The following is a 55,546-nucleotide window of genomic DNA, read 5'->3' on the forward strand; positions in this document are numbered from 1 at the left end:
TCTGGCGTTGATTTTTGGCACGCTGTTGAGTTCTCAAGGAACGGACGCTTCCTTTGTACTCACCCTCTCGGGCTTTCCTCCGGGCTTTCGTTCTTTTTCTTGCGTTTCCGACTCTATCAGAGTCAGTCTCGCTCGCTTTCCAGGTCCTTCGCTTTCGCGTTTTCCCTTTCCGGCGATTCCGACTCTATCAGGGCTTTTCCGACTCCCTGACCACTCGCCTGACGTACCCAAAAGGCACACAGGGAGCAGCACGGATCAAGATCGGCACTGTAGAGGAGGAGTCCCGTCCATCGGCCGTTCGCGAGAAGTTCACGCGACGCGTCCTGGCGGGAGTCACGACAGTACAGCGCCCGTGGTGCCCAAGCAAATCGATTCAGGCGTATGGTCTAGTCCACTAAGTCGTCGCGGCAGCACGTCGTGGCCCTCGGCAGGGGGATCACTTCGGGCTAACCGGGACGTGTCATGACATACCCTGCTGAAAGTACGTCGCCACAGCACAGGTTGTGACGACGACACGAAGAAGCCCCACCCCTGGGAGGCCCCCCATGACCAGCGTGACGTCCCCTCTTGCCGGGCGCGCCATCGGACTCGCGGCAGTGCCCGATCCGGTGTTCTCCGGCGCAATGGTGGGTCCGGGCACCGCCATCGATCCCGTTCGCGAGCCCTCGGAGGCGGTGTCCCCCGTCGACGGTGTGCTCGTCTCCCTGCACCCGCACGCGTACGTCGTCGTGGACAGCGAAGGACACGGCGTCCTGACGCACCTCGGGATCGACACTGTTCAGCTCAACGGCGAGGGCTTCGAGCTGCTCGTCAACAAGGGCGACACCGTGACCCGTGGTCAGGCCGTCATCCGCTGGAACCCGCAGGCCGTCGAGGAAGCCGGCAAGTCCCCCATTTGCCCCGTCGTCGCACTGGAGGCCTCCGCGGAGTCCCTCTCCGATGTCGTCGAGTCCGGGGACGTCAAGGCGGACGACGTCCTCTTCGGCTGGAAGTAGACGTTCCGCCTGCACAGGCGAATCGGACGGGTCGGACATCCACCGCGGCGGGAGCACCCGCCGCTCAATCGGAGACGGGTGAAATGGAGACAACGCTGCGAGGCGTCGGCGTGAGCCATGGTGTGGCGATCGGCGAGGTGCGGCACATGGGCACGGCGGTTCTCGAACCGCCGGCCAAGCAGATCACCGCGGCCGAGGCGGTGCGTGAACAGGGGCGCGCCCGCAAAGCCGTGGAGGCTGTGTCCGCCGACCTGATGGCCCGGGGCCAGCTGGCCGGCGGCGAGGCTCAGCACGTGCTGGAGGCCCAGGCGATGATCGCCACGGACCCCGAGCTGATGGCGGACGTCGACCGGCGCATCGCCGTCGGCAGCACGGCCGAGCGCGGGGTGTACGACGCGTTCGCCTCGTACCGCGACCTGCTCGCGGGGGCCGGGGAGTACATGGCCGGCCGGGTGGCCGACCTGGACGACGTACGGAACCGGATCGTGGCGCGCCTGCTCGGCGTGCCCATGCCGGGTGTGCCGGACAGTGACGAGCCGTACGTGCTGATCGCGCGGGACCTGGCCCCCGCCGACACCGCGCTGCTCGACCCGGCGCTCGTCCTCGGCTTCGTCACCGAGGAAGGCGGCCCGACCAGCCACAGCGCGATCCTCGCTCGGGCGCTTGGCGTGCCGGCGATCGTGGCGCTCCCCGGTGCCTGCGAGATCGCCGAGGGCACGGTCATCGCCGTCGACGGCAGCACCGGCGACCTGTTCGTCGAGCCGACCGCCGAGAAGCGGGCCGAGCTGGAGGCTGCGGCCGCCGAGCGCAAGGCCGCCCTCGCGGCCTCGTCCGGGCCGGGGGCGACCTCCGACGGCCACAAGGTCCCGCTGCTGGCCAACGTCGGCGGTCCGGCGGACGTGCCGGCGGCCGTGGAAGCGGGGGCCGAGGGTGTGGGCCTGTTCCGCACCGAGTTCCTGTTCCTGGACGACAGCAAGAAGGCACCGTCCGAGGAGAAGCAGATCGAGTCGTACCGCAAGGTGCTCGAAGCCTTCCCCGAGGGACGCGTCGTCGTACGCGTCCTGGACGCCGGCGCCGACAAGCCGCTGGACTTCCTGACGCCGGCCGACGAGCCGAACCCGGCGCTGGGCGTGCGCGGTCTGCGGTCGCTGCTGGACCACCCGGACGTGCTGCGCACGCAGCTCGCGGCGCTGGCCAAGGCGGCCGAGGGCCTGCCGGTCCACCTTGAGGTCATGGCTCCGATGGTGGCCGACCGGACCGACGCGAAGGCGTTCGCGGACGCCTGCCGCGCGGCCGGGCTGCAGGCGAAGTTCGGCGCGATGGTGGAGATCCCCTCCGCCGCGCTCCGGGCGCGCTCGATCCTCCAGGAGGTCGAGTTCCTGTCGCTGGGCACCAACGACCTGGCCCAGTACGCCTTCGCCGCCGACCGGCAGGTCGGTGCGGTGTCGCGGCTCCAGGACCCCTGGCAGCCCGCGCTGCTCGACCTGATCGCCATGTCGGCCGAGGCCGCGAAGGCGGAGGGCAAGAGCTGCGGCGTCTGTGGCGAGGCCGCGTCGGATCCGCTCCTGGCCTGTGTGCTGGCGGGTCTGGGTGTCACCTCTCTTTCGATGGGTGCCGCTTCGATTCCGTACGTGCGGGCGACGCTCGCGAAGTACACGCTGGCCCAGTGCGAGCGTGCCGCGGCCGCGGCGCGCGCGGCGGACACCGCCGAGGAGGCCCGTGTGGCCGCCAGGGCGGTGCTGTCCGGGGAGTAGCCGGACAGGGCAACGGAGCGTTGTCGACCGAGGGGCCTTCGCCGGTGGCGGGGGCCCCTCGGTCGTCTCGCGGTGGCCGGCGCGCTAGTGGTGCGGGGCGGGGCCGTCCACCTCGTAGCCGGGGCAGTACTCGACGCCGGGCTCGGGGGCCACGGGGTCCCCGGTGTCGGCGTCCGTGCAGTAGGCGTTGAACACGGCCGCCGCGGAGAGCGGGACCACGCGGCCGCGGTCCAGGCGCCAGCCGTGGACACGGTCGGGGAGGCCCTCGGTGGTGCTGCGCAGCACCAGTCCCCCGGGGCCGCCGAGGGCGAGGCCGGCGGCGAGGACGGTCACGAAGTCGAGGCTCTCACGGCCCTCGATGCGCGGCGGGCCGTCCCGGCCTGCGGCGGCCTCGGTGTGCAAGACGGCGACGAGCTGTTCGTCCCGGCTCGGGACGCTGCACACGAGGTGGTGGTGGCCCGGTCCGGCGCCGTCGACGAGGCGGGCGAGCGTGTCGGTGGCGCGGGTGAAGGAAACGTGGCCGATGTCCTCGCCGCAGTCGGCGCAGTTGCCGACGCCGGCGAGCAGCGTGGTGGCGTACTCCCAGGTGGCCTGGCGGACGGCCTCGTCGACGAGGAGCGGTACGAGTTCGTCGATGGGCTGGCCGGTGTAGGGCAGCACGGCGCTGGTGCCGGCCAGTTCGGCGGTGAAGCGGGTGCGGGCTTCGGCGGTGTCCGGGTCGATGCCGTGTTCCGTGCAGAACCCGGCGTACTCGGCGGGGTCGAACAGGGCGACGGTGGTGTGGATGCCCTGGGCCGCGAGGGACCGGAGCAGGCCGTCGACGTGGCGGAGGTAGTCGCTGTAGTCGTCGTGGTCGTGGAAGGTGAAGCTGCGGTAGCCGCGCATGGCCGCGAAGTCCCCTGCGTCGGCCAGGAGGCCGACGGTGCTGGGGGCTTCGCGGCGCAGCATGCGGCGCCGGGTGGTGCGGCTGGTGGTGCCGTTCGTGGTGCGGCCGTTGGTCTGGCCGGTGTGGTGGCGCGTCCGTGGCATGGCTCCCCCTGAGTGGCGCATTCGATTGCTCACTCACGGTAACCAAAGCCACTGACAGTGACCTCAGGCGCGGGTGCGGGTGCGGGTGCGGGTGCGGGCCAGCTCCTCGTAGAAGTGAAGGAGGCCGAGGTTGTCAACCGAGCCGGGGTTGACCGCCTTCGCCATCGGCGTGCCCTGCAGGAGCCGCTTGACCGGGACCTCGATGCGCTTGCCCGTCAGGGTGTGCGGGATGCCCGGGACCTCGATGATCTCGTCGGGGACGTGGCGCGGGGAGAGCTCCTCGCGGATCGTCGCCTTGATGCGGCCGCGGAGGTCGTCGTCGAGGGTCGCACCGGGTGCGAGCTGGACGAACAGCGGCATCCAGTAGCCCCCGTTCGGCTCCTCCAGGCCGATGACCAGGGACTCCTTGATCTCCGGGAGGCGCTCGACGGCCTCGTAGATGTCGGCGGAGCCCATCCGGACGCCCTGCCGGTTGAGGGTGGAGTCGGAACGGCCGTGGATGACCACCGAGCCGCGGTCGGTGATCGTGATCCAGTCCCCGTGGCGCCAGACGCCGGGGAACATCTCGAAGTAGCTGTCGCGGTAGCGGCTGCCGTCCGGGTCGTTCCAGAAGCGGATCGGCATGGAGGGCATCGGGTTGGTGACGACGAGCTCGCCGACCTCCCCGGTCAGCGGCTTGCCTGACGGGTCCCAGGACTGGAGGTCGGTGCCGAGGCAGGCGGCCTGGAGCTCGCCGATGTGGACGGGGAGGGTGGGGACGGCGCCGGCGAAGCAGCTGCAGACGTCGGTGCCGCCGCTGACGGAGGCGATCCAGAGGTCTTCCGCCACCTCGTCGTGCAGCCAGCGGAAGGCGTCGGGCGGCAGCGGCGAGCCCGTGGTCGCCACGCACTTCACGGCGGAGAGGTCGAAGTCGCGCGCGGGGTGGACGTCCGCCTTGCGGCAGGCCATGACGTAGGCGGCGGAGGTTCCGTACAGGGTGGCCCCGGTCCGCTCGGCGATCCGCCACTGGGCCCCGGTGTCGGGGTAGCCGGGGCTGCCGTCGTACAGGACGACCGTCGTACCGGTGAGCAGGCCGGAGACGAGGAAGTTCCACATCATCCAGCCGGTCGAGGTGTACCAGAAGAAACGGTCCTCGGGGCCGAGGTCGCAGTGCAGGCCGAGCTGCTTGAGGTGCTCCAGGAGGATGCCGCCCTGGGACTGCACGATCGCCTTGGGCAGGCCCGTCGTACCGGAGGAGTAGAGCACCCAGAGCGGGTGGTCGAACGGGACGGGCTCGAAGACCGGCTCGGCGGTGCCGCCGGTGAGCTCCGACCAGGCCAGGGTGCCTTCGGGGGCGGCCGTCCCGAGCAGCGGGATGTGGACGACGGCGCGCAGCGAGGGGAGCTCGGCGCGCAGTTCGGCGACCGTGTCGCGGCGGTCGTGCTCCTTGCCGCCGTAGCGGTAGCCGTCGACGGTGAACAGGACCACCGGCTCGACCTGCTGGAAGCGGTCGAGGACGCTGCGGGCGCCGAAGTCGGGGGCGCAGGAGGTCCACACGCCGCCGACCGCGGCGGTGGCGAGGAGCGCGGTGACGGCCTCGGGGATGTTGGGGAGGTAGCCGCTCACCCGGTCGCCGGGGCGTACGCCGAGGGCGCGCAGCTCGGCGGCGAGTGCGCCGACCTGGCGGCGGAGCTCGGCCCAGGTGACGGGGGTGGCCTCGTGGGTCTCGTCCACGTACAGCAGGGCGGCCTCGTCCGCGCGCGCCGGGTCCTCGCCGGCGCGCAGGGCGTGCTCGGCGTAGTTGAGGGTGGCGCCCGTGAACCAGCGTGCGCCCGGCATGGTGCGGTCCGCGAGGACGGACTGGTACGGGGTGGTGAACCGGACGTCGAACCATTCGGCGACGGCCTGCCAGAAGGTGTCGAGCTCGTCGACGGACCAGCTGTGCAGCGCCGGGTAGCCGCCGTCCGCGGGGGCTCCGAACCGTTCCGCTGCCCAGGCCTGGAAGGCGGTGACGCGGGCCGCGGCGATCCGGTCGGGGCTCGGGGACCAGAGGGGTTCCGGCTGGGTGGCTGAGGTCATTGGGTCGGCTCCCGGTCAGTCTGCGGCTCGCGCGTGGTGTGCGTGGTGTGCGTACGGTGCCATCGCGCGAGGGGTGTACGCGCGGCGGCTCACAGGGACGATGCCATGCGATCTACATCCGCACCAGAGGCGCCATGAACGAGTGAACGGAAGTTGAACGCAGCCCGCTCGCCCGGCGGCCGGTGGCAGGGTGATCAGCATGAACGGTCGCGATCTGGTACGTGCGGTGAAAGAGATCGGTACGGAGCGCGGACGGCGCGCGTGGCGCTCGGCCTGGCGCCACCGGCGCGCGGACGCGGCGGGGCTCCCGCGCCGGGGCGCGGAACGGGCCCGCGTGCCGGGTCTGCTGACCGGTACGGAACCGCGGCCGGGCGGCGGCGTGCTGCGGTTCGCCCGGTCGGAGCTGCTCGTACGGGTCACGGCGGGCGGCGCGGTGTTCTGGGGCTGGGACGGGGCCGGGCCGACGCCGTCGTACGCGCTGGTCGGCAGCGGGCCGGAGCCCGACCCGCGGGCCGCGCTGGAGCCGGACACCGGCGGCGGCTGGCGGGTGGTGTCGGAGCGGGTGACGGTGGCGGTGTCCAGGCACGGGGCGGTCGAGGTGCGGACGCCGGGCGGGACGGTGCTGCGCCGGGAGCTGCCCCCGCGCTGGTGGGAGCCGGCGGAACCGGTCGCCGGGGAGCGGGTGGAGTCGCGGTGGCTCCAGCGGTCCGAGGTGCCGGCGGACGCCCGGTTCTTCGGGCTGGGCGGGCGGGCCGGCGGGCCGCGGCTGCGGGACGGGGTGTACCGGCTGTGGAACACCGACCCCAAGGGCGGCTTCGGGCCGGGCGACGATCCGCTGTACATCACCATGCCGGTGCAGATGGTGGTCGCGGACGCGGGAACGCACCTGGTGTTCCACGACAACTCCTGGGACGGCCGGGTGGCGCTGCGCGAGGGCGAGGAGGGCGCCGGCTCCGGGGCGGACCGGCCCGGGTCGAGCGAACTGCGGATGGAGGGCGGGCCGCTGCGGTGCTGGGTGCTGGTGGGGACGCCGGCGCGGGTGCTCCAGGGCTGGTCCGGGCTGACCGGCGGCGCCGCCGTACCGCCCGAATGGGCGCTCGGGTACCAGCACGCGCGGTGGGGCTTCGGGAGTGCGGAGGAGGTGCGGCGGGTGGTGTCCGGGTACACCGGGCGCGGGCTCCCGCTGTCGGCGGTGCACCTGGACATCGACCACTACGACGAGCATCGCGTCTTCACGGTGGACACCCAGCGGTTCCCCGATCTGCCGGGGCTGGCCCGGGAGCTGGCGGAGCAGGGCGTACGGCTCGTCTCGATCGTCGACCCGGCGGTGAAGGCGGGCGACGCCGTCCACGCGTCGGGCCGTGCGGTGGGGGCGGGCGGGGCCTTCGTACGGGACGCGCAGGGGCAGGAGGTGCGGGGCGAGGTCTGGCCCGGCGAGTGCGCGTACCCCGATTTCACGGATCCGGCGGTGCGCGCCTGGTGGGGCGGGCTGTATGCGGAGCGGCTGGAGCAGGGCTTCTCCGGGGTGTGGCACGACATGAACGAGCCGGTGTCCTTCGCTCCGTTCGGGGACATGACGCTGCCGCGTTCGGCGCGGCATTCGATGGACGGCGCCGGCGGGGACCACCGGGCCGCGCATAACGTGTACGCGCTCGGGATGGCGCGGGCGGGGTGGGAGGGGCTGGTGCGGCTGCGGCCCGCGGAGCGGCCGTTCCTCTTCTCCCGGTCGGGGTGGGCGGGGATGCAGCGGTACGGGGGCTCCTGGTCGGGGGACGTGGAGACCGGCTGGGAGGGGCTGCGGGCCTCGCTGGCGCTGGTGCTGGGGCTGGGCCTGTGCGGGGTGCCGTACTCGGGCCCGGACGTCGGCGGTTTCGGCGGCTCGCCGTCGCCGGAACTGTATCTGCGGTGGCTCCAGCTGGGGTCGTACCTGCCGCTGTTCCGCACCCACTCGGCGATCTGGGCCGGGCGGCGGGAGCCGTGGGAGTTCGGGCCGCAGGCGGAGGAGCAGGCGCGGGCCGTGCTGGCCGAGCGGGAGCGGCTGCGGCCGTACTTCCTGACGCTGGCCCAGCTGGCGCGGCGGACGGGGGCCCCGTACGTACGGCCGCTGTGGTGGGGGGCTCCGGAGGACCGGGTGCTACGGGACTGCGAGGACGCGTTCCTGCTCGGGGACGCGTTGCTGGTGGCGCCGGTGCTGGAGTGCGGGGCGGACCGGCGGGCGGTCCGGCTGCCCCGCGGGCGATGGTACGACACGGCGACCGGTGCGGCGTACGAGGGCCCCGGGCAGATCCTGCTGGACGCTCCGCCGGGGCGGATCCCGGTACTGGCCCGGGCGGGGTCGGTGCTGCCGGTCCGCCGGCCCGGTGACGGCCGGGTGGCCTTGGAGGCATGGGCTCCGGCGCGGGGGCGCACGGGCGGCGGGGTGGTGATCCGGGACCCGGGACCGGGCTTCGAGGCGGGCGTGGTCGAGCGGTACACGGTGCGGTGGCTGGAGGACGCGGTGGTGGTGGAGGACGAGGCCGGTGAGCCGGTGGAGGGGGTGCAGGTACGCGGGCTCGGGCCCGGCCGCGGGGGCCCTTCCGGTGCGGCTCACGGAGAGGTTTCCGGTCCTTCCGGTCCTTCCGGTCCTTCCGGTCCTTCCGGTCCTTCCGGTCCTTCCGGTCCTTCCGGTCCTTCCGGATCCGGCGAACGCCTTCCAGGGCGGCTCTAGCTCCGCCATAGGCCGCCGGAAGATCCTGCTCCTGTGCGGCGCACCTGCCGTGCTGCCGTTGGAGCCGTTCGATCAGGGGGCCTGTGATGGTCTTGGCGAGCCCGGCGAGGCCCGCGCGGACGTACGTACCCGGGCTGCGGGCGTTGCGCCGTCCACGCCGATGGGACGTCGCACCGGGAGCCGAAGTCGTGGGTGCCTGCCAGCTGCTTCTGGCGTGGGGGCTGCTCGTCGCGACGCAGCAGGCGTTCCCGGCCCGATCCCTCGGGGGGCTCTGGTCGGCCGCGGTGGCGAGCGCGCTGCTCCCGCTGGCCGCCGGGGCGTGCCTGCCGGTCCGGCCGGTGCCGTTGAAGGCGCTGTGGGGGCGGGGCCTGGCGGTGACGGCGGCTGCCCTGGCGGTGGTGGCGCTGACGGACCTCGTGCGAGGCCTCGGAGGGTGACCGGCAGGCGGGCTTCCGGATGGATCCCCGCCGTCAGCCGCCGTAGCGTCCCGCGAACCACGCCGCCGCGGCCCGGGTGTGGAGGGGGAACGCCAGCTCCGCCGGGGTCCGCAGGACGTGCCAGCCCGTGGTCTCGTCCGTCGGGGCCGACGGCGGAAGCGATGCCGTCGGGCGTAGGGGCAGGAGGCCGAAGAGCAGCAGGTGGCCCGCAGGGGAGCTCATGGCGTCGGCCAGGACGACCTCCGAGGCCGGGGCGTGGATGCCCGTCTCCTCGCGGAGCTCGCGGACGACCGCGTCGCGCCATTCCTCGCCGAAGTCCATGAAGCCGCCCGGCAGGGCGATGCCCCCGAGGGCCGGCTCGATGGTGCGGGTGATCACCACCAGCCCGGTTCCCGCCTCGTCCTCCACCGGGAGCAGCGCGATGGCCACGGGGAGCGGGTTGCGGTAGGTGACCGCGCCGCACGAGGCGCACGTACGGGGCCAGGCGGTCGTGTCGAACAGCGATCCGCAGGTGGAACAGTGCGAGTCCCTCGGCTGTGCCTGCATTCCGCGATGGTATGCCACGGGGTATGAGGATGCTTGCGGTTGTGGGAGTCGTGGGCTGTGCGGCGCTGCTCGCGGGGGGCTCGGCGCCGCCCGGGTTCGCGTTGCTCTCCGAGGTCGATCCCACCATCGGGCAGGACATCAGGTACGCCACCGCCCACAATTTCACCGGCGCGGTCGTGGACGGGTACGAGGAGCCCGTATGCCTGCTCGCCCGCCCCGCCGCCGAGGCGCTGCGCAAAGCCCAGCGGGAGCTGTTGCGGCGCGGGTATGCGTTGACGGTGTACGACTGCTACCGGCCGCAGCGGGCGGTGGAGCGGTTCGTGCGGTGGGCGGCGGACGGCCAGGACCAGTCCACGAAGGCGGAGTTCTACCCGGACGTGGACAAGGCACGGCTGATTCCCGACGGGTACATCGCCGAGAAGTCCGGGCACAGCCGCGGGAGTACCGTCGACGTGACGCTCGTGCGGCTGCCGCTGCGCCGGCCCGTCGACATGGGGACCCCGTTCGACCGGTTCGGTCCGCTCTCGCACACCGACGACCCGAGGATCACGGGCGCCGCCCGGGCCAACCGGAAGCTGCTCGGGCAGGCGCTCTCCGCGCAGGGGTTCGTGAACCTGCCCGAGGAATGGTGGCATTTCACGTTCGAGCCCGAGGCCTTTCCCGATTCGTTCTTCGACTTCCCGGCCGCTGCCGCCTCGGTCCGGCCGTGAGTACCGTGCCGGCATGACATTCCTTTCTCCCCCAGCTACCGCCGGGAGGTGCCCCCAGAGGAGTTCTGGCCCTACTACGTCGCCATGCACTCCCGCGCCGCCACCCGCTGGGTCCACCTCGCCGGCACCCTCACGGGGCTCGCCCTCACCGCGTACGGCCTGGCGCGCGGGCGGGGGCGCTACCTCGCCGCGCTCCCGCTCATCGGGTACGGGACCGCCTGGCCCGCGCACTTCCTGATCGAGAAGAACAACCCGGCCGCCTTCGGGCATCCGGGCTGGTCGCTGCGCGGGGACGCGCAGATGGTCCGGATGATGCTGGCCGGGCGGGACGCGGAGCTGGCCGAGATCGCCCGGAAGTGGCTCGCCGAGAACCGGTGACCCGCACCGCCCTCCCGTGGCAGACTTCTGACGCTTCGTCAGATAGTCCGGCGGTCGGGAGGGGTCTTGGAACGCACACGTACACCCGTGGTGAGCGGGTGGTTCACCGACGCGGGCGCGGAGGGCGGATTCCGCCTGCTCGGCACCCGCTGCTCCGCCTGCACCGCGGTGTTCTTCCCCCGTGAGGACGCGTACTGCCGCAACCCGCACTGCCCCGGCGGCGGGGAGCTCGCCGAGGTGCCGCTGTCCCCGCGGGGCCGGGTGTGGTCCTACACCGACGGCCGGTACCGGCCGCCCGCGCCGTACGTGTCCGACCCGGACGCGCCCTGGGCGCCGTACACCCTGGTCGCGGTGGAGCTGGAGGCCGAGGGGATGGTCGTGCTCGGGCAGGCGGCTCCGGGGATCACCGTCGCCGATCTGGCGGTCGGGATGGAGGTCGAGGTGGTCGCCGGGGTGCTGAACGAGGATGCCGGGACCGTCTGGACGACCTGGCGGTTCCGGCCGGTGGGGGTGGGCGCGTGACCGCCGCCGTCGCCGACGTCGCGGTCCTCGGGGCCGGTATGCACCCCTGGGGCAAATGGGGCCGCAGCTTCGTCGAGTACGGGCGGGCCGCGGCCCGGACCGCCCTCGCCGACGCCGGGCTGGGGTGGGCCGACGTCCAGTCGATCGTCGGGGCCGACACCGTGCGCTCCGGATATCCCGGTTATGTGGCCGGCGCGACCTTCGCCCGGGCCCTCGGCTGGCAGGGCGCGCGGGTGACCAGCGTGTACGCGGCCTGCGCCTCGGGGGCCCAGGCCATCGGGGCGGCGCGGGCGCAGATCCTGGCCGGGCTGGCCGACGTCGTCCTGGTGGTCGGCGCGGATGCCGCGCCCAAGGGGTTCTTCGCCCCGGCGGGCGGGGACCGGCCGGACGATCCGGACTGGCTGCGGTTCCGCGTGCTGGGCGCCACGAACCCGGCGTACTTCGCCCTCTACGCGCGCCGCCGGATGGCCGTGTACGGGGACACCCTCGACGATTTCGCCCGGGTGAAGGTCAAGAACGCCGCGGCCGGCGCCCTCAACCCGCACGCCCGCTACCGCAAGCCGGTCACGGCCGAGGAGGTCGCGCAGTCGGCGGTCGTCGCCGACCCGCTCCGGCTGCTCGACATCTGCGCCACCTCTGACGGGGGCGCGGCGCTGGTGCTGAGCAGCATGGACTTCGCACGCTCGCGCGGGATCGCCGATCCGGTGCGGATCCGGGCGGTGTCGACGGTGACGCCGGCGTATCCGCGTACGGTCCTCGACCTCCCGGACATCGCCACCGACTCGGTGACCGCCCCGGGGCCTGCGGCGGGCTCGTTCCGGGCCTCGATCGCCCGGGCCGCGTACGAGGAGGCCGGGCTCGGCCCCGGGGACCTCTCGCTCGCCGAGGTGTACGACCTCTCCACCGCCCTGGAGCTGGAGTGGTACGAGGACATCGGCCTGTGCGCCGAGGGCGAGGGGGCCAAGCTCGTACGGGAGGGCGCGACGGCGCTCGGCGGGCGGGTGCCGGTGAACGCGAGCGGCGGGCTGGCCTCCTTCGGGGAGGCGGTCCCGGCGCAGGCCATCGCCCAGGTCTGCGAGCTGACCTGGCAGTTGCGCGGCACGGCCGGGGACCGGCAGGTGCCGGGGGCACATACCGGGATCACCGCGAACCAGGGGCTGTTCGGGCACGGTTCGGCCGTCGTCGCCGTGCGGTGACGGTGACGGCGACGGCCGGGTGCGGACCTGAACAGAAGCTGTTGTCCGAACGCTTGACGGCTCCGGGCGGCAGGTTCACACTCGCTCCACAGCCTCCCGCCGGGTACGACGCCACGGCCGAGGCCCTTCGTCCCCCCATGAGAGCTGCGGCCCGTACCCCAGTCGGCGGGGGTACGGGCCGCCTCCCTGTGCGCGAGGTCCCCGGGTCCGTGCGGGCAGGCCGCAGCGGTCAGGTCCCGGCGGTCAGGCTGCGGCGCCGGGCCCGTGCCAGCGACATCGCGTGTTCCACGACCCCCACCAGCACGTCCTTCACGGATTCCCGGTCCCGGGCGTCGCAGAGGAGCACCGGTACCTCGGGATCGAGGTCGAGCGCCTCCCGTACGGTCACCACCGGATGGCGTTCGGCCCCGTCGAAGCAGTTGACCGCGACCACGAAGGGGATCCCGCGCCGCTCGAAGTAGTCGACGGCGGCGAAGCAGTCGGCGAGGCGGCGGGTGTCGGCGAGGACCACGGCGCCGAGCGACCCCTGGGCCAGCTCGTCCCACAGGAACCAGAAGCGGTCCTGTCCGGGCGTGCCGAACAGGTAGAGCACCAGGTCCTCGCGCAGCGTGATGCGACCGAAGTCCATCGCCACGGTGGTGGTGCTCTTGCCCTCCACTCCCCCGGTGTCGTCGATGCCGGCTCCCGGCTCGGAGAGCAGTTCCTCGGTCCGCAGCGGTCTGATCTCGCTCACCGCACTGACCAGGGTGGTCTTGCCCACCCCGAAGCCGCCCGCAACCAGGATCTTCAGGGTCAGCGGCTCGACCGGCGACACGGCGTGCATGGCACCGGTGCGGCTAGAGCGCCCGAAGGCCATCGATCACCTCACGCAGAATGGATTCATCGGGCAGTTCGGCCGGCGGTACCGGCCGGGTCACGTGGACCAGTTCCTCGTCGACCAGGTCTCCGATCAGGACGCGTACGACCCCGACCGCGAGGTCGAGTTCGGCCGCGAGTTCGGCGACCGACTGCGGCCGCTCCCGGCACAGTCCGAGGATGTCGGAGTGTTCCGGGGACAGGGTCATGTCCCAGACCGGATCGTCGGCCGCCGGTTCGGCGACGACGAGTGCGATCAGGTCGAGCCGGTGCCGGCCGGCGTGGCTGGTCCGGCCCCGGGTCATGGCGTACGGGCGTACGACGGGCCCCGCTTCGTCGTCGAACCAGTGCGGGTGGGCGGGCTCCTGCGACGGGCCCGGTGCACCGGGGGCGGCCGCGGGGTGGTCCTGGCGGTTCTGGCCTGGATCGCTCATGCCGTCCGCCCTCACCCTCCGGCTGGCAGCCCGGAGCGGGGAGCGGTCGCCAGGTGGTCGCCGACCCGCTTGACCATCAGGGTCATCTCGTACGCGACCTGCCCGACGTCGGAGTCGGCGTCCGACAGCACGGCCAGGCAGCTGCCGTCGCCGGCGGCCATGACGAAGAGGAAGGCCTCGTCCAGCTCGACCACGGTCTGGCGGACACTGCCGGACTCGAAGTGGCGGCCGACGCCCTTGGCCAGGCTGTGGAAGCCGGAGGCCACGGCGGCCAGGTGCTCGCTGTCCTCGCGGGTCAGGTCCTTCGAGCTGCCGGTGGGCAGGCCGTCGCCGGAGAGGACCACCGCCTTGCGGATGCTGGCGACCCGGTCGACGAGCTCGTCGAGGAGCCAGTTGAGCGGACCGGAGCCGCGGCCCCGGGTGTCGTTGCCGGTCTGCGGTGCGGTCATCGACCGTCCCCCTCGTTCTCGGATCCGGGACCTGTGGCGGCGGAAGTGCCTGCCCCGGTCCCGGACTGCTGCTGTGCGTGCTTCTCGCGGCCGGCCGTCCAGCCGCGCTGGAGTGCGGACATGCGCGTACGTACCTCTTCCGCGTCGCGGTCGGCCACCGGGTCGGCTGCGGCTTCGGCGGGTGCGGGGGCAGGGGCGTTCTTCAACTGGGGCGCCAGGCTGGCCTGGCGGACGCGCTTGGGCAGCCCTCCGGGGCCCGTGGCGGGCACGGCCGCACCGGGCCCGGCCGTACGCAGCCCGGTGTCCGGCTCCCGGTCCGGCGCGGGCCTCGGGACCGCGGACACCGGGCGGGGCTCCACGCGGCGGCCGTGCTCGGCGACCAGCGTCGGCGTGGGCCTGCGGCGCGGGAGCGGGACGGCACCCGCGGACCGGGCGCCGGCGCCGTCCGCGCGTGCGCTGCGGAGCGCCTCGGGGCGGTGGCTGTCCAGCCGGACCGGGCCGGTGGGGGCCGGCAGCTCGCGGTCCGGGCCGGCCTTGCGGTCGGTGTGCGGCCGGTCCGCCGGGCGGAGCCCCAGCAGGGCGCTGCGCGGGGTGCCGTTCGGCGGGGTCTCGTCGTCGAGGGTGGCCATGGCGGGGCGGGTGCCGACTCCGGTGAGCCCGGTGATTCCGGTGGTGACCTCGTCCAGGGCGGCCGGGTCGTCGAGGCCGTCCAGTCCGAGCACGCCGAGCGGGGCCTCCAGTTCGACCGGGCCGCGCAGTCCGGGTGCGGCCGGCGCGCGGCCGGCCGGAGCGCGCTCGACGGCGGCCGGGGCGGACCGGGCGGGGCCGCGGCCGATCCTGCCGCCCTGGCCGGCCCGGCCTCCCTTGCCGTCGTCGAGGCGCAGGCCGGTGCCGTTGGTGTCGGGAGCCTCGGTCAGCAGGGCCGCCGGGAGGAACACCACGGCGGTGGTGCCGCCGTACGGGCTGGGCTGGAGGACGATCTTGACCCCGTGGCGCTGCGCGAGACGGCTGACGACGAACAGGCCGAGGCGGTCGGTGTCGGAGAGTTCGAACTCGGGGGTCTCGGCGAGCCTGAGGTTCGCGTCGAGCAGCGCCTCCGGGTTCATGCCGAGGCCGCGGTCGTGGATCTCCAGGGTGAAGCCGTTGGCGACGCGCTCGCCGTGCACCTGGACGGCGGTGTGCGGTGGGGAGAACACGGTGGCGTTCTCCAGGAGTTCGGCGACGAGGTGGGTCACGTCGGCGACGGCGGGGCCGGCGATGCCGAGCCGCGGCAGGCGGCGTACCTCGATGCGCTCGTAGTCCTCGACCTCGGCGACGGCGGCCCGTACGACGTCCATGAGCTGGACGGGTTTGCGCCACTGGCGGGAGGGGGCCGCGCCGGAGAGGATCACGAGGCCTTCGGCGTGGCGGCGCATGCGGGTGGTCATGTGGTCGAGGCGGAAGAGGTCGGCGAGCTCCTCGGCGTCCTCGGTGCGCCGTTCCATCGTGTCGAGCAGGGTCAGCTGGCGGTGCAGCAGGACCTGGTTGCGGCGGGCCAGGTTGACGAACACCTCGGAGACGCCCCGGCGGAGCTCCGCCTGCTTGACGGCGGCCTCGACGGCGGCGCGCTGGAGGGTGTTGAGGGCCTGGCCGACCTGGCCGACCTCGTCCTTCTCGTACTCCAGGCGCGGGGCCTCGGTCTCGATGTCCACGTGTTCGCCGGCGGCGAGGCGGCGCATCACGGCGGGCAGCCGGACGCCGGACACCTCGTGGGCCTCCTTGCGGAGCCGGGACAGGTCGCGGACCAGGTCGCGGCCGATGCGCACGGAGAGGACGAGGGAGACGACGAGGGCGATGAAGCCGAGGACGCCGGCGATCGCCGCCTGGACGAGGACGTCCATGGCGACGGGTTCGACACGCTTCTGGTAGCGGTCGCCGGCGGCGGTGCCCATGGTGGCGAGGTCGTCGAGGACCTTGTTCGCGGCCTCGTCCCACTGGGTGGCGGTGACGCGGGGGTTCTTTCCTGCGCCTCCGGAGATGAACCGTTCCTCCGCGTCGCGCAGCGGTTTGGTGTCGGGGCTGCTCCAGTACTGCTCGAACAGCTCGCGGTCGTCGGCCGGGAGGATCGCGAGGTTGAACTCGTAGAGCAGCGTGCGGTTGGCGGCGAGGTCGGAGACGCGCCGGATGTCCGCGGGGCTGACGTTGCGGGCGGCGAGGGCTGCGGCGATGACGGCGTCCTCGCGGGAGAGCGTCTCGCGGGCGCGGGTGATGCCGACGAGGGCGCGGCCCTGCTTGTCCATCTCCACGTTCTCCAGGGCGTGGAGGTTCATCAGGAACTCGTAGCAGGGGTCGACGAGCCGGCTGTACAGCTCCAGCGCCTGGCTCGGGTCCAGGGTGTTCTGGTCGACGGAGCGGCGCAGTGCGCCGATGCCGCGGAAGGCGTCGAGGATGGAGTCGAGGCGCTGGGCGGCTGCCGGGGCCAGTTCGTCCGCGACCTCGGGATCCTTGGCGTTCTTGCTGATCCGGTCGACGATCTCGTCGGTTGCGGCGCGGCGCTTGGTGAGTTCGGCGGTTGCGGTGGAGGCGCGGGGGTCGCCGAGGACGACGAGGGTCTGGCGGCGTTCCTTCTGGATGACGCGGACGACGTCCTCGACGGGGTAGCCGACCTTGTTGATGACGTAGGCGACGTCGAGGAGCTGGACGGCCTGGCGGCCGGTGATCACGGTGGCGAAACCCCAGAGGGCGGTGAGGGAGATGAGCGGCACAAGGAGCAACGCCACGATCTTCCGGCGGATGGACTTCCCGCGAAAGCGCATGGCCTCCCCAGCCTCCCCAGCTCAACCCCGTTGTCCGGGATCGGTGTTCCGTCATTTAAACGGCGTGAGCCTACTACTGCCGGGGAGCGGCTTCGAAGGCATGTCCGGACGTTTTCGGCCGGGACCCCGGGTGTAGATCACGAGTTGTCCGATACATCCGGTCAAGAGCAGCCCGTTATGTGGCAGATGACACTTGGTGGGGTGTCAGTTCCCGCAACCGGATGGATGGCTGGAATTCTTCGTTCCGGGAGGGGCAGGTGCTGGGGAGGAGTCCGGGATACGGGAATCTCTCGGCGACGTCGAACGTCTACCTGTTCGAGGGGATTCGTCGGGGTGGGAGCGTGCGATGGGGATGTACGAGAACACCGGCGCGTCGGCGGGCGTGCAGGGACGGTCGCTGTGGGAGGAGGAGCCGGCCCGGCGGCCCCGGATGCCGGACCCGGTGCGGGATTCGGCGGTGCGGGCGGTGCTGATCGTGGCCGTCACCCTGACCGGGGCGACGGTCGCCTTCTTCCTCATGCTCACCGGCTCCTGGCTGGCCCTGCCCATGGGGCTCGGCGCGATAGCCGGGACGGTCGTGGCCACGTGGGGCGTGCTGGACGTGCTGATCACCCGGCAGATGTGGAACCAGCGGTACGGGGTGGTGTCGGAGCCGAGCAGCACGGCGCGGGGCCGTCGGCGCGAGCGGCGCCGGGCCCGCCGGGAGGCCCGCTCGGCGGCGGGCGGCGCGACGGGCCGAATACCGCGGGGCGGCGAGCCCGCGGGCGCCCGCCCGGCCGTGTGGCCGCCTCCCGGCGCGGACAGGCGCTACCAGGCGACCTCGGGCCGGGGATAGCAGCCGCACCGGCGGGCCGGACCGCGGACGGCCGGCCCGCCGGGGACTCCCGGGGCCGCGGTCAGGAACCGACCGCGGAACGGCGGAACATGCGGGTCGCGGTGATCTCTCCGTGGATGCTCTCCCCCTCCGGGGACTGCTGGGGCAGGCCCGGGCGCAGGTGCTCCTCGACGCTGATGTACTTCAGGCCCGCCCGCAGGTCCGCGTCGTTGCGCAGCCGGATGACCAGCGGGAACTCCGCCAGGGCCGTGGTGTCGAACAGTCCGGTCGTGTAGAGCAGCTGGACGCCGAGCGCGTCGGACACGGCCCGCTGGAGTTCCAGCAGGTACGTGGCGTTCGCGCGCCCGATCGGGTTGTCGAGGAACAGCGTGCCCGCGTGGCGGTGCTTGTCCCGGCCGCGGTCGTTGCTGCGCAGCGCCGCCATCGTGCAGTACAGCGCGATCGCGGCGGTCAGCAGCTGGCCGCCGGAGAACACGTCGCCCATCTGGCCCACCGGCACGCGCTCGGCACGCAGCACCGCGTCGGGCTTGAGGATCTCGACGGAGATGCCCTTGGGCTCCAGGGCGGCCTGGACTCCGCGCAGCAGCAGGGACATGCCGTCGCGGCGGCCCTCTCCGAAGGAGGCGCTGCTGTTCTTCTTCACGGCCGTGCGGGTGGCGTCGTCGATGACCTCGCCGAGCCGCTCCGTGAGGGTGGCCTGGTCCGGTTCCTCGAAGCGGATGCGCAGGAACTCCTGGCCCGACCACTCCCCCAGGCCTTCCGGGAGCTGGGAGAGCCGCTGGGCGGAGCGCAGCGTCGCCAGGGCGGACTCCACCAGTCCGCGCAGCCGGTCCACGATGCTGTCGCGGTTGCGCTCCAGCTGGGCCAGCTCGTCGGTGAGCACCCGCAGCCGGGGCGCGAAGGCCGCCGCCCAGGCAGCGGCGTGCTCGGGCAGGGCGGAGGCGGGCAGTTCGCGGATCTGCTGGCGCGCGGGGGTCCGTACCTGCTCGTACCGGTTGGCGTTGGCGTGGCGGACCAGAATGTCGCTCGCCTCGCGCACCGCGGACTCGGCGGCCGAGAGGTCGGCCGCGCAGCCGCGCAGGGAGCGGCGGGCCTCGGCGGCGGACTGCCGGGCCTCCTCCAGCGTGCCCGGGTGGGCCGCCGGCTCGTGCTCGTCGTCCTGGTGGGTGTGGTCGCGCAGCAGGTCCCGCAGCATCGCCGCGGTCTCGTCGAAGCCCCCTGCGCCGTCCTCGGCGGTGCGGTGGGCGCGCAGCAGGTCGGCGTGGGCGGCCCGGGCGGTCTCGACGGCCGCGGTGTGCGCGGCGAGCTGGGCGGTGGCGGTCCGCAGCAGGGCCTGGGCCTGTTCGACGTCGCCGGGGATCAGTTCCTCTGGCAGGTCGGTGTGCGCCTCGCCCTCGGTGGGGGCGTGCCGTTCGGCCTCGCCGCGGAGCCGGCCGAGCTGCTCGCTGGCGGTCGACGCCCGGGTCTCCAGCATCTGCACGAGGGACTCGGCGCGGGCCGCGGCCGCCTGGCGGGAGGGGCCGTCGGCGCCGTCGGTGCCTTCGAGGAGCTGGGCGGCCCGGGTGCGGACCTTGTTGGTGAGCCGGTCGAGTTCGGCGAGGGCGGCGCTCTCGTCGCTCTCGGCGCGGGCCTGCTCGGCGCGCAGGTCGGCGCCGACGCCGACCTTCTCGTACAGCCGGGAAGCGGCCCGGTAGGCCTCGCGGAGGTCGGGCAGGGGCGCCTTGGCGGTGCCGTCGTCCTCGGGCAGGGCCTCGGGGGCGCCTGCGATCTCGGCGCGTTCGGCACGCAGCGCGCGGGCGGTACGGCGGGCGTCGTCGGCGGCGCGCTGGGCGGCGCGGCGGTCCTCGTCGGCGGCGCGGGCCCGGTCCAGGCAGACCTCGGCGCGGGCCTCGGACTCGGCTGCGTCGTCGGCGAGTTCGCGGACCTTGGCCTGCCAGCCGGCGCGCTCGCGCAGGCGGAAGGCGAGTCCGGCGAGGGCGTCGGCGGCGCGGCGGGCCCGCTGGGCGGTGTCCTGGCGCTCGTCGCGGATGCGGGCGGCGTCGGCGGCGGCCTCGTCGGCTTCGGCGCGTACGGTACGGGCCTCCGCGAGCTCGGCGTCGGCCTCCTCGGCGAAGACGCGGGCGGCCTCGGCGTGCCGGGCGAGCTCGGCGAGGCGGCCGGGCGGGCAGCCGGTGCGCCAGGAGGCGAGGCGGGCGGCGAGTTCGCGGTCCCCGGCGAGGCGGGCGGCCAGGTCGCGGATCTCGGTGTCGCGGGCGGTGGCGCGGGTGCGCAGCGCCTGGCGCTCCTCGTCGGCGGCGTGCTCGTCGTGCATGGCCGGGTTCGGCGGTACGAGGAACACGCCGGAGGCGGATTCGTCGCCGGCCGGGGGCACGGGGGCCAGCAGGGCGGCGGCCGTCCCCACGGCGACGGTGGAGCGGGGCAGCAGGGCGGCGCCGGAGAGGACCTCGCGGGCCCGGGAGTGGGTGTCGGGGTCGGTGATGACGACGCCGTCGACGAGTTCGGGGCGGGCCGCGAGGACGGCGGCGTGGTCGGCAGGGTCCACGGACTGGGCGAGGTAGCGCCAGCCGGGCAGGGCCGGGATGCCGTGTTCGCCGAGGTACTCGACGGTGGCGAGGACGTCGGGGCCGGGCGGCAGCAGTCCGCCGTCGCCGAGCGCGCCGAGGATGCGGGCGTCGTCCGCGGCAGCGGTGCGCAGCTCGAACAGCTGGCGTTCGGCCGAGGCGACTCCGTCGGTGAGCAGGGTGCGGAGCTCGTCGGCGCCGCGGTCGAGGTCCTCGACGGTGAGCCCGCCCGCGGTGGCGGTGGACCGGGGGGCGCCCGCGGGGGCCGCGGAGGTGCCCGCCGGACCGGCGGCCGTACCGGGCCCGGCGGCGTTCCCGTTACGCGGGCGGGGTACGGCAGCGTCGACGGCCGCGGGGGCCGCGGGGAGGCCGAGGAGCTCCGCCAGGCGCGGGGAGGCGGCGAGGGAGGCCGCGGCCCGGTACTCGGCGTCGTGCGAGGCTTCGGCCGCGTCGGCGGCGTCCGCGGCGCGGGCGGCGGTGAGTTCGGCGCGGGATTCCGCGGCGGCGGCCTCGCGGGCGGCGTCGGCGGCGGTGCGGGCGGCCTCGCGGGCCTCGTCCCAGGCTGCCACGGCGGTCTTCTCGGCGTCACTGGCGGCGAGGGCGGCGCGGGCCGGGTCGGCGTCGGGAGCCGAGTCGTCGAGCCAGCCTGCGCGGACGGCCTCGGCGGTCTCCTGCTGGACCTCGGCGAGCCGGGCCCGCAGGTGTTCGGCTTCGCTGCGGGCCCGCTGGGCTGCAGTGGCGGCGGCCGTGGCGTCCCGGTGGGAGGCCTCGCCCGCCTCCTGGAGGGCGGCGGACCGCTCCTCCTCCTCGTTGGCGACCCGCTCCCCGTCCTCGGCGGCGGTGTGCAGGGCCCGTACGAGCGCGGCGGCGGCGGTGGCGCGGGCGGCGAGCGCCGGGGCGGCGTCCCGCTCGGCCTCCAGGATCGCGGCGGCGACGCGGGCCGAGCGGTCGCCCGCGGCACGGTGGCGCAGCACGGTCTCGGCGGCCTGCCACGCGGAGTGCAGGGTGCGGGCTTCGAGGAGTTCGCGGCGCTGGGCGGCGGCGGCCTTGTCCGCGACGGTCAGCGCCAGCGAGGCGTGCCGGTAGGCGAGTTCGGCGGAGACGGCGGCGCTGCGGGCCCGTGCGGACTCGGCGGAGGTGACGCCGTGGGCGGCGCCGGTGACGCGCTGGGCGAGGTCGGCGGCGCGTCCGCGCTCCTCGGCGGCACGGGCGGACAGCCGCCGGGCGAGGGTGCGCGTGCGGCGCTCCGCGCCCGCGTGGACGTCGCGGAGCCGGGAGCGGGTCTCGGCGGCCTCGACGATCTTGGTGAGCAGGTCCACCGAACCGGCGGTGAAGTCCCGTTCGGCCATCAGCTCGGCGCGGCGGCCGAGCTTGTTGCCGAAGCCGTGGACCAGGTCGGCAAGGCCGTCGGTGTCACGGGTGTCGGTGACGGCGCGCAGCAGGAGGTCGGTGAAGTCGGAGTCCTTCTTGACCGCGAAGAGGCCGGCGGCCTCGCCCTCGTCCGCGTTCATCTCGCGCTGGTAGCGGAAGAGTTCCGGGTCGAGGCCGAGTTCGGTGAGGTGCTCGTTCCAGCGGTCGTGGATCTCCTCGAAGTACACCTCCAGGTGCGGGTACGCCTTGCCCGCCTCGGTGAGGGCGTCGCGGAAGCCCTTCATCGTGCGGCGCCGGCCCTGGGCGCCCGAGGCTCCTTCGACGGGCGGACGGACGGCGGTGGCCTCGGCGACGGGAAGGTTGTCCAGGCTCAGGCCCGGGCCGGGGCGGAAGGAGTACCAGGCCTCGGCGAACTTGCGCGGGTCGTTGGAGACCTGGCGGCCGCGCCATTCGCTGACCTTGCCGACGACCACGCACTCGCCGGTCTGGGTGTGCTGCCACTCCAGGGCCACGTGGCCGCAGTCGTCGGCGAGCAGGAACTTGCGCAGGACGCCGGAGCTGGCGCCGCCGAGGGTGTTGCGGTGGCCGGGCAGCATCACCGAGAAGATCAGCTTGAGCAGGACGGACTTGCCGCCGCCGTTCTCCAGGAAGAGCACCCCGGCGGGCGCGGGGCGGCGCGGCGGGCCGGTGGGCTCGTCCTCGAAGAACTCCGCCTGGGCGGGCGCCGGGTGGGGCACCGGCTCACCGACTCCGCGCAGGTCGAGCACGGTGTCGGCGTAGCGCGCACCGGCGGGCCCGATGGAGTAGAGGCGGATCCGGGACAGCTCGTACATGGCGGCGGACTCTCGTGATGGCTCGTGGGTCGTACGTGGGTGGTACGGAGGGCGGGTCGGGCGGCGGGACTCAGGCGTGGAACGGCAGGCCGGCGTCCGCCGCGAGCTCCAGGTCGTCGCCCTCGGGCGGCGGGAGGAGGCTGGCGGAGCCGTCGCTGACGGGGACCACGCCGAGTTCCAGGAGCTCGGCCATGGCCGCGCTGCCCGCCATGTCCCGGACCTGGAGCTGGTAGCGGGGGGTGGTGCGGTACGTGCCGCCGGCGTCGTCGCCGGTGCGCTGGAGGAAGCCGGAGTCGGTGAGGAAGGCGGCGGCCTTGCCGACGATGCCGGTCGTGGAGCCGGCGAGGCGGCGGGCGTCCTTGGTGGCTCCGGTCGCGCTGCGGCGGGCGTAGACGCGCCAGGCGGCTTCGAGGCCGGGGGCGTCGGTGGCCGGGTCGGTGTTCTCGCCGAGCTCCTCGGCCCGCTCCTCCAGGCGGCGGCAGGTCTGCCGGACGAATGCGTCGACGCCGTTGACGGTGACGCGGCCGATGTAGCCGTCGTCGGCGAGGTCCTCGGGGCGGGGGAAGGCGAGGGCGGCGACGGCGAGGTGGGCGAGGCCGTGCAGGAACCGGTCCGCGGAGTCGGCGGTGGTCCGGCGGGCGTAGTCACCCATGCGGACGGCGAACACGGAGTCCTCGCCGGCGGCCACGGCCATGCCCGCCCGCGGGGACACCTCCAGCACGACGAGGCCGAGGCCGGTCGCGACGGCGTCGGCGAGGCGGCCGAAGGCCGGGTCCTCGCGGTAGCGGCGCAGCAGCTCGGCGTACTCGGCGTCGCGGGCCGGGAGCAGCTTCGGCTGGAGCCCGAACGCGACGAGCCGGGCGGCGTCCGCGGCGTCGGCGGGGGTGACGGCCCCTGCGGGGGCGGGCGCGACGGGGGCCGACGGCGCGTCGGCCTCGCTCCACGCGGGCTGCCGCTCGCTCCACGCGGGGTGCTCGGCGTGGTGGTCGCTCACGGGTGGGTCTCCTCGGCGGTACGGGAACTGCGGATACGGGTGCGGGTGCGGGTGCGATGGGCGTGCGGTGCGCCGGCGTCGGAAGCACACCCCCGGCCGCCCGCGGAGGCGGGCCCCGGGAGCGCAGCGCGGCTCACGGCGCGGGGCGTCGTGCGGGTCATGCCGCCTCCGTTCGGTCCGCCGTCATCGCGGCGGCATCCAGCAGGGCCGTGCCGACGATCAGGTCCGCACCGCCGAATTCCGGGTCGTCGAGCTCCGTACCGTCGTCCACCGCGAAGAGCAGCCGCTCCTCGCCCTGGCGGTACGCCGTGCCGACCGCCGGGCTCGCCGCGTGCACGGCCAGCAGGGCCACCAGGTACGGCAGGTCCGGGTCGCTGCGCCGGGCTTCGGCGAGCAGCCCCGACAGGCGGCGCGGGGCGTCGTGCGGCAGGTCCAGGAGCTGCATCGCGGCGGCGAGCTGCTCCTCGCTGAAGCGGCTGTCGTCCGGGGTCGCGATGAGGTCCGGCTCCGGCATCTCCGCGCCGAGGTGCTCGCGCTCCACCGGCGGTGTGAGCAGGATCTCGACCAGGTCGGCGACGCGGACGGAAACGGGCGTGCGCAGGCCCGTGCCCGCCGCGAAGAAGGCGTCCGTGACCCGGCCGGCCTGCGCGACGGGCAGCGGCAGGATCGGGGCCACGAGCTGTCCGTACAGGTCGATTCCGGATCGCGGGGCCGGGGCCGCGAAGGCCTGGCGGTCCTGCTCGGCGCGGAACAGCGGGCCCGCGTCCAGCAGCCTCGACTGGAGCTGGGTGTGGCGGCGGATGCAGTCCTTGACGATGTCGACGAGCTCGGCGGCGCGCCGCTTGTTCTCGGGCTCCTCCGCCTCGTCGCGGGCCTTGCGGATGTTCGTCAGGATCGCGTTCTCGTGCCGGTACCGGTCCGCCACGTGGTCGAGGGCCTCCTCGATCATGTCGGGCACGGACCGGAGCCAGTCCACCGCCCGGACGTTGCGCCGCGTCGCGTCCAACGTGCGGCGCAGGGTCTCCGCGTACTGCACCGTGCGGTACCGGGCCTGCTCGGCGGCGAGCTGGGCGTCCGCCAGCCGGCCGCGGCTGATGAGCACCTCCAGCTTCACCTCGGCGGCGATCTGTGCGCTCGTGACGTCCGTGTCGAGGGCGCCGACCAGCACGTTGACGGCCTCGTCCGTCGTGCGGAGGTAGACCGCGCCGCCGTAGCCGGGGACCTCTTCGATCAGCTTGAAGTCGTAGTCGCGGCGGACGTAGACGCCGTCCGGGCCGAACGTGCCGTAGATCGCGCGGAAGCCCCGGTCGACGCTCCCGACGTTGATCAGGTTCTCCAGCACCCAGCGGGCCACCCGCTCGTGCTCGGCCGCCGGGCGGTCCGGCGCCTGCGCGGCGACGCGCGGCAGCAGCCGGGCCACTATCTGCTCGTGGTCGGCGCCGGTGTCGAAGTCCATGTTGAGCGTGACCAGGTCGATCGCGGCGAGCGCGACCTCCGCCATCGCGTAGATCCCGTACTCGCCGGCCAGGTTGGCCTTGCGTACGTCGAGGTCGTGCAGCGGGGCGGTGCAGGCGAGCGCGCGCAGCCGCCGGGCCAGGCCCTCGTCGGCGGCCGGGCCCGGCGCCGGGGACGGAAGGGTCTTCGCCGGGGCAGGGAGAGTCACGGACAAAGACTAGGCGCTGTCACGGACAACATCCCAAACGGCATGGTTCGGCCGGATCGGTCCCGGGCCGCGGGGAACGCGATCCGCTCCGTCCCGGGCGCCGGGGAACCCGGTACGACGGCGCGGGCGCTGTTCTACGCTCACCGCATGGCTTCCATGATCACACCCATGATCGCTCCTCTGATCGACCTCAACGCCGACCTCGGCGAGGGGTTCGGCCGCTGGACTCTGACGGACGACGAGGCCCTGCTGTCCGTCGTCACGAGCGCCAACGTGGCGTGCGGTTTCCACGCGGGAGACCCGTCCATCATGCGCCGGGTCTGCGAGCTGGCCGCGGAGCGGGGCGTACGGATCGGGGCGCAGATCGCGTACCGCGACCTCGCGGGCTTCGGGCGGCGCTCCATGGACGTGCCGGCGGGCGAGCTGGCCGACGAGGTGGCGTACCAGATCGGGGCACTGGAGGTCTTCGCACGGGCGGCCGGCTCCCGGGTGTCGTACGTGAAACCTCACGGTGCGCTGTACAACCGCACTGTCCACGACGCAGACCAGGCGGGCGCGGTCGTCGCGGGCGTGCGGACGGCCGCCGGGGACGCGGACCTGCCGGTACTGGGCCTGCCGGGCTCGCTGCTGCTGGCCGCCGCCGAGGAGGCGGGTCTCACGGCCGTTCCGGAGGCATTCGCCGACCGGGCGTACACACCGGCCGGGACGCTGGTGCCGCGCGGTGAGCCGGGGGCGGTGCTGCACGACCCGGACGCCGTCGTCGCCCGGGCGGTCGCCATGGCCGCCGAGGGCGCGGTGACAGCCGCCGACGGCCGCCGGGTGGTGGTGGCGGCGCGCTCGCTGTGCCTGCACGGGGACACCCCGGGGGCGGCGCTGCTCGCCCTGCGGGTCCGCGAGGCGCTGGGCTCCGCGGGAGTCCGCGTGGAGGCCTTCGCGTGAGGCCGCTGGTGGTGGGCGGCGAGGCGCTGCTGATCGAGCTGGACTCGGCGGAGGAGGTCGCCGCGCTCCACGCGGAGCTGCTGCGGCGGCGGGACGCGGGCGGGCTGGGCGGCGTACGGGACCTCGTGCCGGCCGCGCGGACCGTGCTGCTGGACGGCGTGCACGAGCCGGGCGCGCTGGCGGAGCGGATCGCCCGCTGGGAAGTGCCCCCGCTCGCGGAGACCGGGGGGCCGCTGGTCACCGTCCCGGTGCGGTACGACGGACCGGACCTGGCGGAGGTGGCCCGGCTGTGGGGGGTCGGGGAGCGGGAGATGGCGGGCATCGTCGCGGGGACGGTCTTCCGGGTGGCCTTCTGCGGCTTCGCGCCCGGCTTCGGCTACCTGACCGGGCTGCCGGAGCGCTTTCACCTGCCGCGGCGTGCCACGCCCCGTACGGCCGTCCCCGCGGGCTCGCTGGCGCTGGCGGGCGAGTACGCGGGGGTGTACCCGCGCTCCTCCCCCGGCGGCTGGCAGCTGATCGGTACCACGGACGCGGTGCTGTGGGATCCGGCACGGGAGCCGGCGGCGCTGTTCGCGCCGGGGGTACGGGTGCGGTTCGAGGAGGTGGCGCAGTGAGCGGAGTGATGGGTGCTGCGCTGGAGGTGGTGCGGCCTGGGGCGCTGACCACGGTCCAGGACCGGGGGCGGCCCGGATACGCGCACCTGGGGGTGCCCCGGTCGGGCGCGCTGGACGTGGGGGCGCACGGCCTGGCCAACCGGCTGCTGGGCAACCCGCCGGACGCGGCCGCCCTGGAGACCACCCTGGACGGGGTCGTGCTGCGGGCGCTGGCTCCCGTGACCGTGACGGTCACGGGCGCGCCTTGTGCGGTACGGGTGTCCGGCCGGGCGGCGGCCTGGGGAGCTCCGGTCCGGCTTCGGGCCGGGGCGGAGCTGGAGGTGGGCCGGGCGGAGTCGGGGGTGCGCAGCTACGTCGCGGTGCGGGGAGGGTTCGCCGTCCCGCCGGTGCTGGGCAGTCGCTCGACGGACCTGCTGTCGGGGCTGGGGCCGGGTGTCCTGTCGGCCGGGACACTGCTGCCGGTGGGCCCGGCCGGGCCGGATCCGGTCCGCGGGGCGGATGCGCTGCGGGTGCCGGGGGCGCCGACCGAGCTGGTGCTGCCGTTGCGGCTGGGGCCCCGGGCGGACTGGTTCGAGCCGGCTTCGATCGCGGACCTGTGGCGTGCGGAGTTCCGGGTCTCGCCGGCGTCGAACCGCATCGGGCTCCGCACCGGGGCCGGGGTACGGCTGACGCGCAGCCGAGGCGGTGAACTCCCGAGCGAGGGCATGGTGCTGGGTGCGGTGCAGGTCCCGCCGGACGGCCTGCCGGTGGTGTTCCTGGCCGACCATCCGGTGACGGGCGGCTACCCGGTCATCGGGGTGGTCCCCCCGGGCCCGCCCCTGAACGCAGCGGCCCAGGCGAGGCCGGGGGTACGGGTGCGGTTCGTGCAGGGGTAGGGGGTGGGGGTGGGGCCCGTCGAACCGGCGCCGGGAGAGCCGGTCGGGAGCAGCGGGCATCGGGATCAGCCGACCCGGCGCGGGTTCGACGGGCCCGCTCCCCGCCATCCCGACCGGCTCTCCCGGCGCCCGGTCGGCGGATCCTGACGTCCGCCGCCACCGGTCAGCCCTCCGGACCCCGGGTCCGCAGACTCCGCCCCGCACCGCCCCGCCCTACACCGCCGACTCCGGCGCGATCCTGCTCCGTACCGCCGACTGGACGTCCTCTTCCTCCGCCGGGTCCGACGCCAGCCTGCGGAGCCTCGGGGCCACGCGGGCGTCCGCCGTCTCCGCGTGGTGGGCCGCCACCTCGCGGGTGGTCTCCTCGCAGTCCCACAGGCATTCCACGGCGAAGCCGGCCGCGAAGGACGGGTCCGTGCTGGCCAGGGCGCGCGCCGCGCGCCCGCGCAGGTGGGACGAGGCCGTCTCGCGGTAGATGTGGCGCAGCACCGGTGCCGCGCAGCCGATGGAGAGCCGGCCGGCCCCGTCCACCAGGGCGAACAGCCGCTGTGCGTCCGGGCCGGAGCCGCGGACGGTGGAACGGAGGGCACCCAGGACGAGTCCGGTGTCCTCGGCTCCGCCCCGGGCGGCCAGGAGGGCGGCCGCGGCCGCGCCCAGCGCGTCGGGGCGGTGGACCCACTGGCGGGCCCGGTCGACGGCCGCGGGGCCGCACATGCGCTCGTAGGCGGCCACGGCGGGCTCGTCCCCGGCGGCTTCGATGAGGTCCAGTACGGCCGGGTTCTCCGGCTCGGCGAGGACCAGGTGGTGCAGGGCGGTGGCCCGGGCGGCTTCGCCGGCGGCGCCGGCCGCGGCCGCGAGGATCGCGGAGCGGTCCTCGGGGGCGGCCACGGCGGCGAGGCAGCGCGCGGCGGGTACGTGCAGCGGGGTTCCGCGGCGCAGCCCGTCGGCGGCCCAGTCGAAGACGGCCTGGACTCCCCAGCCGGGCCGGGGCCCGTTGGGGGTCAGCTGGCGCTGCCAGCGGTCGAAGGAGCCCTGCTGGCGGGCTGCGCGCAGGCGTTCGCCGTACTCGGGCGTCTCTTCCCACAGACACCAGGGCCGGGGCTCGTACGCGTCGCGGACGGCGGCGGCCAGCCGCGCCTCGCCCTCGGCCGTGGCCGGGAATCTCGCGAGGACCGGCGTGGCGAGGCCGCGCAGCCCCTCGTCGTCGTCGCGCAGGGCGAGCTCGTCGAGGGCCCAGGCCCAGTTGGCGCCGGAGGCGGCGTAGCGGCGCAGCAGCATGAGCGCGTCGTCGCGGCCGTACGAGGCCAGGTGGCCCAGGACGGACAGGGCGAGGCCGGTCCGGTGGTCCGTGTCGTCGACGAGGTCGTCGGCGCTGAAGAGGTGGCTCTCGATCGCGGCGAGGGGGCCGTCGAGATCGAGGTACAGGCGCGCGTAGTACAGCGAGCGGTTCTCGACCTGCCAGTCCTGGCGCGGGTCGCTGACCACGCACTGGTCGAGGGCCGCGAGGGCCTCCGCCCGGGGTGCCGCGAGGGCGTGCAGCGTACCGTCGCCGCGGCCCCGCTGGAGGAGCCCGAGCAGGGTGCCGCTTGGCGCTATGACTGGTTCGAACATGGGAATGGCCTCAAATCAAGCTGGGGACGCAACCGGGAATCGGGATTCACAGGGCCGCGTAACAGCATGTGAGGACGTCCGCCGTCATGTTCCGCTCGATGTAGACCATTGCCTTCTCACTCTCGTCGGTGCTTCGCGACCACGTCGGCCGGTCTGCGCAGGGGGTGGGTCCGGACACCCGTCGTGTCCTGCCCGCTCCTGCCCGTCCGCCGTGCTCGCGAATCGAATCCGACGCCATGATGACCCAGCCGGTTTGTGCGCCGCGACCACATTTATGGCCGCCGTGACCAACCCGTGAGGTAGCGGACCGGTCAGACCATGCCAGGTCACGGGCAAAAACGGACTACTCGGCTCCGAAGAGTTCCAGCAGGTCGGCCTTGGCGAACATACGGGCGGTGTCCACGGCGGAGGGTGTTCCGGCCGTCGGGTCGGCTCCTCCGGCGAGCAGGGCGCGGATGACGGCCTCCTCGCCCTTGAAGACGGCGCCGGCGAGCGGGGTCTGGCCGCGGTCGTTGGCACGGTCGGCTTCGGCGCCGCGGGCCAGCAGGGCCGTGACGGTGGCGGCGTGGCCGTGGTAGGCGGCCAGCATGACGAGCGTGTCGCCGCGGTCGTTGGTGAGGTTGGGCGGGACCCCGGCGTCGAGGTACGCGGCGAGCGTCTCGGTCTCGCCCTGGCGGGCGAGGTCGAAGATCTTGGTGGCCAGCTCGATGACGTCCTCGTCGGGAGCGCCCTGGGAGCCGCCCTCGGTGGCCTCGTGCTCGCTCATCTGTCGTACCGCCTTCCACTCGCTGTTGACGTGAGAATTCCCCGGGCCGGGCGGGCAGGGGGGCGTACGGCGCCGCGGCCGTACGGGTGAATCGCCAGAGTAGCGCCCGGACCTGCACATACGGAGGTCAGGCCGAGGCAAGGATCCCCGTTGGCTGGGGTTGGCGCGGGGTTGGCCTGATTGGCCCCGCTTCGCTCCGGGCGCACGAGTCAACCTGCGCCGGTCAAGTGAAAAAAGCCTTGATTCACCCGTATGGACCTTTTATCGCATTGATACTTCCTGTGAGCCTGGAACAACTGATGGTGACTGTCCCCACCCACCAGGAGAAATTCTCATGATCCTGTCCATCTCAGGCGTCGTCCTGCTCGGCATCATCGCCTTCCTCTTCTTCAAGAAGGACGGGATGAAGCTGTCGCACGCGTTCGTATGCGCGCTGTTCGGTTTCTTCCTCGCCGGCTCCGCCATCGCCCCGAGCATCACGGCGAGCACGGCGAGCCTCGCGAGCCTGCTCGGCGGGATCAAGCTCTAGCGCCGGCCCGACCGCACCGTCCCGCACCGCACACAACTCCAGGAGACGCCCGTGGCCAGGCGCCCACTCCCCCGCATCCTCAGCAGCGGCACCCTGTCGCCGGCCCGGGGCCGCGACCTTGCCCGCACGGCTGCCGACAGCGCCACGGACGTCCTCCATCCACTCCTCGTCATCGGGCGCGGCCTGCGCATCCTCGCCTCGGCCGGGCGGCGCAGATGGGCCCAGACCCCCAAGGACAAGCGTGGTCCCGCGCTGTTCCTGGGGGCCGCCTGCGTCCTCGTTCTGGCGCTCGTCCCGTACGGCCCGCTCCTCGCCCTGATCACCCTGATGGCGGCGGCGGCCTGGCGGGGACGCGGCCGGACCCCGGTGAAGACCGGGCCCAGCGACGCCGAGACCGAACGGCTCGCCTCCCTCTACGAGGCCCTCGTGCCGTACTTCTCCACCCCCGACGACCCGAACCCGCTCTTCGCCCACGGTGGGGAGTGGGACAAGGCGTTCAGCGGCCACACCTTCGACGACGCGGGCCGCATCACCCGGCTCCGGATCCGCTACCCCGCCTATTTCACCGACGGCGAGGCCGCCTCGCGGGCCCGGATCGAGGCCCTGCTGCACGCCAAGTCCGGGCGCGGCCGGGAGTACCGCTTCGACTGGGACGAGGAGGGCAACCGGCTCGACCTGGCCGTGCTCGCGGCGCTGCCGACGGGTATCGCCGCCCAGCCGTTCGTGACCTCCCCGGGCGAGACCGTGCTCGGCTTCACCGACGCCGACGGCGTGCAGCGCACCCTGCCCGTCCTGGAGGACGACGAGCCGCGCGACGTGCCGCCGGTTCTGTGGCGCACCGGTCCCCGCTCCACCGAGCCGCACCTGCTGGCCGTCGGCCGGCCCGGCAGCGGCACCTCCACGCTGCTGCGTTCGATCGCCCTGCAGGCCCTGCACCACGGGGGTGACGTGCTGATCGTCGAGGGCGGCGGCAGCGGGGAGTTCTCCTGCCTGTCCGGGCGCAGCGGCGTACTGGCCGTGGAGTGCGGTCCTGCCGGGGCGCTGGCCGTCCTGGAGTGGGCCGCGCGTGAGACCGAGCGACGGCTTTTTGCCACGCACCGGGCCCGCGAGGCGGGCCGGCCGGCGCCCGAGGACACCCGGCAGCCGCTGTGGATCCTGCTGGACCGGCCCAGCGTGCTCGCGCACCTCGCGGCGGCCGAGGGGTGCCCCGATCCCCTCGGGCAGCTCCAGGTGCCGTTGCGGCACGGGCGCGCCGCGCACATCACGGTCGTGGTGGCCGAGCAGTTCGACCACCTGGAGCTGCTGAACGACGCCGTCTGGCAGCACACCCGGGCCCGGGTCGTGCTCGGGCCGGCCGCGATCCAGCAGATCACCGACGTGCTGGGGCTGCCGCCGCACACCACACCGACGGCCCAGGTGCCGCCGGGGCGCGGGTACGCGCGGCTCGGCTCGGGTCCCGTGCACCGGTTGCAGGTGCCCGCCACGCCGGACCCGTACGACGACGACGCGCCCCCGGCGCACCGCCAGGCGGTGCTGGAGCTGCTGCCCGGGCGGCCGTTGCCGGCCCCGGGCGGGCCGGGCCGCGTGACGCTGTCGAAGCCGCTGCGCATCGTCCAGCCGCCGGTCCGGGCACAGGACCCGGCCATGGACGCGGAGGAGGCCGAGGAGGTCCCGGCGGAGGCTCCGCCGTCCCGCGGCCCCTGGCCCGCGGGCCCCTGAGTTCCCGAGTACCCGAGCGCCCGGGTCCCCGTGCTCCCGCGCTCCCCCGTTCCTGCGGGCGTACGGGCCGGAGCCGTCCGATCCGCCCCGTCCTACGCGACGAAGGTGCGCGGGGGCTCCGCCCCGCTGCCGCCCGCGCCCGTGCCGACCAGCCGGGCGGCCGCGGCGAGCCGGACCGCGGCCTCCTCGGCCACCGGCCCGCCGACGGTGAACGGCAGCCGGACATAGCCCTCGAAGGCGCCGTCCACGCCGAACCGCGGCCCGGAGGGGACGCGTACGCCGACCCGCTCGCCCACCTCGGCCAGCCGGGAGCCGGACAGCCCGCCCGCGCGGGCCCACAGGGTCAGCCCGCCGTGCGGCACCTGGAACTCCCAGTCCGGCAGTTCCCGGCGCACCGCGGCGACCAGCGCGTCCCGGTTCTCCCGGGCCTGGTCGCGGCGGATCCCCACGGCTTGCGTCCAGCCGCCGGTCCGCATCAGCCAGTTCACCGCGAGCTGCTCCAGCACCGGGGTGCCGAGGTCCGCGTACGCGCGCGCCGCGACCAGGCTCCGGATGACGTCGGGCGCCGCACGGACCCAGCCGATCCGCATGCCGGCCCAGAAGGCCTTGCTGGCGGAGCCGACGGTGATCACGGTGGAGCCGGCCGGGTCGAACGAGCAGACCGGGCGGGGCATGTCCGGCGCCGGGTCGAGCTGGAGCTCCGCCATGGTCTCGTCGACGACGAGGACGGTGCCGGCCGAGCGGGCCGCCTCCACCATCGCACGGCGCTGCTCCTCCGAGGCCAGGGCGCCGGTCGGGTTGTGGAAGTCGGCGACGACGTAGGCGAGGCGGGGCGCGGCGTCGCGCAGCACCTGGCGCCAGAGGGTCATGTCCCAGCCGCCGAGGCCGTCGGCCATCGCGACGGGCACGAGCCGGACCCCGGCGGCACGCATGAGCTGGAGGATGTTGGCGTAGGAGGGGGACTCGACGGCGATCCGCTCCCCGCGCCCGGCGAAGAGGCTGCAGATGGCGTCCATGGCGCCCATCGCACCGGTGGTGACCATGATCTGCTCGGGCATGGTGGGGATGCCGCGCTCGGTGTAGCGGTCGGCGAGCATCCGCCGCAGCGCGGGGAGCCCGGCGGGGTAGTCCCCGTGGGTGTGCGCGTACGGCGGAAGCTCCTCCAGCGCTCCCTGCACGGCCTTGGTGAGCCAGGGCTCGGGGGCCGGCAGCGCGGCGCAGCCGAGGTCGATCATCGAGCCGAGGGACTCGGGCGGAAGCGGTTCCAGGCCCCGGGCGGGCAGCGGGTTCCCGGCCGGTACTGAGGTCCAGCTGCCGGCACCGCGGCGGGACTCCAGGAAGCCCTCCCCGCGCAGGGCCTCGTAGGCGGCGGCGACGGTGGTGCGGGAGAGGGAGAGGGAGACGGCCAGCTCGCGTTCGGCGGGCAGCCGGGCGGCGACGGGGACGCGGCCTTCGAGGACGAGCAGCCGGATGCCGTCGGCGAGCGTCCGGTAGGCGGGGAGCTTCCGCGCTCCGGGGACGCCCGGCCGGTCCTGCTGGGAGGTGATGAGACGGGCGAGCTGTGCGGCACCCACCGCCGAGGTCCACTCTGCCATGCTGTCCGGTCCACCTTCGTCGAATTGGCCCCGGCCGAGCGCCGACGGGGCCGGCATTGGATTGCTTCCGCCCCCACAGACTGTCACGCCGGGGTCCACCCGGACCAGGGCGGGGGTCCGGGAGGGCGGGGGCCGGCCGCGTGCGCCCGCTCCGGGCCGGGGGTGTGGGGCTGCATGGCCGAAGGCGGTGCGGCGTTCACCACGCAGACATCCGGGCGCTCCCTTCCCACGGGTAACAACGGGCATACTGCGGCGGTGACGCACGCACGCCTTCGCCATCCGTATCTGGACCACCCGGCTCCGATCCCCTTCGCGCACCGGGGAGGCGCCGCGGACGGGCTGGAGAACACCGCCGCCGCCTTCCGGCGGGCCGCCGACGCGGGCTACCGGTACTTCGAGACCGATGTGCACGCGACCGCGGACGGCAAGCTCGTCGCCTTCCACGACTCCACCCTCGACCGGGTCACCGACGGGCAGGGCCGGATCGCCGAGCTGACCTGGAGCAAGGTCCGCGAGGCGCGGGTGGCCGGCACGGAGCCGCTGCCGCTGTTCGAGGAGCTCCTTGAGGAGTTCCCCGACGCCCGCTGGAACATCGACATCAAGTCCGAGTCGGCCCTGCACCCGCTGGTCAACCTGATCGCGCGGGCGGGCTTCTGGGACCGGGTGTGCGTGGGCTCGTTCTCGGAGAGCCGGGTGGCCCGCGCCCAGAAGATCGCCGGTCCCCGGCTGGCCACCTCGTACGGGGTGCGCGGGGTGCTCGGCCTGCGGCTGCGCTCGTACGCGATCCCGGCCGCACTGCGGGTCGGGGCGGTGGCGGCGCAGGTTCCGGAGACCCAGGCGGGCATCCGCGTGGTCGACCGGCGGTTCGTACGCACCGCGCACGCGCGGGGACTCCAGGTACACGTCTGGACCGTGAACGAACCGGAACGCATGGAGGCTCTCCTCGACCTGGGAGTCGATGGCATCATGACCGACCGGATCGACATCTTGCGCACGGTGCTGGACCGGCGCGGGGCCTGGGCCTGACGAGCCCGTACGGCCGCCGTGCCCGGTGGGGCGGCCGCAGCGGCACGGGGACCAGCGAAGGGGCACTCATGAGTGCGCAGACCAGACAGGAAGCGGAACCGGGCGCGGAGGACGGCAGAGCGGCCGCCGCGGCACGCAAACGCGAACAGCACGGCTGGTACTTCTACGACTTCGCCTGCTCGGTGTATTCGTCCAGCGTGATCACCGTGTTCCTCGGGCCGTACCTGACCGCGGTGGCCAAGGCCGCCGCGGACGCCGAGGGCTATGTGCACCCGCTGGGCATACCGGTCCGGTACGGGTCCTTCTTCGCTTACGCCGTCTCGGCCTCGGTGATCCTGGCCGTGCTGGTCATGCCGCTGGTGGGCGCCGTCGCGGACCGCACGGGACGCAAGAAGCCGCTGCTCGCGGCGGCGGCGTACACGGGTGCCACGGCGACGGTGGGGATGTTCTTCCTCGGCGGCGACCGCTATCTGCTGGGCGGACTGCTGCTGATCGTGGCGAACGCCGCGCTCTCGGTCTCGATGGTGCTCTACAACGCCTATCTGCCGCAGATCTCCACCCCGGAGGAGCGGGACACCGTCTCCTCGCGGGGCTGGGCCTTCGGCTACACCGCGGGCGCGTTCGTCCTCGTACTGAACCTGGTGCTCTTCCAGAGCCACGACTCCTTCGGCCTCTCCGAGGGTGCGGCGGTACGGATCTGCCTGGCTTCGGCGGGCCTGTGGTGGGGGGCCTTCGCGATCGTCCCGCTGCGCCGGCTGCGGGACCGGGCGGTGGTCCGGGAGCCCGGAGCGGGACCGGCTGTCAGCGGCTGGAAGCAGCTCATCGCGACGCTGAAGGACATGCGGCGCTATCCGCTGACCCTGTCGTTCCTGCTGGCGTACCTGATCTACAACGACGGCGTGCAGACGGTGATCTCGCAGGCCTCGATCTACGGCTCGGAGGAGCTGGAGCTGGAGCAGTCCACGCTGATCGTGGCGGTGCTGCTGGTGCAGATCCTGGCCGTGGCGGGCGCCCTGGCCATGGGCCGGCTGGCCGTGGCGTACGGCGCGAAGCGGACGATCCTCGGCTCGCTGGCCGCGTGGGGGCTGACCCTGGGGGCCGGATACTTCCTGCCGGCCCGGACGCCGGTGTGGTTCTTCGCACTCGCGTCGATGATCGGCCTGGTGCTGGGCGGCAGCCAGGCGCTGTCGCGCTCGCTGTTCTCGCACCTGGTGCCGGCGGGCAAGGAGGCCGAGTACTTCTCCGCGTACGAGATGAGCGACCGCGGGCTGAGCTGGGTCGGACCTCTGGTGTTCGGCCTGACGTACCAGGTCACGGGCAGCTACCGGGACGCAATCATCTCATTGGTGGTGTTCTTCGCACTGGGTTTCGTGCTGTTGGCCCGGGTGCCGGTGCGGCGCGCCGTAGAGGCGGCGGGGAATCCTGTTCCCGAGCGGGTCTGACGGCCGCCCGGCAGCGGATTCGGGCCGGATCTTCATACGAATTCCGAACGGATTTCGACGTTGAAGCGAAGGGCCGGTAGTGTACGCCTTTGGCCTGCCAGGCGGACCGTTACTGCGCGCTTAAGAAGTGTAGACGTTGGGTGACATCTGCTGCCAGATGTGACAAAACGGGCATTGGTGGGTACAACAAGGGGCGGCACGACGGGCGACGCATCACCCGGAGCGGGAATCTATACCGCCGACCGGACGTTGACCGGATGACGACGACAGCGACACCTGTCCTGTGGGCGACAAGCCCGGGAGGCACGATTCATGAGTGAGCGAGCTCTCCGCGGTACGCGGCTCGTGGTTACCAGCTACGAGACGGACCGCGGCATCGATCTGGCCCCGCGCCAGGCGGTGGAGTACGCATGCCAGAACGGACATCGATTTGAGATGCCGTTCTCGGTTGAGGCAGAGATTCCGCCGGAGTGGGAGTGCAAGGCGTGCGGCGCCATGGCACTCCTGGTGGACGGGGACGGGCCCGAAGAGAAGAAGGGCAAGCCTGCGCGAACGCACTGGGACATGCTCATGGAGCGGCGCACCCGCGAGGAACTGGAGGAAGTGCTGGCCGAGAGGCTGGCGGTCCTGCGTTCCGGCGCCATGAACATTGCCGTGCATCCGCGGGACAGCCGCAAGTCCGCCTGACAGCCGGACACGGAGAACAAGCCGAGGGCCCCCGCCACGAACTGTGGCGGGGGCCCTCGGCTTGTTCCGTCTGCCGGCCTGTTTCCGTCTGCCGGCCTGTTTCCGTCTGCGGGGCGTCTGCGTCGGTCAGGGCGCCAGCGGCGGCCGGTACTCGGCGTCGGGGCCCGGCTCCCGGGGCCCGTCCTCGCGGATGACCTCGCCTTGGACGATCTTGCCGTCGGGATAGTGGATGCGGGCCTGCTGGAAGGCGTCGCCGAAGCTCCCGGCCGGAGCCGTGGCCATCCTGCGCTCCAGGGAGCCGGCCAGCCTGCGGCCGAGCCATGCCCGGACGGGCGGCACCAGGCAGAGCAGGCCCGCCACGTCGGACAACAGGCCCGGCAGGATCAGGAGCAGGCCGGCCAGCATGGTCAGGCCGTTGCCGCTGCCGCTGCCCGGCTGCTGCGGGGCGGGCTGCTGTCCCGGCCCCTGCTGAGCCTGCTGGAAGGTGTTCGTCAGGTTCTTGAAGGCGCGCCGCCCGGCCCGCTTGATGACCACCACGCCGAGCACGATTCCGCCCGCGAGCAGCGCGGCGACGGTCAGCCCGCCGGCCGCACCGGCGACCAGGCTGAGCAGCCAGATCTCCAGGATCAGCCAGGCGGCGACCGCCAGGGGAAGGAACGTGCGGGCAGGCGAGCGCCGCCGGGGGGCCGTCGAAGGGGGAACGCCGGTCTTCATATCACCCAGTGTGCCTGCGGCGGCGTAAAAGCGGCCTCAGCCGGAGGTACCGGACATCCCCTAAGGGGTGGCCGGTACCGGTCAGGCCTGGTTGCCGCCCTTGTCGGGGCCGTCCTGGCCCCTGGGCTTGTCCTGGCCGGTCAGCTTCTCCGCGTGGGTCTTGAGCCCCCACTGGGTGACCCGCCAGAGGGCCTCCACCACGATGTCCTTGCTCATCTTGCTGTCGCCGAACTCGCGCTCGACGAAGGTGATGGGCACCTCGACGACGCGGAAGCCCTGGCGCACGGCCCGGCGGGCCAGGTCCACCTGGAAGCAGTAGCCCGCGGAGGCCACCTCGTCCAGGCCCAGCCCCTCCAGGGTCTCGCGGCGGAAGGCGCGGTAGCCGCCCGTCACGTCGCGGATCGGGACGTCCAGCATCAGCCGGGAGTACGTCGAGCCGCCGCGCGAGAGGAACTCGCGGCTCTTGGGCCAGTTGACCACGCGGCCGCCCGGCACCCAGCGCGACCCCAGGACGAGGTCGGCCCCGGCCAGCGCGGTGAGCAGCCGCGGCAGCTCCTCCGGCTGGTGGGAGCCGTCGGCGTCCATCTCGACGAGCACGCCGTAGTCGCGCTCCAGGCCCCAGGCGAATCCCGCCAGGTAGGCGGCGCCGAGGCCCTCCTTGCCCTTGCGGTGCAGGACGTGCACGTGGTCGTCGCCCGCCGCCAGCTCGTCGGCGAGCTTGCCGGTGCCGTCGGGGCTGTTGTCGTCCGCGACCAGGATGTGCGCCTCGGGCACCGCCGCGCGCACGCGGCCGACGATCGGCCCGATGTTCTCCGCCTCGTTGAAGGTCGGAATGATCACCAAGGCCGTGCCGAGCGGTCCGTGGCCTCGCTGTCCGCCGTCGCTCACTGAGTCCGCCTTCGTGTTCTTGTACGTCCCGTCACAGAGGATGACTTTAGAACAGTGGCCGGGGCCCGCGGTCCTTCGGGCCGGTCCGGCCCCCGCTGGCTGCGGGTAGCCGTGACCGTTGTCTACTGGACCGCGGAACCCCGACCGGGCCGCCCTCCCCCGAGCTCCTTCGGGGCAGGGGGGACCCCCATCCGGCGCCTCGCCCCCGAGGCGCGGGCGCGCTGAGCAGACGGATCCGCCCGGTACGGACGTCCGGTTGGTGGGCCCGGCCGAACTTATCCGGGTCCGCCCGCCGGTACCGAACCGAGGCCGACCGGATCACCCCTGTGGCCGTACGAATACCTCCCGCCCGCCGACCACGGTGGCGAGGCAGACGGGCAGATCGGCGCCGGGGGTCAGGTCGGGCAGTCCGGGGGTGCCCGAACGGGGGTCCGTGGACCAGCGGGCGACCCGGTCGTCAGGGGCCTGGACGACCAGTTCTGCGGTTTCCCACAGCGCGTAATCGGCCGGGGCGCCGGGCACCAGCACGCCCGCGCCGTCGCGGCCCAGGGCACGCCAGCCGCCCCGGGTGTGGGCCGTGAAGGCGGCCCGTACGGAGATCCGGTGCTCGGGGGTGCGGTGGAAGGCGGCCGCCCGGACCGTGCCCCAGGGGTCGAACGGGGTGACGGGGGCGTCGGAGCCGAATGCGAGCGGGACGCCGGCCTTGAGCAGGGCGGCGAAGGGGTTGAGGGTGCGGGCGCGATCCGCCCCGAGCCGGTCCGCGTACATGCCGTCCTCGCCGCCCCAGGCGGCGTCGAAGGCGGGCTGCACCGAGGCGGTGAGGCCGAGGTCCGCGAAGGCGGCGATGGTGGCGGGGGTCACCATCTCGGCGTGCTCGACGCGGTGCCGGGCGGCGCGGACGCGGGCGAGGCCGACCTTCTCGGCGGCGGCCCGCACACCCTCGACGACGGCGGTCAGGGCGGCGTCGCCGATGGCGTGGAAACCGGCCTGGAGGCCCGCCTCGGTGCAGGCGGCGACGTGCTCGGCGACTTCGGCGGCGTCGAGGTAGCCGGTGCCGGTGTGGCCCGCGTCGGCGTACGGGGCGTGCAGGCAGGCGGTGTGGGAGCCGAGGGCGCCGTCCACGAAGAGGTCGCCCGCGGCTCCGATGGCGCCGAGCGCCTTGGCCTGTTCGAGGTCCCGGTCGGCCCAGTACCCGAAGACGCGCGGTCCGGGCCGCTCCCGGGCGAGGTTGAGGAGGTCCGCGAAGTCCTCGGCGGAGGAGATGTCGGGGCCGCCGCACTCGTGGACGGAGCCGATGCCGAGGGAGGCGGCCCGGTCGAGGGCGGCCCGCTGGGCCTCGGCGCGCTGGGCGGGGGTGACGGCGGCGAGCGCGGCCCTGCGGACGGCGTGGTGGTCGTCGCGGGTCAGCGGCTCGTCGCCACGGACCGAGACGGCCGGGACGAGGTCCAGCAGGGCGGTGGTGACCACGGCGGAGTGCACGTCGATGCGGCTGAGGTAGAGCGGGCGTCCGCCGGCGGCCTCGTCCAGCTCCTCGCGGCGCGGTGCACGGCGCTCGGGCCAGCGGGAAGCGTCCCAGCCGTGGCCGAGGAGCACCCGGTCGGCCGGGCGGCGCTCGGCGTACGCGCGGACGAGGCGGAGGGCGTCGGAGAGGGAGACCGCGCCGGTGAGGTCCAGCCCGGTGAGGGCGAGGCCGGCGGAGGTGGTGTGGACGTGCGCATCGGTGAAGGCGGGTGTGACGAGCGCCCCGTCGAGGTCGACGACCTCGTCGACTCCCTGTGCGAAGGCGTCGGCGGCGCCTTCGGAGCCGACCCAGGCGATGTGTCCCCGCTCGACGACCATCGCGGTGGCGAAGGGGTCGGCGGGGCTGTGTACCTCGCCCCCGCGGAGGAGGACGGTCCGTTCGGATGCGGAAGCTGCGGCGGCGTCGACGGAGCTGGCGGTGCGGTCAGTCATGCGCACCAGTTTCGCGGGTCCGCGGGCCTGCCTCGACCGCACCCCCGCCGCGGTGCGGCGCCGGGCCGCCGCCGACCGGGCCCTGCGGGGGCCGGGCCGGGCGGCACGGACGTCGAAAGGGGCTGGAAAGGGGCTACACGCGGGGCGGACGGGCCTCGTACGGGGTGGAGAGGACCACCGTGGTGCGGGTCGAGACGTGGGCCAGGGCGCGCAGGCGGCTCAGGAGGTCCTCCAGCTCCAGCGGGGTCGCGACCCGGACCTTCAGGATGTAGTTCTCGTCGCCGGCCACGCTGTGGCAGGCCTCGATCTCCGGTACGCCGGCCAGCCGGTCGGCGATGTCGTCCGGCGCGCTCGGGTCGAAGGGCTTCACCGAGATGAAGGCCGTCAGGGGCAGGCCCACGGCCTCGGGATCGACGACGGCCGCGTACCCGCGGATCACCCCTCGCTGTTCCAGACGGCGTACTCGCTGGTGGACCGCCGACGTGGACAGTCCCGTGGCCTTGCCCAGGTCCGTGTAGCTCATCCGCCCGTCCCGCACGAGCAGATCCACGATCTGGCGGTCCAGCTCCTCCATTGCGCTCATAGCCGCTCAACCTAAGGCCCAAGGGCACTCCAGGCACAGTGCTGTCCGCCCACAAGTGGCACCTGCGGCGGGCATGTGACCAAGGCCACAAGGGTATGCAAGCGTACGCCGGGATGTTGTGGTTACTCGTGCCGCGTGGCGGGAAGTGCTTGGTGTGGCCGAGGCCGTGGAAACTGCCCGCCCGGCCCACCCAAGGGGGAGTACATCCATGCTGAACACCAAGCGCGCCGGTCGCACCGATTCGGAGCCCCTGGATTTCGTCGACGCCGAGGACGATGAGTACCTCGAAGACGCCGAGGGGTTCGACGGCTTCGAGATCCGCCACGCGACCTGCCCCGACTGCGGCCAGTCGATCGCCCTCGTCGCGGACGAGGAGCACCTGCCGGAGCACGCGCTCTGCCTGACTCCGTGGAACCCGTTCGGTCTCACGGTGTGCGCGGGCACGGGCCGCCCGGTCTCCGAGGCGCTGCCGACCGTGGGTGCGGGCCTCGACGAGTCCCAGGAGCTGGGGGTCGTGCTGCTGGACCTGCCGCAGGGGCTGGACTGGCGGACACAGCCGTTCTCGCACGTCGGCGGTCCCGGTTCGCGTCCCGTGCACATGCCGGCGCCGGCGCTGCTGCCGCAGATGCGGCAGCACGCGCAGGCCGCCTGACGGTCTTCCGGGCCACGGCTACCAGTACGTGCCCTGCACCATCGCCGTGAGGCCGGCGTGGTGCAGGATCAGGCCGTCCGGATCCCCCGGCACCTCGACCTCCCCGAAGTACGCCTGCCGGTAGGCGATGCGCAGCATCACGATCCCGTGCCGCAGGGCGGCGTACAGGGTATAAAACTCCATGTCGCGCGGGGTGTGCCCGGTGAGTTCGGCGTACCGGCGCTCCAGGTCGTCGCGGCGCAGGAAGTCCGGCAGGCCGCTCTGGCCGAAGCCGACGGTCAGGTCCTGGAAGAAGCGGTGGAGGTAGACGGTCCAGCCGAGGTCGACCTCGCGCGGGGCGTACGCGGCCATCTCCCAGTCGAGGACGGCCACCGGTTCGAACCCGTCGGCCTCGTAGACGATGTTCCCGATGCGGGCGTCGCCCCAGTTGAGGACGGCGGGGCCCTCGTCCGCGGGCCACAGCTCCTCCAGGCGGTCGAAGGCCCGCTCCAGCAGCGGGGACGGCGCGAGTCCGTCCACGACCCAGGCGTAGTAGGCGCGTTGGGCGTCCACGTGGCGGCGCAGCGGGCTGCCGGTGCCTTCGGGGAGGAGGAACTCGGCCTGCTCGGCCGGGAACCGGTCGTGCAGCCGGGCGAGCAGCGAGATGCTCGCCTCCTGGAGTGCGGCGCGTTCGGAGTCGCTCGCGGCGTGCAGCCAGTTCCCCTCGTAGGTGTAGGGCATGACGTCGGGCGGGACCCGGCCCTCGGCCCGGGCCATGACGAAGAAGGGCGCCCCGAGCGGCCCGGGGTCCTGCTCCAGCCACAGCACGCGTGGTACGGGCAGGTCGGTGTGGGCGGCGACCAGGGTCATCACGCGGTGCTGGCGGGGCATGTCGTACGTGGGGAACACGGTGTAGGCGGCGGGGTCGGCGGCGAGCCGCAGGGCGCAGGCGCGGACCGGGGTGTCGGGGTGCTCGATGTCGAAGAGCAGGGTTTCGCTGGACATGCCGTTGGATGCGGGGACGCGGACGCCCGTGACCTTCGCGCCGGGGAGCTCGGTGTCGAGCCAGGCGGCGAGGCGCCGGCCGAGTTCCTCGGGTTCGCGGGTGGAGGTGCGCGGGCGTGGTGCCGGTGCTGCCATGACTTCCCCTTCCTTCTACCGGGCCACCGAGCTGTAGTCGGTGAAGCCGCTCGGGTCGTGGCGGCCGAAGCTGCCGTGCTCGAAGATGCCGAAGCCGGTGCGCCCGTCGAGGGTGAAGCGGGCGGAGTGGTCGGTGACGCCGAAGGCGGCCATGGGGTGGGCTGCGGGGTCGGAGAGGTCGTAGGTGCGGCGGTCGGTCCAGCCGCGGCCCTGCCAGGTGCCGTGCTGCCAGTCGGCGGCGGGCGGGTAGCCGGCGCCGACGGCGAGCGGGGAGGAGTTCAGGATCTCCACGCCGAGTTCGAGGGGTTTGCGGGCCGGGTCGACGAGGTGGACGACGGCGCTCTCGGGGTGGCGGGTGCCGGGGCGGTAGCGGATCTCGGTCTGGGGCCAGCCGAGCTGTACGTCGTGGCGGCCGCTGTCCTCGGGGAAGACCTGGACGGCCTCGTTCAGGGTGCGGTGCCCGTCGGCTTCCTCCTGGGCGATGACCATGAGGAAGCGGTCCTCGAAGCGGACCGGGATCCAGAGCCAGTGGAAGCCCTCCGGCCGGTACTCCTCGGCGGCCCGGCCGCCGTCCTCGCCGGGGATGGGGCGCACGCCCCAGCTGCGGTCGCGGGTGCCGGTCCACTCGTGCGGGGTGAGGGTGTGCTCCTCGCCCTTGGCGCGGAGGGTGCCGGTGACGTGGCCGGCCTGGACGAAGCGGCGGCCTTCGAGCATGAGGCGGTCGCCGCGCCGCTGGACGTGGTGCGGCTCCCACACGGCGGGGAAATCGGCGGTCCAGGTGATGTCGTACGAGAGCCCTGCGGGATCGGCGGGGTCGGCGTCGCACTGGAGGGTGATCCGCTTCAGGGGGTCGTCGACGGTGATCCGGAGCGGGCCGACGGAGAGGTTCATGCGGTCGTCGGTGAGGGCGTCGGAGGCGCGGACGGCGAGGAGTTCGTCGCCGGTGCGGAGGGTGGCGTAGGCATCGATGACCCCGGCGTTGGGGTAGACGCCGAGTCCGAGGATGAGGACGGCCCGGCCGGCGTGGTCGAAGACGTGGAAGATGCAGCGGTCGTAGGCGTTCCGGTCGCCGCTGACGAGGTGCTTCATCGACAACGGGGCCTGGTGGACGGGGTATTCGTCGAGGGGTACGGGTCGGTCCGCGGGCATGGCAAACCTCCTGGGTGGCGCTGCAGCACGGGGCGCGGGGCCGGGGGCCGCGGGGTGCGCCGCCGGCTCGGGCGGATATGACGGTACGTCAGAAACTGTGCCCGGGGCCAGACTTCTGTCACTCCCTGACATCCCGGCACGTCTGGCCACTGTGGGGCGCGGGGCGGGGACGTCTCGAACGGATGCCCGGAGGGCGGGGGCGGTTACCGGTGGGTCGGGCGGCGCGTTGGCGCTGTATGACCACGCTCGAAACTCCTGGGCCAAGACCGGGACGGCGGCCTCCGATGCCGTCCAGCTTTGAAGAATCGATTCCGCTGCGGCAGTCGGATCCGCCCATCTACCGTGTACTGCTGATCCGTTGGGCCGAGGACGGGCGCACCCTGCCCGGCCACCGCGATCCGGAATGGTCCCGGATCGCCACCTCCCCGATCTGGCCGGGCGGCCCGCTCTACGGCGGCGACCGGTAGGGAGCGCCCGGGGCGGTGCGGCGCACCCTCGTACGCTCCCCTGCCGCCCTCGCCGGGCCGCGGCCCGCGCGGCACGCCGGGGCCCGGCGGTCCCGGCGTACGTCGCACTGCCGTCACACCCCCCGGGAAAGGCGGTCCTCCAGCGTCCGCGGCAGGGGGTACACGCGCTCCGTGGGGAACAGCCGCCGGGCTTTGGCGGCGTGGCCGTTCTGCATCAGTGCCGTGGCCTTGCGGACCTGGGGGGTGAGGTCGGTGAGGCTGACGATCCAGTCGTCGGTGAACGTGCGGATCAGATCGCGGCCGATGCCGACCTGGATGCTGTAGTGGTTCAATGCCGCTCCGCGGGGGGAGCGTTCCGGGTCCCACTGGACATGTACGGGCGCCTGGGCCACGGCTGCCGGGTCCGCGGTCGTGGGCACGGCCCGGGAGAGGGCCTCCTCCCAGCCCGTACGGGTCATCCGCACGGCGAGAACGCGCTCCTGACCGGGTTTGCGGGCCCAGTTGCTGCGGTGCATCAGCCACAGGAACGAGGGCTTGATCCACGTCATCCGGTGGAACGAGAACGGCGTGACGAAGCGGCCCGCTCGCAGCGCCGCGTCGGCGATGACGGGCGCGTACGCCTGGTAGACGACGATCGTGTCGCCATCGTGGTCCGCTCGAATCTGGTACAGGGGCGCCATGCGCCGCACCCTGCCATCCGCTCCACGCGCGTCGCGAACCATTTCCCCCGTCGCCGCGATGCGCCGCCGGCTCAGGTCGTGACCGGCGCTGTGCGACGGATGGAGTTCACAGCCACCGCCGTGCCGCCTCGACGCTGTCCCCACCACTCGTGTTGAACGCGATGGCGGCCTGGGGCGCATGGCGGCGGATCAGGTTCACGAGGTTCTCGAACAGCGGAAGCAGTTGCTCGGCCTTGCGGATCCCGCCGCCGACGACCACGACGTCCCACGGCCGTTCGGTCAGCGACGCGACGAGGGTGGACTCGGCCGATTCGTCGAAGACGATCAGCGTCATGGCCGCGTCGATGCCGTGCTCGCCGAACCGGGCCAGCTCCGCGTCGAGAGCCGCACGAAGCGCCTCCCCGTCGACACCGGGTATCGCTTGCGGGTCATAGCCGATGACAAGTGCAAAGGACATGCGGCCAACCTACCGAAACCTGCCCGAGCTCGATCCGCCGGGCGGGCCCTACAGCGGGAGCAGCCCCGCGGCGGTGGGGCGGAAGCCGCACCGTGCGTAGAAGGGCTCCAGGTGCGGTTCGTGGTCCACGTGCAGCCACTGCGCCCCCGATGCCCGCGCCGCCTCGGCGGCGGCGCGGACCAGCCGGACCCCGAGTCCGCGGCGGCGTTCGTCCGGATGGACCGTGGTGTCCAGGATGAAGGCGTGCGCTCCGCCGTCGCCCGCGACGTTCACGTAGCCGACCAGGCGGCCGTCGCGGCGGGCCGTGATCCAGGCCGTGCTGCGCTCCAGGACCGGGCCGAACGAGGCCGTCCGGTGCCCCGGCCAGGCCGCGCCGAACAGCTCGTTCAGTTCGGCGTCGGCCAGGGCCGGGCTCACGTCCAGGACCAGGGCGGTCATCAGCGCGACTCGGGTCCTGCCAGGTGGCGGGCGATGACCATGCGCTGGATCTGGTTGGTGCCCTCGACGATCTGCAGGACCTTCGCCTCGCGCATCAGGCGCTCCACCGGGAAGTCCGCGGTGTAGCCGTAGCCGCCGAGGACCTGGACCGCGTCCGTGGTGACGGCCATGGCGGCGTCCGTGCAGAACAGCTTCGCCATCGCCGCCTGGCGGGAGAAGGGCTTGCCGGCGTCGCGCAGCCGCGCCGCCGCCAGGTACAGCGCCCGGCCGGCCTCGATCTTGGTCGCCATGTCGGCGAGCATGAAGCGCAGGCCCTGGAAGTCCGCGATGGGGTGTCCGAACTGCTTGCGGTCCAGGGCGTACGTGAGGGCCTCGTCCAGGGCGGCCTGTGCGACGCCGATGGCGCAGGCGGCGATGCCCAGGCGCCCCGCGTCCAGGGCGGCCAGCGCGATGGTGAAGCCCTGGCCCTCCTCGCCGATGCGGCGGGTGTCCGGGACGCGGACCCCGTCGAAGTGCAGCTGGGCGGTGGGCGAGCCCTTCATGCCCATCTTCTTCTCGGGGACGGCGGCCGTCAGGCCTTCCGCATCGCCGGGCACGAGGAAGGCGGTGATGCCCTTGGGGCCCTCGCCGCCGGTGCGCGCGAGGACGGTGTAGAAGTCGGCGACCCCGCCGTGGGTGATCCAGGCCTTGGTGCCGGTGATGATCCAGTCGTCGCCGTCGCGCACGGCCTTGGTGGTCAGCGAGGCGGCGTCGGAGCCGGAGGCGGGCTCGGAGAGGCAGTACGCGCCGAGCAGGCCGCCGCCGAGCATGGCCGGCAGGTGGGCCTTCCGCTGCTCCTCGGTGCCGTATCCGGCCAGGCCGTGGCAGGACAGGGAGTGCACGCTCACGCCGAGTCCGACGGTCAGGCGGGCCGCGGCGAGCTCCTCCAGGACCTGCAGGTAGACCTCGTACGGCTGCTCGCCGCCGCCGTACTCACCCGCGTACGGAAGACCGAGCAGGCCGGCTTCGGACAGCAGGGTGAAGATCGCGCGCGGGAACGTCCCGGCGTCCTCCCCCTCGGCGGCCACAGGGCGGATCTCCCGCTGGGCGATCTCTCGTACGAGCGCGAGGAGGTCCCGGGACTCCTCGGTGGGCAGCTGACGGTCCACCGGCTGCGGGGCGCGGTCGTTCATGGCGGCGCTCTCCTCCCTCGTCGGGCACGGCGGCGACGCGTGAGGTGTGGGACGCGCCGCCGGATCTCGGTGCTCTCACAGCCGATACTGCCCTCCCGGATCACGGAAGGGACAGTTCAGTGGCTGCGGCGGCTTGAGTATGCCTGATCAGGGGCGTCCCGTCACCGGGGCAAGATCACCGACCGTTTCGAACGCCTCTTCGGGAAGGGGTGGGGGCGGACACTCCGGGACGAACTCCCCGATCACCGTCAGCGTCGCGCGCAGCTGGTGGACGAGCAGGGCCCCGAGCCGGGCCCGGTCGGGCTGACGCGACGCGGGCTGCGGATCGGTGTCCGCTTCTGCCCGCGCAGCGCCGTCGCCGTCCGGATCGGCGGCGGCATCGGCATCCGCACCGGCGGCCAGGGCACCGATCCAGTCCAGGGTGGTCCCCTCGACGGCGGACAGCCAGCCCACCAGCGCGAGCCGGGCGACCGGCGGGACGGTGCGGCGCCCGTACGCACCTTCGGCGATGGTGGCGATCAGCTCCTCCCGGACCGCGTCGCGGATCGCCAGCACCTCGGCGTCGGAGCCGACGCCCCCGGTGACGATGGTGCGGTAGGCGGCCTGGTGGTGCTCGGCGTAGTGGAGGTAGCTGTCGATGGTCCGGCGCACCCGCTCGACCTTGGGCAGGTCCGGTTCCCCGGCGGCGCGGGCGACGAGCTCGGCCACCGAGTCCTCGACGATGGCGAGGTAGTAGCCGCGCTTGCTCTTGAAGTAGTAGTAGATCAACCCCTTGGCGACGCCCGCCTGTTTGGCGATGTCGTCCATGGAAAGCGCGTCGTACGAGGTGTCGGCGAACAACTTCCGCCCGATGGCTATGAGTCCGGCCCTGCGAACCTGCGAACGCACGCCCGCACCACGCTGTTGACTATTATTCAAATTCGGCCCCAGCCTCGAACTGCCACAGGATGCCCGCAGTATGGCAGAACCTCGGCCATCGGCCATCGGCCATCGGCCAGGCGGACGGGGCCAGGGGGAGCCGGGGAAGTCCGGCCTCCGGGCCGGGAACGCCGAGGTCGTCGGCGAGGCGGCGCACGAGGAGGCCCCGTACGCACGGAAACGGGGCGGGAGCGGTCCGCGGACGCCGGCGGCCGTACTGCCGGCGGTGCCGCCGGCGGCGGTACGGGCGACGGGAGCCCCGCCCGCCAGGGCGGCGGGCCCTCCTACGGCGCCGCCGGCGGAGGGCGGGATCAGAGCCAGCCGGCCTGCGTGACGAACATGGCGATGACGACGACGAGCGTCCAGCCGAGCACGTGCTCCAGCCACTTGGAGTCTTCCTTGGGGCCGCCGGTCCCGATGAGGTTCCGGGCGCGGGCGGTGAGGGCGGCGCTGTATGCGGTCATGCCGACCAATGTGACAGTGTTTGCGGCTTTCGCGGTAGAGGCGATCGTCGCGCGTGGCGCGCATCACGCCCCGGCACGACACCGGACCCCGGCCGGCTTGCGGTCGGGGCCCGGTGGGTGAGGAGGTCAGCCGGTGGCGGCTCGGTTGCGGCCCGCCAGGCCCGACATCGCGAGGGCGAGCAGCAGGGCGACGCCGCCGGCGATGACGTTGCTGACCACGCTGCGGGTCGTGCTGACATCGCCGGCGATGACCCACGGAGCCAGGACGCTCCAGGCTCCGATGGCGACCGCCGTCCAGGCCATCGCGTGGGTGCGTTCATAAGCGGAGCCGAGTCCGCTCATGCACAGGCAGTACGCCAGCCCGGCGATCAGGTTGTTGATCGCCAGCGAGCTGAGTCCGCTGAACCCGGCGATCCAGGGCGAGGCCGCCAGGTACAGGCCCGTGATGAGGGCCAGTGCCTCCACGGCCTGCGCGGCGGGGGTGCTGGTGACCCGCTCGAACCGGGAGCGCATCTCGGCGAGGTCGGGGTGGTGTTCGATGCTGTGGGTGGTCATGGCGGGCCGCCTCCTGTTGAAGCCTTTATGTGCCCTTTATGATTTTATGTTCCGCTTATCTACGCCCGGGGTCAACGGGGAATTCCGGCATTCGCTCACAGCACGCCCACCGCCCGCAGGGCCTGGGTCCGGGCGAGGCTCGGGCGGGCCGGGGCGTACAGGTAGCAGATGCCGCCGGAGCCGGTCGCGACCTTGCCGGCGGCGCTGTAACGCTTGGTCCGCAACCACACCTCCTCCCATTCGCGGCGCTTGTAGACACGGCGGACGGCCTGGTTGTCGGCCGAGTTGGGGTCGTTGGCGACCACGTCGCCGGCCGCGGTGAAGCCGATGACCGTCATCAGGTGGCCGGCGGTGCCGTAGCCGGCGCCCGTGAGCTCCTCGGGGCGGAAGGACAGCGAGGTGATCGCCGGGATGCCCGCCCGGACCAGGGTCTCCAGGTCGGCGAGGGAGGGGAGCCGGGTGACGATCCCGGCGAGCCCGGTGTAGGTGGCGGCGTACGCGGCGTTGAAGGGCCAGTTCCCGCAGCCCTTGTAGGCGCTGTCGTAGGTGGAGCGGGCCGCGTGGCAGACCTGCGGGTCGGCGTAACGGGAATCGACCCAGGCCAGGTCCTCGGCCGTGGGCCTGCCGCCCCAGTATTCGATGATCATCTGGGAGGAGGTGGGGCTGCACCAGGCCTCGCCGCCGTTGTCGTACTGGGGGTACTGGCCGGTGTGGATCTCCTGCGAGTAGCGCGGGACCGTCAGCTCGTGGGCCGCGCCCGAGGGGTGGGAGGCGGGCACGGTGAACCGGTCCGGGACGTCGGAGACCATGGCCCCGGCCAGCCACACCGTCGGGCCCTCGGCGGCTCCCGGCTTGCGGTGGAGGGTCAGGCGCAGCTGCCAGTCCGCGATGCGCACGCCGTCCGCCCGCGCGGGGGCGTCGACGGCCAGGGTGTCGGTCCACACGGTGGAGGTGCCGTCGGTCTGGCCGTCCACGGAGGTCCGGCGGATGTCGCCGTCGCCGGAGGCCCAGCGGCCCAGCACGTACCAGGGAGTGGCGACGCCGCTGCCGTAGGTGGCGCGCAGTTCGACCTGGATCCAGGTGCCGGCCGGGGTGTGGGCGTTCCAGGAGGCGATGGCCTCGGTGCCGGGCACGCCGGAGCGGTGCACCGGGGAGGTCCAGGAGGCGTACTCCCAGGTGCTCTTCTTCCCGGTGTGCGGGTCGGTGTACTCGGTGCGGCCGGCCGGGGTCCCGATCACCAGGCCGGGGCGGGCGGCGGCGAGCGCGGCGGTGCCCCGGTGGGTGCCGGCCCGCCAGTGCGCGTACGTGGACCAGAACCGGTTGTCGACGGTCCGGCCGGCGGCGGCTTCGGCCGGCGCGCCTTCGGCGGCCCCCGCCCCCGTGTGCGGGCCGTCTTCCGCGCGGGCTCCGGCCGCCGAGGCCCTGCCGCCGGTGACGGTGGCGGCGGTGGCCGCGGTGGCAGCTGCGAGGGCGAAGGCCAGCAGGGCCCTGCGCGGTGTGGGTGTGGTCATCGGTGCGGCCCCCTGGGGTCGGTGCGGTGGATCTCCTCCACCCTTCCAGTTCCCGGCTGCCGGACAGCGAAGCCACGGCTCCGTGTCGGGGGCGATCGGACCCGCCCCCGGACCGCCTCCCCGGACGGAGGACCTAGGCTGGCCGGGTGGAGTCACTTCAGCCGGCCGCGTCACCCGGGTCCCCGCGGCCTCCCCGGTCCTTGGAGACGCTCGCGCGCGAGCTGGGCGCCCTGCCCCCTTCGCTGGGCCCGGTCACGGTCATCGGCGTCGACGGGCACGCCGGGTCCGGGAAGAGCACCTTCGCCGGGCGGCTCGCCGAGGCGCTGGGCGGGGCGCCGGTGCTGCACCTGGACGACGTGGCCACCCACGAGGAGCTGTTCGGCTGGCCGGAGCGGCTGCGCGCACAGGTGCTGGAGCCGCTCGCCGCCGGACGGTCCGCCCACTGGGCCCCGTACGACTGGGTGGAGCGGCGGTTCGGCCCGGAGCGGGTGCTGGAGCCGGCTCCGGTGCTGATCGTCGAGGGGGTCGGGGCGGGACGGCGGGCGCTGCGCCCGCATCTGGCGCGGCTGCTGTGGATGGAGACACCGCGTGCAGAGTCCTGGGGGCGCGGGCGAAATCGGGATGGGTGTGACCTTTCCAACTTCTGGGACGGATGGGAGCGCGCGGAGCGCGCGCACTTCTCGGATGATCCTTCGCGCCCCTTCGCCGACACTTTGGTGCGCCAGAGCGGTACGGGATACGAGTGGACTTCCGAGACGGATGTGACGGCCGGAAGGACCCCTTCCGTCACTGAAGGTGACGGACTCCCCCGGGCCTGAACCGCTCCGGAGAACCGCCTCCGCGGGCCTGTACCGACGTGCTTGACCTGGGCCCGGCAGCGGCCTTACGTTCTGAATGCGCGGTCTTTCCTGGCCGCAGCAGACGCGAAGCCCCCGATTGTTCCCCCGTGATCGGGGGCTTCGTTCTGCCCCGGCCCGGCTTCCGCACCGGCGCCGAGCGGGCCGGATCCCCCTGGGCCTTCACCCTGAGTCACCTCGCGCGGCCGCGGTGCGCCGCCGACCGGTGCCCGCCGCACCCTACGTATGGTGCGTAGCCGCAGGTACGATGCACCCCTGATTTCATCGGCGCGGTGGACAACTCGAGGGCGCAACGCGGTGGTTGCCGTGCACCACGGGGGCAGGCTTGTGGGGGATGTGATGGATTTCGGCACGCCGGGCACGCACGCCCCGGCCGAACTCGCCTGGCTGCGCGGGGTGGACGCCTGCACCATGGGCGCCTACCCGCAGGCCGAGGAGGAGTTCCGGGCGGCCGTACGACTGGATCCCTCGATGGCCGACGCCTGGCTGGGCCTGCACGCGCTCCGGGTGGACACCACGAACGCCTTATTGCGCATGTACGCCCACCGCGACCGCTTCGGCGAGCAGCGGGCCCGCCACCGGCGGACGCTGAACTCCTGGTACTGGCTGGGCTGGTGGGTGCAGCCCGTCCTGGAGAGCCGGCGCGACCTCCTGCTGGCCCACGCCTCGCACTGGCTGGACGGCCGGCACGTCCCCGAGCTGGACCACGCGCTGGCCGTGCTGCCGCCGGTGGACACCGATGCGCACGTGCGGTTCCTGCACGCCTGCCGGGCCTACCTGGTCAAGGACTGGGAGCAGCTGGTGCGGCACACCGAGCCGCTGGTGGACGATCCGCTGCTGGGGATCGAGGCGGGCCTGTTCGGCGGGATGGCCCGGGTGCGGCTGGAAATGTACGGACAGGCCGAGCCGATGCTGTCGGCGGCGCTGATGCGTTGCCGCAGCGAGCAGCCGCAGCGCAAGGAGCTGCGGTACTGGCTGGCACGGGCTCACGAGGGGACCGGGCGCAGCGCGGCGGCGCTGCCGCTGTACCGGGCGGTGCACCGGGTGGACCCGGCGTTCATGGACACGGCGGCCCGGCTGACGGCGATCGAGGACAGCGACTACGTGGACGGGGCCGACGGGTACGCCGGGTACGCCGCGGCCGGCTACGAGGCGTACGGCGGGCACGGCCTGTCGCCGGTCGGCGGGGACTACGCGGCGGTGGCCCTCGGCGGCGGCCCCGTCCAGGACATCGCGGCGGACGGCCAGGTGGAGCCGGACCCGCTGGTCGCGCCGGAGCCGGACCCGCGGTTCGGGGCTCCGGGTACGGGCCGGGTGGAAGGTGTGCGCCGCAAGATGGCGGTCCCGCCGCAGACCGCGCCCGAGGGGCTGCCGGCCGGGCCTGCCGATCCGGCGCTGCTCGCCGCGGCGCTCGCGGAGCTGGAGCGGATGGTGGGCCTGGAGCCGGTGAAGCGGCAGGTGAAGGCGCTCTCGGCGCAGTTGCACATGGCCCGGCTGCGGGCCGGGCAGGGGCTGCCGGTGCAGCCTCCAAAGCGGCACTTCGTGTTCTCCGGGCCGTCGGGCACGGGCAAGACGACGGTGGCGCGGATCCTGGGCCGGGTCTTCTACGCGCTCGGGCTGCTGGGCGGGGACCATCTGGTGGAGGCCCAGCGGGCTGATCTGGTGGGCGAGTTCCTGGGGCAGACCGCCGTCAAGGCGAACGAGCTGATCGATTCCGCGATCGGCGGGGTGCTGTTCGTGGACGAGGCGTACAGCCTTTCCAACACCGGGTACAGCAAGGGCGACGCGTACGGGGACGAGGCGCTCCAGGTGCTGCTGAAGCGGGCGGAGGACAACCGGGACCACCTCGTGGTGATCCTGGCCGGCTATCCGGCCGGGATGGACCGGCTGCTGGCCGCCAATCCGGGGCTGTCCTCGCGGTTCACCACCCGGGTGGACTTCCCCAGCTACCGGCCGCCGGAGCTGACCGCGATCGGCGGGGTGCTGGCGGACGCGAACGGGGACTTCTGGGACGAGGAGGCGCTGGAGGAGCTGCGCAGCATCAGCGGGCACGTGGTGGAACAGGGCTGGATCGACGAGCTGGGAAACGGCCGCTTCCTGCGCACCCTGTACGAGAAGAGCTGCGCGTACCGGGACCTGCGGCTGGCGGGCTTCCCCGGCGAGCCCTCCCGGGACGACCTGGCGACGCTGCGGCTCCCGGACCTGATGCAGGCGTACGGGGAGGTCCTGTCGGGCCGGGGCCCGGACCGCGACCGCCCGGAGCCGCCGCCGCTGTAGCGGCGGCGGTCCCCGGGCGGGGCGGCGGGGTCAGCCCGCCATGGCGCGTTCGCCGCGGGGCGCCCGGCGGGCCTGCGGGGCGGTGCGGTGCGCGGGGTCGCGCACCTCGCCCACCAGCATCTCCAGGACGTCCTCCAGGGCGACCAGGCCGAGCACCCGTCCGGCCGCGTCGGCGACCTGGGCCAGATGGGTGGCGTCCCGGCGCATGACGCTGAGCGCGTCGTCCAGCGGGAGGGTGGCGGACAGGGTGGGCATCCGGCGCCAGACCCGCTGGGGCACGGCCCGCTCGCGCTCCTCCAGGTCCAGCACGTCCTTGACGTGCACGTAGCCCATGAAGGCGCCGGTCTCGGAACGGACGGGGAAGCGGGAGTACCCGGTGCGGACGGTGAGCTGCTCGATCTGCCGCGGTGTCGCCGAGGGGCCGACCGTGACGAGCCGGTCCCGGGCGAGCAGGACGTCGGTGACCGGGCGGCTGCCCAGTTCCAGGGCGTCCTCCAGGCGCTCCTGCTCACCCGGCTCCAGGAGCCCGGCCTGCCGCGAGTCCTCGACGAGCCGGCCGAGCTGGGCGCTGGTGTAGACGGCCTCGACCTCGTCCTTGGGTTCCACCTTGAAGAGGCGGAGCACCAGGTGCGCGCAGGAGCCCAGCGCGGTGGTGACGGGGCCGCACAGCCGGGCGAAGGCGACCAGGCCCGGGCTGAACCAGAGTGCGGTCTTCTCGGGCGCGGCCATGGCGAGGTTCTTGGGCACCATCTCGCCGATGACCAGGTGCAGGAAGACGACGGCGGCGAGCGCCACCGCGTAGCCGAGCGGGTGGATCACGCCCTGGGGGATGTGCGCCGCGTGGAAGAGCGGCTCCAGCAGGCGGGCCATCGTCGGCTCGGCGACCGCGCCGAGGGTCAGGGAGCAGACGGTGATGCCGAACTGGGCCGCCGCCATCATCCGCGGCAGGTTCTCCAGGCCGTGGAGCACCTGGCGGGCCCGCTTGGAGGCGGCCGCCAGCGGCTCGATCTGGCTGCGCCGGACGGAGACGAGGGCGAACTCGGCGCCCACGAAGAACCCGTTGGCGAGGACCAGGAGCAGAGCGAAGAGCAGTTGCAGGGCGTTCATCGGACGGCCGCCTCCCTCTCGGCCGGGTGCCCGCCGGCGAGGCCGGGCTCGGGGGACGCCGGCCGCCGTGCGGCCGGAGCCGCGGTTGCGGTTGCAGTCGCGGCCGGGCGGGCGGCCGGGGCCGGGTGGGGGGCGGGGAGCAGCCGCACCAGCCGGACCCGCTCGGCCCGGTAGCGGCCGACCTGGCGGACGGACAGCTTCCAGCCGGGCAGTTCCGCGCGGTCGCCGGGGGCGGGGATGCGGCCGAGCAGGTCGGCGACGAGACCGGCGACGGTCTCGTACGGGCCTTCGGGCACCTCCAGGCCTATCCGGCGCAGGGTCTGCACCCGGCAGCTTCCGTCGGCCTCCCAGGAGGGGCGGCCGTCCTCGGCGGGCACGGCGGCCAGTTCGGGACCGTCGTCCTCGGCGAGGTCGTGTTCGTCGCGGACCTCACCGACGAGTTCCTCCACGATGTCCTCCAGGGTGACCACGCCGGCGGTGCCGCCGTACTCGTCGACGACCACGGCCATCGGCTGCTCGCTGCGCAGCCGCTCCAGCAGCGGCTGCACCGGCAGGGAGCCGGGCACCAGCAGCGGGGCGACGCAGATCCGGGCCACGACGGTCCGGGCGCGTTCGGCCTCGGGCACGGCGAGGGCGTCCTTGAGGTGGACGACACCGGTG

51 protein-coding genes (1 of these 51 cut by a window edge) are annotated in these 55,546 nt (G+C 73.7%); 21 read left to right on the forward strand and 30 right to left on the reverse strand.

Translation table 11 applies throughout. The annotated features are described in order from the left end of the window. The first annotated feature begins 545 nt into the window (after positions 1 to 545). On the forward strand, positions 546 to 995 hold the full coding sequence (locus ABTY04_RS24150; protein ID WP_352215460.1) for a PTS sugar transporter subunit IIA: 450 nt from the start codon (positions 546 to 548) through the stop codon (positions 993 to 995). 83 nt (positions 996 to 1,078) lie between these two features. Then, positions 1,079 to 2,749, forward strand: a complete 1,671-nt coding sequence (ptsP, locus tag ABTY04_RS24155; RefSeq protein ID WP_352215461.1) for a phosphoenolpyruvate--protein phosphotransferase — start codon at positions 1,079 to 1,081, stop codon at positions 2,747 to 2,749. A gap of 84 nt (positions 2,750 to 2,833) precedes the next feature. On the opposite strand, the gene ABTY04_RS24160 is transcribed toward ptsP, so the two are convergent. Further along, entirely contained in the window at positions 2,834 to 3,778 is a 945-nt protein-coding gene (locus tag ABTY04_RS24160; protein ID WP_502996708.1) for a DUF8829 domain-containing protein, read from the reverse strand. A gap of 63 nt (positions 3,779 to 3,841) precedes the next feature. Next, positions 3,842 to 5,836 (reverse strand): acetoacetate--CoA ligase, encoded by a 1,995-nt coding sequence (locus ABTY04_RS24165; RefSeq protein ID WP_352215462.1) that lies wholly within the window; start codon positions 5,834 to 5,836, stop codon positions 3,842 to 3,844. Between the two features lie 199 nt (positions 5,837 to 6,035). Here ABTY04_RS24165 and ABTY04_RS24170 point away from each other — a divergent pair, with 199 nt between their 5' ends. Next, positions 6,036 to 8,543: a glycoside hydrolase family 31 protein gene (locus ABTY04_RS24170; protein WP_352215463.1), complete on the forward strand. Its 2,508-nt coding sequence runs from the start codon at positions 6,036 to 6,038 to the stop codon at positions 8,541 to 8,543. A gap of 188 nt (positions 8,544 to 8,731) precedes the next feature. After that, a complete protein-coding gene (locus tag ABTY04_RS24175; RefSeq protein WP_352215464.1) occupies positions 8,732 to 8,980 on the forward strand; it encodes a hypothetical protein in 249 nt (82 codons plus the stop codon). A 33-nt stretch (positions 8,981 to 9,013) separates the two neighbouring features. Here ABTY04_RS24175 and ABTY04_RS24180 read toward each other — a convergent pair whose 3' ends face one another. Further along, on the reverse strand, positions 9,014 to 9,526 hold the full coding sequence (locus ABTY04_RS24180; protein WP_352215465.1) for an NUDIX domain-containing protein: 513 nt from the start codon (positions 9,524 to 9,526) through the stop codon (positions 9,014 to 9,016). Positions 9,527 to 9,549: 23 nt separating this feature from the next. On the opposite strand from ABTY04_RS24180, the gene ABTY04_RS24185 reads away from it, so the two are divergent. The 4 genes from ABTY04_RS24185 (at position 9,550) to ABTY04_RS24200 (ending at position 12,332) form a co-directional block, all read left to right on the forward strand. Continuing rightward, on the forward strand, positions 9,550 to 10,236 hold the full coding sequence (locus ABTY04_RS24185) for a M15 family metallopeptidase (protein WP_352215466.1): 687 nt from the start codon (positions 9,550 to 9,552) through the stop codon (positions 10,234 to 10,236). Positions 10,237 to 10,284: 48 nt separating this feature from the next. Then, positions 10,285 to 10,614, forward strand: coding sequence for an Mpo1-like protein (locus ABTY04_RS24190; RefSeq protein WP_352215467.1), 330 nt, complete (start codon positions 10,285 to 10,287; stop codon positions 10,612 to 10,614). A 66-nt stretch (positions 10,615 to 10,680) separates the two neighbouring features. Next, complete coding sequence (locus tag ABTY04_RS24195; protein WP_352215468.1) at positions 10,681 to 11,136, forward strand: Zn-ribbon domain-containing OB-fold protein; 456 nt, start codon at positions 10,681 to 10,683, stop codon at positions 11,134 to 11,136. Beyond that, positions 11,133 to 12,332, forward strand: coding sequence for a lipid-transfer protein (locus ABTY04_RS24200; protein ID WP_352215469.1), 1,200 nt, complete (start codon positions 11,133 to 11,135; stop codon positions 12,330 to 12,332). The genes ABTY04_RS24195 and ABTY04_RS24200 overlap by 4 nt, the downstream gene beginning before the upstream one ends. A gap of 229 nt (positions 12,333 to 12,561) precedes the next feature. Here ABTY04_RS24200 and ABTY04_RS24205 read toward each other — a convergent pair whose 3' ends face one another. The 4 genes from ABTY04_RS24205 to ABTY04_RS24220 are packed head-to-tail and all read right to left on the reverse strand — an operon-like array spanning position 12,562 to position 16,865. Continuing rightward, the gene (locus ABTY04_RS24205) at positions 12,562 to 13,188 is read right to left on the reverse strand and encodes a GTP-binding protein (protein ID WP_352215470.1); all 627 of its coding nucleotides are present in this window, start codon (positions 13,186 to 13,188) and stop codon (positions 12,562 to 12,564) included. Continuing rightward, positions 13,169 to 13,621, reverse strand: coding sequence for a DUF742 domain-containing protein (locus ABTY04_RS24210; protein ID WP_352215471.1), 453 nt, complete (start codon positions 13,619 to 13,621; stop codon positions 13,169 to 13,171). The genes ABTY04_RS24205 and ABTY04_RS24210 overlap by 20 nt, the downstream gene beginning before the upstream one ends. Positions 13,622 to 13,632: 11 nt before the next feature. After that, positions 13,633 to 14,070, reverse strand: coding sequence for a roadblock/LC7 domain-containing protein (locus ABTY04_RS24215; protein ID WP_030871925.1), 438 nt, complete (start codon positions 14,068 to 14,070; stop codon positions 13,633 to 13,635). Beyond that, positions 14,067 to 16,865: a nitrate- and nitrite sensing domain-containing protein gene (locus ABTY04_RS24220; RefSeq protein ID WP_352215472.1), complete on the reverse strand. Its 2,799-nt coding sequence runs from the start codon at positions 16,863 to 16,865 to the stop codon at positions 14,067 to 14,069. Before ABTY04_RS24220 ends, ABTY04_RS24215 begins: the two co-directional genes overlap by 4 nt. 346 nt (positions 16,866 to 17,211) lie before the next feature. On the opposite strand from ABTY04_RS24220, the gene ABTY04_RS24225 reads away from it, so the two are divergent. Then, entirely contained in the window at positions 17,212 to 17,700 is a 489-nt protein-coding gene (locus tag ABTY04_RS24225) for a hypothetical protein (protein WP_352215473.1), read from the forward strand. Between the two features lie 61 nt (positions 17,701 to 17,761). Here the strand turns inward: ABTY04_RS24225 and ABTY04_RS24230 are convergent, their stop codons facing one another. The 4 genes from ABTY04_RS24230 to ABTY04_RS24245 all read right to left on the reverse strand — a co-directional run bounded on the left by ABTY04_RS24230 (position 17,762) and on the right by ABTY04_RS24245 (position 25,122). Further along, entirely contained in the window at positions 17,762 to 22,465 is a 4,704-nt protein-coding gene (locus tag ABTY04_RS24230; protein ID WP_352215474.1) for a hypothetical protein, read from the reverse strand. 70 nt (positions 22,466 to 22,535) lie between these two features. Next, a complete protein-coding gene (locus tag ABTY04_RS24235) occupies positions 22,536 to 23,459 on the reverse strand; it encodes a hypothetical protein (protein ID WP_352215475.1) in 924 nt (307 codons plus the stop codon). Beyond that, the gene (locus ABTY04_RS24240; protein ID WP_352215476.1) at positions 23,456 to 23,620 is read right to left on the reverse strand and encodes a hypothetical protein; all 165 of its coding nucleotides are present in this window, start codon (positions 23,618 to 23,620) and stop codon (positions 23,456 to 23,458) included. Before ABTY04_RS24240 ends, ABTY04_RS24235 begins: the two co-directional genes overlap by 4 nt. Beyond that, positions 23,617 to 25,122, reverse strand: a complete 1,506-nt coding sequence (locus tag ABTY04_RS24245; RefSeq protein WP_352215477.1) for a hypothetical protein — start codon at positions 25,120 to 25,122, stop codon at positions 23,617 to 23,619. The genes ABTY04_RS24240 and ABTY04_RS24245 overlap by 4 nt, the downstream gene beginning before the upstream one ends. Before the next feature lie 180 nt (positions 25,123 to 25,302). Between ABTY04_RS24245 and ABTY04_RS24250 the strand changes: the two genes are divergently transcribed. Genes ABTY04_RS24250 through ABTY04_RS24260 form a run of 3 tightly spaced genes read left to right on the forward strand, consistent with a single transcriptional unit; the run spans position 25,303 to position 27,550 of the window. After that, the gene (locus ABTY04_RS24250) at positions 25,303 to 26,061 is read left to right on the forward strand and encodes a LamB/YcsF family protein (protein WP_352215566.1); all 759 of its coding nucleotides are present in this window, start codon (positions 25,303 to 25,305) and stop codon (positions 26,059 to 26,061) included. Continuing rightward, positions 26,058 to 26,675 (forward strand): 5-oxoprolinase subunit B family protein, encoded by a 618-nt coding sequence (locus ABTY04_RS24255; RefSeq protein WP_352215478.1) that lies wholly within the window; start codon positions 26,058 to 26,060, stop codon positions 26,673 to 26,675. The genes ABTY04_RS24250 and ABTY04_RS24255 overlap by 4 nt, the downstream gene beginning before the upstream one ends. A 5-nt stretch (positions 26,676 to 26,680) precedes the next feature. Then, entirely contained in the window at positions 26,681 to 27,550 is an 870-nt protein-coding gene (locus ABTY04_RS24260) for a 5-oxoprolinase subunit C family protein (RefSeq protein ID WP_352215567.1), read from the forward strand. A 213-nt stretch (positions 27,551 to 27,763) separates the two neighbouring features. Here ABTY04_RS24260 and ABTY04_RS24265 read toward each other — a convergent pair whose 3' ends face one another. Continuing rightward, the gene (locus tag ABTY04_RS24265; RefSeq protein WP_352215479.1) at positions 27,764 to 29,161 is read right to left on the reverse strand and encodes a HEAT repeat domain-containing protein; all 1,398 of its coding nucleotides are present in this window, start codon (positions 29,159 to 29,161) and stop codon (positions 27,764 to 27,766) included. 343 nt (positions 29,162 to 29,504) lie between these two features. Next, entirely contained in the window at positions 29,505 to 29,927 is a 423-nt protein-coding gene (locus tag ABTY04_RS24270; protein ID WP_352215480.1) for an ankyrin repeat domain-containing protein, read from the reverse strand. Positions 29,928 to 30,261: 334 nt separating this feature from the next. Here ABTY04_RS24270 and ABTY04_RS24275 point away from each other — a divergent pair, with 334 nt between their 5' ends. Together ABTY04_RS24275 and ABTY04_RS24280 are read left to right on the forward strand one after the other, a co-directional pair. Further along, positions 30,262 to 30,456 (forward strand): hypothetical protein, encoded by a 195-nt coding sequence (locus ABTY04_RS24275; protein ID WP_030162614.1) that lies wholly within the window; start codon positions 30,262 to 30,264, stop codon positions 30,454 to 30,456. 51 nt (positions 30,457 to 30,507) lie between these two features. Continuing rightward, positions 30,508 to 32,175: a hypothetical protein gene (locus ABTY04_RS24280; protein WP_352215481.1), complete on the forward strand. Its 1,668-nt coding sequence runs from the start codon at positions 30,508 to 30,510 to the stop codon at positions 32,173 to 32,175. Positions 32,176 to 32,267: 92 nt separating this feature from the next. Here the strand turns inward: ABTY04_RS24280 and ABTY04_RS24285 are convergent, their stop codons facing one another. Then, complete coding sequence (locus ABTY04_RS24285) at positions 32,268 to 33,770, reverse strand: SCO1417 family PLP biosynthesis transcription factor (RefSeq protein WP_352215482.1); 1,503 nt, start codon at positions 33,768 to 33,770, stop codon at positions 32,268 to 32,270. A gap of 255 nt (positions 33,771 to 34,025) precedes the next feature. Here ABTY04_RS24285 and ABTY04_RS24290 point away from each other — a divergent pair, with 255 nt between their 5' ends. The 3 genes from ABTY04_RS24290 to ABTY04_RS24300 all read left to right on the forward strand — a co-directional run bounded on the left by ABTY04_RS24290 (position 34,026) and on the right by ABTY04_RS24300 (position 36,925). Continuing rightward, on the forward strand, positions 34,026 to 34,796 hold the full coding sequence (locus tag ABTY04_RS24290) for a glycerophosphodiester phosphodiesterase family protein (RefSeq protein ID WP_352215483.1): 771 nt from the start codon (positions 34,026 to 34,028) through the stop codon (positions 34,794 to 34,796). Positions 34,797 to 34,864: 68 nt separating this feature from the next. Next, complete coding sequence (locus ABTY04_RS24295) at positions 34,865 to 36,238, forward strand: MFS transporter (RefSeq protein WP_352215484.1); 1,374 nt, start codon at positions 34,865 to 34,867, stop codon at positions 36,236 to 36,238. Between the two features lie 312 nt (positions 36,239 to 36,550). Further along, positions 36,551 to 36,925, forward strand: a complete 375-nt coding sequence (locus tag ABTY04_RS24300) for an RNA polymerase-binding protein RbpA (RefSeq protein ID WP_007262928.1) — start codon at positions 36,551 to 36,553, stop codon at positions 36,923 to 36,925. Between the two features lie 126 nt (positions 36,926 to 37,051). Here the strand turns inward: ABTY04_RS24300 and fxsA are convergent, their stop codons facing one another. The 4 genes from fxsA to ABTY04_RS24320 form a co-directional block, all read right to left on the reverse strand. Continuing rightward, complete coding sequence (gene fxsA, locus ABTY04_RS24305) at positions 37,052 to 37,639, reverse strand: FxsA family membrane protein (RefSeq protein WP_352215485.1); 588 nt, start codon at positions 37,637 to 37,639, stop codon at positions 37,052 to 37,054. Between the two features lie 81 nt (positions 37,640 to 37,720). Further along, positions 37,721 to 38,527, reverse strand: a complete 807-nt coding sequence (locus tag ABTY04_RS24310) for a polyprenol monophosphomannose synthase (RefSeq protein WP_352215486.1) — start codon at positions 38,525 to 38,527, stop codon at positions 37,721 to 37,723. A gap of 318 nt (positions 38,528 to 38,845) precedes the next feature. After that, positions 38,846 to 40,480, reverse strand: a complete 1,635-nt coding sequence (locus tag ABTY04_RS24315; protein ID WP_352215487.1) for an amidohydrolase — start codon at positions 40,478 to 40,480, stop codon at positions 38,846 to 38,848. Positions 40,481 to 40,613: 133 nt separating this feature from the next. Next, positions 40,614 to 41,054, reverse strand: coding sequence for an Lrp/AsnC family transcriptional regulator (locus ABTY04_RS24320; RefSeq protein ID WP_030162595.1), 441 nt, complete (start codon positions 41,052 to 41,054; stop codon positions 40,614 to 40,616). Between the two features lie 217 nt (positions 41,055 to 41,271). Between ABTY04_RS24320 and ABTY04_RS24325 the strand changes: the two genes are divergently transcribed. After that, entirely contained in the window at positions 41,272 to 41,715 is a 444-nt protein-coding gene (locus ABTY04_RS24325; protein WP_352215488.1) for a hypothetical protein, read from the forward strand. Positions 41,716 to 41,733: 18 nt separating this feature from the next. Here the strand turns inward: ABTY04_RS24325 and ABTY04_RS24330 are convergent, their stop codons facing one another. After that, positions 41,734 to 42,834 (reverse strand): phosphotransferase family protein, encoded by a 1,101-nt coding sequence (locus ABTY04_RS24330; protein ID WP_352215489.1) that lies wholly within the window; start codon positions 42,832 to 42,834, stop codon positions 41,734 to 41,736. A gap of 15 nt (positions 42,835 to 42,849) precedes the next feature. Further along, positions 42,850 to 43,983, reverse strand: coding sequence for an Rv3169 family protein (locus ABTY04_RS24335; protein WP_352215490.1), 1,134 nt, complete (start codon positions 43,981 to 43,983; stop codon positions 42,850 to 42,852). Between the two features lie 284 nt (positions 43,984 to 44,267). Between ABTY04_RS24335 and ABTY04_RS24340 the strand changes: the two genes are divergently transcribed. After that, complete coding sequence (locus tag ABTY04_RS24340; protein ID WP_352215491.1) at positions 44,268 to 44,450, forward strand: hypothetical protein; 183 nt, start codon at positions 44,268 to 44,270, stop codon at positions 44,448 to 44,450. A 113-nt stretch (positions 44,451 to 44,563) separates the two neighbouring features. On the opposite strand, the gene ABTY04_RS24345 is transcribed toward ABTY04_RS24340, so the two are convergent. The 8 genes from ABTY04_RS24345 to ABTY04_RS24380 all read right to left on the reverse strand — a co-directional run bounded on the left by ABTY04_RS24345 (position 44,564) and on the right by ABTY04_RS24380 (position 50,645). Further along, a complete protein-coding gene (locus ABTY04_RS24345; protein WP_352215492.1) occupies positions 44,564 to 45,130 on the reverse strand; it encodes a DUF4291 domain-containing protein in 567 nt (188 codons plus the stop codon). 106 nt (positions 45,131 to 45,236) lie between these two features. After that, positions 45,237 to 45,587 (reverse strand): hypothetical protein, encoded by a 351-nt coding sequence (locus ABTY04_RS24350; RefSeq protein WP_352215493.1) that lies wholly within the window; start codon positions 45,585 to 45,587, stop codon positions 45,237 to 45,239. A gap of 48 nt (positions 45,588 to 45,635) precedes the next feature. Continuing rightward, positions 45,636 to 46,025: a GNAT family N-acetyltransferase gene (locus ABTY04_RS24355; protein ID WP_352215494.1), complete on the reverse strand. Its 390-nt coding sequence runs from the start codon at positions 46,023 to 46,025 to the stop codon at positions 45,636 to 45,638. Next, entirely contained in the window at positions 46,025 to 47,197 is a 1,173-nt protein-coding gene (locus tag ABTY04_RS24360) for an acyl-CoA dehydrogenase family protein (protein ID WP_352215495.1), read from the reverse strand. Before ABTY04_RS24360 ends, ABTY04_RS24355 begins: the two co-directional genes overlap by 1 nt. A 147-nt stretch (positions 47,198 to 47,344) precedes the next feature. Beyond that, positions 47,345 to 48,115 carry a TetR/AcrR family transcriptional regulator gene (locus ABTY04_RS24365; RefSeq protein ID WP_502996709.1) on the reverse strand — a complete coding sequence of 257 codons (771 nt, stop codon included), beginning with the start codon at positions 48,113 to 48,115 and terminating at the stop codon, positions 47,345 to 47,347. A 311-nt stretch (positions 48,116 to 48,426) separates the two neighbouring features. Then, entirely contained in the window at positions 48,427 to 48,579 is a 153-nt protein-coding gene (locus tag ABTY04_RS24370; protein ID WP_352215496.1) for an SCO1431 family membrane protein, read from the reverse strand. Positions 48,580 to 48,705: 126 nt separating this feature from the next. Then, positions 48,706 to 49,134: an SPW repeat protein gene (locus ABTY04_RS24375; protein WP_352215497.1), complete on the reverse strand. Its 429-nt coding sequence runs from the start codon at positions 49,132 to 49,134 to the stop codon at positions 48,706 to 48,708. A 95-nt stretch (positions 49,135 to 49,229) separates the two neighbouring features. After that, the gene (locus tag ABTY04_RS24380) at positions 49,230 to 50,645 is read right to left on the reverse strand and encodes a C39 family peptidase (RefSeq protein WP_352215498.1); all 1,416 of its coding nucleotides are present in this window, start codon (positions 50,643 to 50,645) and stop codon (positions 49,230 to 49,232) included. Between the two features lie 200 nt (positions 50,646 to 50,845). Here ABTY04_RS24380 and ABTY04_RS24385 point away from each other — a divergent pair, with 200 nt between their 5' ends. Next, positions 50,846 to 51,463 carry a uridine kinase family protein gene (locus tag ABTY04_RS24385; RefSeq protein WP_352215499.1) on the forward strand — a complete coding sequence of 206 codons (618 nt, stop codon included), beginning with the start codon at positions 50,846 to 50,848 and terminating at the stop codon, positions 51,461 to 51,463. A gap of 378 nt (positions 51,464 to 51,841) precedes the next feature. Beyond that, positions 51,842 to 53,779 (forward strand): AAA family ATPase, encoded by a 1,938-nt coding sequence (locus ABTY04_RS24390; protein WP_352215500.1) that lies wholly within the window; start codon positions 51,842 to 51,844, stop codon positions 53,777 to 53,779. A 30-nt stretch (positions 53,780 to 53,809) separates the two neighbouring features. On the opposite strand, the gene ABTY04_RS24395 is transcribed toward ABTY04_RS24390, so the two are convergent. Beyond that, entirely contained in the window at positions 53,810 to 54,886 is a 1,077-nt protein-coding gene (locus ABTY04_RS24395) for a hemolysin family protein (RefSeq protein WP_352215501.1), read from the reverse strand. After that, a protein-coding gene (locus ABTY04_RS24400) for a hemolysin family protein (protein WP_352215502.1) crosses the window boundary here: on the reverse strand, positions 54,883 to 55,546 show its end. The gene runs 785 nt beyond the window's last position; only the last 664 of its 1,449 coding nucleotides appear in the window; its start codon lies beyond the right edge, outside the window; its stop codon occupies positions 54,883 to 54,885. Before ABTY04_RS24400 ends, ABTY04_RS24395 begins: the two co-directional genes overlap by 4 nt.

The organism is Streptomyces sp. NPDC097981 (genome assembly GCF_040302565.1).
Taxonomy (GTDB): domain Bacteria; phylum Actinomycetota; class Actinomycetes; order Streptomycetales; family Streptomycetaceae; genus Streptomyces.

What these genes read in the sequence shown, in the direction of transcription:
- ABTY04_RS24150 (WP_352215460.1), top strand. Translation starts at nt 546, where the DNA reads ATGACCAGCGTGACGTCCCCTCTTGCCGGGCGCGCCATCGGACTCGCG.
- ptsP (WP_352215461.1), top strand. Translation starts at nt 1,079, where the DNA reads ATGGAGACAACGCTGCGAGGCGTCGGCGTGAGCCATGGTGTGGCGATC.
- ABTY04_RS24160 (WP_502996708.1), bottom strand. Translation starts at nt 3,778, where the DNA reads ATGCCACGGACGCGCCACCACACCGGCCAGACCAACGGCCGCACCACG.
- ABTY04_RS24165 (WP_352215462.1), bottom strand. Translation starts at nt 5,836, where the DNA reads ATGACCTCAGCCACCCAGCCGGAACCCCTCTGGTCCCCGAGCCCCGAC.
- ABTY04_RS24170 (WP_352215463.1), top strand. Translation starts at nt 6,036, where the DNA reads ATGAACGGTCGCGATCTGGTACGTGCGGTGAAAGAGATCGGTACGGAG.
- ABTY04_RS24180 (WP_352215465.1), bottom strand. Translation starts at nt 9,526, where the DNA reads ATGCAGGCACAGCCGAGGGACTCGCACTGTTCCACCTGCGGATCGCTG.
- ABTY04_RS24185 (WP_352215466.1), top strand. Translation starts at nt 9,550, where the DNA reads ATGAGGATGCTTGCGGTTGTGGGAGTCGTGGGCTGTGCGGCGCTGCTC.
- ABTY04_RS24205 (WP_352215470.1), bottom strand. Translation starts at nt 13,188, where the DNA reads ATGGCCTTCGGGCGCTCTAGCCGCACCGGTGCCATGCACGCCGTGTCG.
- ABTY04_RS24210 (WP_352215471.1), bottom strand. Translation starts at nt 13,621, where the DNA reads ATGAGCGATCCAGGCCAGAACCGCCAGGACCACCCCGCGGCCGCCCCC.
- ABTY04_RS24215 (WP_030871925.1), bottom strand. Translation starts at nt 14,070, where the DNA reads ATGACCGCACCGCAGACCGGCAACGACACCCGGGGCCGCGGCTCCGGT.
- ABTY04_RS24220 (WP_352215472.1), bottom strand. Translation starts at nt 16,865, where the DNA reads ATGCGCTTTCGCGGGAAGTCCATCCGCCGGAAGATCGTGGCGTTGCTC.
- ABTY04_RS24225 (WP_352215473.1), top strand. Translation starts at nt 17,212, where the DNA reads ATGGGGATGTACGAGAACACCGGCGCGTCGGCGGGCGTGCAGGGACGG.
- ABTY04_RS24230 (WP_352215474.1), bottom strand. Translation starts at nt 22,465, where the DNA reads ATGTACGAGCTGTCCCGGATCCGCCTCTACTCCATCGGGCCCGCCGGT.
- ABTY04_RS24240 (WP_352215476.1), bottom strand. Translation starts at nt 23,620, where the DNA reads ATGACCCGCACGACGCCCCGCGCCGTGAGCCGCGCTGCGCTCCCGGGG.
- ABTY04_RS24265 (WP_352215479.1), bottom strand. Translation starts at nt 29,161, where the DNA reads ATGTTCGAACCAGTCATAGCGCCAAGCGGCACCCTGCTCGGGCTCCTC.
- ABTY04_RS24270 (WP_352215480.1), bottom strand. Translation starts at nt 29,927, where the DNA reads ATGAGCGAGCACGAGGCCACCGAGGGCGGCTCCCAGGGCGCTCCCGAC.
- ABTY04_RS24275 (WP_030162614.1), top strand. Translation starts at nt 30,262, where the DNA reads ATGATCCTGTCCATCTCAGGCGTCGTCCTGCTCGGCATCATCGCCTTC.
- ABTY04_RS24285 (WP_352215482.1), bottom strand. Translation starts at nt 33,770, where the DNA reads ATGGCAGAGTGGACCTCGGCGGTGGGTGCCGCACAGCTCGCCCGTCTC.
- ABTY04_RS24295 (WP_352215484.1), top strand. Translation starts at nt 34,865, where the DNA reads ATGAGTGCGCAGACCAGACAGGAAGCGGAACCGGGCGCGGAGGACGGC.
- ABTY04_RS24300 (WP_007262928.1), top strand. Translation starts at nt 36,551, where the DNA reads ATGAGTGAGCGAGCTCTCCGCGGTACGCGGCTCGTGGTTACCAGCTAC.
- fxsA (WP_352215485.1), bottom strand. Translation starts at nt 37,639, where the DNA reads ATGAAGACCGGCGTTCCCCCTTCGACGGCCCCCCGGCGGCGCTCGCCT.
- ABTY04_RS24315 (WP_352215487.1), bottom strand. Translation starts at nt 40,480, where the DNA reads ATGACTGACCGCACCGCCAGCTCCGTCGACGCCGCCGCAGCTTCCGCA.
- ABTY04_RS24320 (WP_030162595.1), bottom strand. Translation starts at nt 41,054, where the DNA reads ATGGAGGAGCTGGACCGCCAGATCGTGGATCTGCTCGTGCGGGACGGG.
- ABTY04_RS24325 (WP_352215488.1), top strand. Translation starts at nt 41,272, where the DNA reads ATGCTGAACACCAAGCGCGCCGGTCGCACCGATTCGGAGCCCCTGGAT.
- ABTY04_RS24330 (WP_352215489.1), bottom strand. Translation starts at nt 42,834, where the DNA reads ATGGCAGCACCGGCACCACGCCCGCGCACCTCCACCCGCGAACCCGAG.
- ABTY04_RS24335 (WP_352215490.1), bottom strand. Translation starts at nt 43,983, where the DNA reads ATGCCCGCGGACCGACCCGTACCCCTCGACGAATACCCCGTCCACCAG.
- ABTY04_RS24340 (WP_352215491.1), top strand. Translation starts at nt 44,268, where the DNA reads ATGCCGTCCAGCTTTGAAGAATCGATTCCGCTGCGGCAGTCGGATCCG.
- ABTY04_RS24345 (WP_352215492.1), bottom strand. Translation starts at nt 45,130, where the DNA reads ATGGCGCCCCTGTACCAGATTCGAGCGGACCACGATGGCGACACGATC.
- ABTY04_RS24350 (WP_352215493.1), bottom strand. Translation starts at nt 45,587, where the DNA reads ATGTCCTTTGCACTTGTCATCGGCTATGACCCGCAAGCGATACCCGGT.
- ABTY04_RS24355 (WP_352215494.1), bottom strand. Translation starts at nt 46,025, where the DNA reads ATGACCGCCCTGGTCCTGGACGTGAGCCCGGCCCTGGCCGACGCCGAA.
- ABTY04_RS24360 (WP_352215495.1), bottom strand. Translation starts at nt 47,197, where the DNA reads ATGAACGACCGCGCCCCGCAGCCGGTGGACCGTCAGCTGCCCACCGAG.
- ABTY04_RS24370 (WP_352215496.1), bottom strand. Translation starts at nt 48,579, where the DNA reads ATGACCGCATACAGCGCCGCCCTCACCGCCCGCGCCCGGAACCTCATC.
- ABTY04_RS24375 (WP_352215497.1), bottom strand. Translation starts at nt 49,134, where the DNA reads ATGACCACCCACAGCATCGAACACCACCCCGACCTCGCCGAGATGCGC.
- ABTY04_RS24380 (WP_352215498.1), bottom strand. Translation starts at nt 50,645, where the DNA reads ATGACCACACCCACACCGCGCAGGGCCCTGCTGGCCTTCGCCCTCGCA.
- ABTY04_RS24390 (WP_352215500.1), top strand. Translation starts at nt 51,842, where the DNA reads ATGGATTTCGGCACGCCGGGCACGCACGCCCCGGCCGAACTCGCCTGG.
- ABTY04_RS24395 (WP_352215501.1), bottom strand. Translation starts at nt 54,886, where the DNA reads ATGAACGCCCTGCAACTGCTCTTCGCTCTGCTCCTGGTCCTCGCCAAC.